The 57,671-nt window shown below is 63.9% G+C and carries 60 protein-coding genes and 2 tRNA genes (1 of these 62 running past the window's edge); 16 read left to right on the top strand and 46 right to left on the bottom strand.

The features are described 5' to 3' along the window. Positions 1-429: the 5' portion of a sigma-70 family RNA polymerase sigma factor gene (locus VFO25_13695; GenBank protein ID HET9343956.1), read on the bottom strand. It extends 201 nt beyond the left edge of the window; only the first 429 of its 630 coding nucleotides appear in the window; the start codon lies at positions 427-429; its stop codon lies off the left edge, out of view. Positions 430-649: 220 nt separating this feature from the next. On the opposite strand from VFO25_13695, the gene VFO25_13690 reads away from it, so the two are divergent. From VFO25_13690 to VFO25_13675, 4 genes are all read left to right on the top strand, one after another. Beyond that, a complete protein-coding gene (locus VFO25_13690) occupies positions 650-1,045 on the top strand; it encodes an STAS domain-containing protein (GenBank protein HET9343955.1) in 396 nt (131 codons plus the stop codon). Positions 1,046-1,156: 111 nt separating this feature from the next. Further along, entirely contained in the window at positions 1,157-1,768 is a 612-nt protein-coding gene (locus VFO25_13685) for a hypothetical protein (protein ID HET9343954.1), read from the top strand. Positions 1,769-1,855: 87 nt separating this feature from the next. Further along, entirely contained in the window at positions 1,856-2,143 is a 288-nt protein-coding gene (locus VFO25_13680; GenBank protein HET9343953.1) for a hypothetical protein, read from the top strand. A 193-nt stretch (positions 2,144-2,336) separates the two neighbouring features. Next, positions 2,337-3,554: a hypothetical protein gene (locus VFO25_13675; GenBank protein ID HET9343952.1), complete on the top strand. Its 1,218-nt coding sequence runs from the start codon at positions 2,337-2,339 to the stop codon at positions 3,552-3,554. 49 nt (positions 3,555-3,603) lie between these two features. Here the strand turns inward: VFO25_13675 and VFO25_13670 are convergent. The 3 genes from VFO25_13670 to VFO25_13660 all read right to left on the bottom strand — a co-directional run bounded on the left by VFO25_13670 (position 3,604) and on the right by VFO25_13660 (position 6,077). Then, positions 3,604-3,678: transfer RNA gene (locus tag VFO25_13670), tRNA-Pro, on the bottom strand. A gap of 127 nt (positions 3,679-3,805) precedes the next feature. Then, complete coding sequence (locus tag VFO25_13665; protein ID HET9343951.1) at positions 3,806-4,807, bottom strand: hypothetical protein; 1,002 nt, start codon at positions 4,805-4,807, stop codon at positions 3,806-3,808. A gap of 196 nt (positions 4,808-5,003) precedes the next feature. Beyond that, on the bottom strand, positions 5,004-6,077 hold the full coding sequence (locus VFO25_13660; GenBank protein ID HET9343950.1) for a cyanophycinase: 1,074 nt from the start codon (positions 6,075-6,077) through the stop codon (positions 5,004-5,006). A gap of 143 nt (positions 6,078-6,220) precedes the next feature. On the opposite strand from VFO25_13660, the gene VFO25_13655 reads away from it, so the two are divergent. Then, the gene (locus tag VFO25_13655) at positions 6,221-7,228 is read left to right on the top strand and encodes a hypothetical protein (GenBank protein ID HET9343949.1); all 1,008 of its coding nucleotides are present in this window, start codon (positions 6,221-6,223) and stop codon (positions 7,226-7,228) included. A 384-nt stretch (positions 7,229-7,612) separates the two neighbouring features. On the opposite strand, the gene VFO25_13650 is transcribed toward VFO25_13655, so the two are convergent. Beyond that, the gene (locus VFO25_13650) at positions 7,613-8,194 is read right to left on the bottom strand and encodes a hypothetical protein (GenBank protein ID HET9343948.1); all 582 of its coding nucleotides are present in this window, start codon (positions 8,192-8,194) and stop codon (positions 7,613-7,615) included. Positions 8,195-8,282: 88 nt separating this feature from the next. On the opposite strand from VFO25_13650, the gene VFO25_13645 reads away from it, so the two are divergent. From VFO25_13645 to VFO25_13635, 3 genes are all read left to right on the top strand, one after another. Then, positions 8,283-9,602: a choice-of-anchor tandem repeat GloVer-containing protein gene (locus tag VFO25_13645; GenBank protein ID HET9343947.1), complete on the top strand. Its 1,320-nt coding sequence runs from the start codon at positions 8,283-8,285 to the stop codon at positions 9,600-9,602. A gap of 95 nt (positions 9,603-9,697) precedes the next feature. Further along, positions 9,698-10,171: a nuclear transport factor 2 family protein gene (locus tag VFO25_13640; protein ID HET9343946.1), complete on the top strand. Its 474-nt coding sequence runs from the start codon at positions 9,698-9,700 to the stop codon at positions 10,169-10,171. Between the two features lie 107 nt (positions 10,172-10,278). Next, a complete protein-coding gene (locus VFO25_13635) occupies positions 10,279-11,664 on the top strand; it encodes a S53 family peptidase (protein ID HET9343945.1) in 1,386 nt (461 codons plus the stop codon). Positions 11,665-11,774: 110 nt separating this feature from the next. On the opposite strand, the gene VFO25_13630 is transcribed toward VFO25_13635, so the two are convergent. Genes VFO25_13630 through VFO25_13620 form a run of 3 tightly spaced genes read right to left on the bottom strand, consistent with a single transcriptional unit; the run spans position 11,775 to position 13,985 of the window. Further along, on the bottom strand, positions 11,775-12,041 hold the full coding sequence (locus tag VFO25_13630; protein HET9343944.1) for a hypothetical protein: 267 nt from the start codon (positions 12,039-12,041) through the stop codon (positions 11,775-11,777). 16 nt (positions 12,042-12,057) lie between these two features. Beyond that, positions 12,058-13,386 (bottom strand): PQQ-binding-like beta-propeller repeat protein, encoded by a 1,329-nt coding sequence (locus VFO25_13625; protein ID HET9343943.1) that lies wholly within the window; start codon positions 13,384-13,386, stop codon positions 12,058-12,060. A 2-nt stretch (positions 13,387-13,388) separates the two neighbouring features. Next, positions 13,389-13,985, bottom strand: a complete 597-nt coding sequence (locus VFO25_13620; GenBank protein ID HET9343942.1) for a 2-hydroxychromene-2-carboxylate isomerase — start codon at positions 13,983-13,985, stop codon at positions 13,389-13,391. Between the two features lie 215 nt (positions 13,986-14,200). Here VFO25_13620 and VFO25_13615 point away from each other — a divergent pair, with 215 nt between their 5' ends. Beyond that, positions 14,201-14,935 carry an SDR family NAD(P)-dependent oxidoreductase gene (locus tag VFO25_13615; GenBank protein HET9343941.1) on the top strand — a complete coding sequence of 245 codons (735 nt, stop codon included), beginning with the start codon at positions 14,201-14,203 and terminating at the stop codon, positions 14,933-14,935. 2 nt (positions 14,936-14,937) lie between these two features. Further along, positions 14,938-15,720 carry a DUF72 domain-containing protein gene (locus VFO25_13610; protein ID HET9343940.1) on the top strand — a complete coding sequence of 261 codons (783 nt, stop codon included), beginning with the start codon at positions 14,938-14,940 and terminating at the stop codon, positions 15,718-15,720. A 162-nt stretch (positions 15,721-15,882) separates the two neighbouring features. Here VFO25_13610 and VFO25_13605 read toward each other — a convergent pair whose 3' ends face one another. The 3 genes from VFO25_13605 to VFO25_13595 are packed head-to-tail and all read right to left on the bottom strand — an operon-like array spanning position 15,883 to position 17,998. Beyond that, the gene (locus VFO25_13605) at positions 15,883-16,404 is read right to left on the bottom strand and encodes a DNA-3-methyladenine glycosylase I (GenBank protein HET9343939.1); all 522 of its coding nucleotides are present in this window, start codon (positions 16,402-16,404) and stop codon (positions 15,883-15,885) included. Next, on the bottom strand, positions 16,401-17,720 hold the full coding sequence (locus VFO25_13600; protein ID HET9343938.1) for a DUF6596 domain-containing protein: 1,320 nt from the start codon (positions 17,718-17,720) through the stop codon (positions 16,401-16,403). The genes VFO25_13605 and VFO25_13600 overlap by 4 nt, the downstream gene beginning before the upstream one ends. After that, entirely contained in the window at positions 17,663-17,998 is a 336-nt protein-coding gene (locus tag VFO25_13595; protein HET9343937.1) for a YciI family protein, read from the bottom strand. Before VFO25_13595 ends, VFO25_13600 begins: the two co-directional genes overlap by 58 nt. A 209-nt stretch (positions 17,999-18,207) precedes the next feature. On the opposite strand from VFO25_13595, the gene VFO25_13590 reads away from it, so the two are divergent. Next, positions 18,208-18,750 carry a hypothetical protein gene (locus tag VFO25_13590; protein ID HET9343936.1) on the top strand — a complete coding sequence of 181 codons (543 nt, stop codon included), beginning with the start codon at positions 18,208-18,210 and terminating at the stop codon, positions 18,748-18,750. 59 nt (positions 18,751-18,809) lie between these two features. Here VFO25_13590 and VFO25_13585 read toward each other — a convergent pair whose 3' ends face one another. Further along, complete coding sequence (locus VFO25_13585) at positions 18,810-19,478, bottom strand: rhomboid family intramembrane serine protease (protein ID HET9343935.1); 669 nt, start codon at positions 19,476-19,478, stop codon at positions 18,810-18,812. Between the two features lie 102 nt (positions 19,479-19,580). Here VFO25_13585 and VFO25_13580 point away from each other — a divergent pair, with 102 nt between their 5' ends. Beyond that, a complete protein-coding gene (locus VFO25_13580) occupies positions 19,581-23,072 on the top strand; it encodes a GH92 family glycosyl hydrolase (protein HET9343934.1) in 3,492 nt (1,163 codons plus the stop codon). A gap of 155 nt (positions 23,073-23,227) precedes the next feature. On the opposite strand, the gene VFO25_13575 is transcribed toward VFO25_13580, so the two are convergent. Together VFO25_13575 and aroQ are read right to left on the bottom strand one after the other, a co-directional pair. Next, positions 23,228-23,515, bottom strand: coding sequence for an HU family DNA-binding protein (locus tag VFO25_13575; protein HET9343933.1), 288 nt, complete (start codon positions 23,513-23,515; stop codon positions 23,228-23,230). 78 nt (positions 23,516-23,593) lie between these two features. Next, positions 23,594-24,055, bottom strand: coding sequence for a type II 3-dehydroquinate dehydratase (aroQ, locus tag VFO25_13570; protein HET9343932.1), 462 nt, complete (start codon positions 24,053-24,055; stop codon positions 23,594-23,596). A 64-nt stretch (positions 24,056-24,119) separates the two neighbouring features. Here aroQ and hslO point away from each other — a divergent pair, with 64 nt between their 5' ends. Then, a complete protein-coding gene (hslO, locus tag VFO25_13565; protein HET9343931.1) occupies positions 24,120-24,995 on the top strand; it encodes an Hsp33 family molecular chaperone HslO in 876 nt (291 codons plus the stop codon). A 68-nt stretch (positions 24,996-25,063) separates the two neighbouring features. Here the strand turns inward: hslO and VFO25_13560 are convergent, their stop codons facing one another. The 22 genes from VFO25_13560 to VFO25_13455 all read right to left on the bottom strand — a co-directional run bounded on the left by VFO25_13560 (position 25,064) and on the right by VFO25_13455 (position 47,087). Continuing rightward, on the bottom strand, positions 25,064-25,540 hold the full coding sequence (locus VFO25_13560) for a hypothetical protein (protein HET9343930.1): 477 nt from the start codon (positions 25,538-25,540) through the stop codon (positions 25,064-25,066). 48 nt (positions 25,541-25,588) lie between these two features. Next, positions 25,589-26,782: a tyrosine--tRNA ligase gene (tyrS, locus tag VFO25_13555; protein HET9343929.1), complete on the bottom strand. Its 1,194-nt coding sequence runs from the start codon at positions 26,780-26,782 to the stop codon at positions 25,589-25,591. Between the two features lie 40 nt (positions 26,783-26,822). Further along, entirely contained in the window at positions 26,823-29,276 is a 2,454-nt protein-coding gene (locus VFO25_13550) for an endonuclease MutS2 (GenBank protein ID HET9343928.1), read from the bottom strand. Further along, positions 29,273-30,709 carry an Asp-tRNA(Asn)/Glu-tRNA(Gln) amidotransferase subunit GatB gene (gatB, locus tag VFO25_13545; GenBank protein HET9343927.1) on the bottom strand — a complete coding sequence of 479 codons (1,437 nt, stop codon included), beginning with the start codon at positions 30,707-30,709 and terminating at the stop codon, positions 29,273-29,275. Before gatB ends, VFO25_13550 begins: the two co-directional genes overlap by 4 nt. Next, on the bottom strand, positions 30,706-32,157 hold the full coding sequence (gene gatA / locus VFO25_13540; protein HET9343926.1) for an Asp-tRNA(Asn)/Glu-tRNA(Gln) amidotransferase subunit GatA: 1,452 nt from the start codon (positions 32,155-32,157) through the stop codon (positions 30,706-30,708). The genes gatB and gatA overlap by 4 nt, the downstream gene beginning before the upstream one ends. After that, a complete protein-coding gene (gene gatC, locus VFO25_13535; protein ID HET9343925.1) occupies positions 32,157-32,444 on the bottom strand; it encodes an Asp-tRNA(Asn)/Glu-tRNA(Gln) amidotransferase subunit GatC in 288 nt (95 codons plus the stop codon). Before gatC ends, gatA begins: the two co-directional genes overlap by 1 nt. 12 nt (positions 32,445-32,456) lie before the next feature. Continuing rightward, positions 32,457-33,830, bottom strand: a complete 1,374-nt coding sequence (gene rlmD, locus VFO25_13530) for a 23S rRNA (uracil(1939)-C(5))-methyltransferase RlmD (GenBank protein ID HET9343924.1) — start codon at positions 33,828-33,830, stop codon at positions 32,457-32,459. Then, a complete protein-coding gene (locus VFO25_13525) occupies positions 33,808-33,996 on the bottom strand; it encodes a hypothetical protein (GenBank protein ID HET9343923.1) in 189 nt (62 codons plus the stop codon). Before VFO25_13525 ends, rlmD begins: the two co-directional genes overlap by 23 nt. Positions 33,997-34,063: 67 nt before the next feature. Next, complete coding sequence (locus VFO25_13520; GenBank protein HET9343922.1) at positions 34,064-34,297, bottom strand: flagellar biosynthetic protein FliO; 234 nt, start codon at positions 34,295-34,297, stop codon at positions 34,064-34,066. Next, on the bottom strand, positions 34,294-35,481 hold the full coding sequence (locus tag VFO25_13515) for a hypothetical protein (GenBank protein HET9343921.1): 1,188 nt from the start codon (positions 35,479-35,481) through the stop codon (positions 34,294-34,296). Before VFO25_13515 ends, VFO25_13520 begins: the two co-directional genes overlap by 4 nt. 349 nt (positions 35,482-35,830) lie before the next feature. Beyond that, complete coding sequence (locus tag VFO25_13510; GenBank protein ID HET9343920.1) at positions 35,831-37,105, bottom strand: adenylosuccinate synthase; 1,275 nt, start codon at positions 37,103-37,105, stop codon at positions 35,831-35,833. 105 nt (positions 37,106-37,210) lie between these two features. Beyond that, on the bottom strand, positions 37,211-38,560 hold the full coding sequence (locus tag VFO25_13505; GenBank protein ID HET9343919.1) for a glycoside hydrolase family 125 protein: 1,350 nt from the start codon (positions 38,558-38,560) through the stop codon (positions 37,211-37,213). A gap of 110 nt (positions 38,561-38,670) precedes the next feature. Next, positions 38,671-39,780 carry an ATP-binding protein gene (locus VFO25_13500; GenBank protein HET9343918.1) on the bottom strand — a complete coding sequence of 370 codons (1,110 nt, stop codon included), beginning with the start codon at positions 39,778-39,780 and terminating at the stop codon, positions 38,671-38,673. A gap of 40 nt (positions 39,781-39,820) precedes the next feature. Further along, positions 39,821-40,537, bottom strand: a complete 717-nt coding sequence (locus VFO25_13495; protein HET9343917.1) for a response regulator transcription factor — start codon at positions 40,535-40,537, stop codon at positions 39,821-39,823. A 66-nt stretch (positions 40,538-40,603) separates the two neighbouring features. Continuing rightward, complete coding sequence (locus VFO25_13490; GenBank protein ID HET9343916.1) at positions 40,604-41,398, bottom strand: polyphenol oxidase family protein; 795 nt, start codon at positions 41,396-41,398, stop codon at positions 40,604-40,606. After that, the gene (locus VFO25_13485; GenBank protein ID HET9343915.1) at positions 41,395-41,889 is read right to left on the bottom strand and encodes a regulatory protein RecX; all 495 of its coding nucleotides are present in this window, start codon (positions 41,887-41,889) and stop codon (positions 41,395-41,397) included. The genes VFO25_13490 and VFO25_13485 overlap by 4 nt, the downstream gene beginning before the upstream one ends. A 9-nt stretch (positions 41,890-41,898) precedes the next feature. After that, positions 41,899-42,936 carry a recombinase RecA gene (recA, locus tag VFO25_13480; GenBank protein ID HET9343914.1) on the bottom strand — a complete coding sequence of 346 codons (1,038 nt, stop codon included), beginning with the start codon at positions 42,934-42,936 and terminating at the stop codon, positions 41,899-41,901. A gap of 15 nt (positions 42,937-42,951) precedes the next feature. Next, positions 42,952-43,857 (bottom strand): signal recognition particle-docking protein FtsY, encoded by a 906-nt coding sequence (gene ftsY / locus VFO25_13475; protein HET9343913.1) that lies wholly within the window; start codon positions 43,855-43,857, stop codon positions 42,952-42,954. Between the two features lie 197 nt (positions 43,858-44,054). Further along, positions 44,055-44,891, bottom strand: a complete 837-nt coding sequence (locus VFO25_13470; GenBank protein ID HET9343912.1) for a FliA/WhiG family RNA polymerase sigma factor — start codon at positions 44,889-44,891, stop codon at positions 44,055-44,057. Further along, positions 44,888-45,142 (bottom strand): MerR family transcriptional regulator, encoded by a 255-nt coding sequence (locus VFO25_13465; GenBank protein ID HET9343911.1) that lies wholly within the window; start codon positions 45,140-45,142, stop codon positions 44,888-44,890. The genes VFO25_13470 and VFO25_13465 overlap by 4 nt, the downstream gene beginning before the upstream one ends. A gap of 238 nt (positions 45,143-45,380) precedes the next feature. Next, entirely contained in the window at positions 45,381-45,959 is a 579-nt protein-coding gene (locus tag VFO25_13460) for an FHA domain-containing protein (GenBank protein HET9343910.1), read from the bottom strand. A gap of 108 nt (positions 45,960-46,067) precedes the next feature. Next, a complete protein-coding gene (locus tag VFO25_13455) occupies positions 46,068-47,087 on the bottom strand; it encodes an ABC transporter permease (protein HET9343909.1) in 1,020 nt (339 codons plus the stop codon). 223 nt (positions 47,088-47,310) lie between these two features. Between VFO25_13455 and VFO25_13450 the strand changes: the two genes are divergently transcribed. The 3 genes from VFO25_13450 to VFO25_13440 all read left to right on the top strand — a co-directional run bounded on the left by VFO25_13450 (position 47,311) and on the right by VFO25_13440 (position 51,941). Further along, entirely contained in the window at positions 47,311-49,410 is a 2,100-nt protein-coding gene (locus VFO25_13450) for a sodium-translocating pyrophosphatase (protein ID HET9343908.1), read from the top strand. 95 nt (positions 49,411-49,505) lie between these two features. After that, positions 49,506-51,023 carry an energy transducer TonB gene (locus VFO25_13445; protein HET9343907.1) on the top strand — a complete coding sequence of 506 codons (1,518 nt, stop codon included), beginning with the start codon at positions 49,506-49,508 and terminating at the stop codon, positions 51,021-51,023. A gap of 63 nt (positions 51,024-51,086) precedes the next feature. Further along, the gene (locus VFO25_13440) at positions 51,087-51,941 is read left to right on the top strand and encodes a M48 family metalloprotease (GenBank protein HET9343906.1); all 855 of its coding nucleotides are present in this window, start codon (positions 51,087-51,089) and stop codon (positions 51,939-51,941) included. A gap of 155 nt (positions 51,942-52,096) precedes the next feature. Here the strand turns inward: VFO25_13440 and VFO25_13435 are convergent, their stop codons facing one another. From VFO25_13435 to tuf, 10 genes are all read right to left on the bottom strand, one after another. Next, a complete protein-coding gene (locus tag VFO25_13435; GenBank protein HET9343905.1) occupies positions 52,097-53,704 on the bottom strand; it encodes a DHA2 family efflux MFS transporter permease subunit in 1,608 nt (535 codons plus the stop codon). A gap of 106 nt (positions 53,705-53,810) precedes the next feature. After that, a complete protein-coding gene (gene rplL, locus VFO25_13430) occupies positions 53,811-54,188 on the bottom strand; it encodes a 50S ribosomal protein L7/L12 (protein HET9343904.1) in 378 nt (125 codons plus the stop codon). A 79-nt stretch (positions 54,189-54,267) separates the two neighbouring features. Further along, a complete protein-coding gene (rplJ, locus tag VFO25_13425; protein HET9343903.1) occupies positions 54,268-54,801 on the bottom strand; it encodes a 50S ribosomal protein L10 in 534 nt (177 codons plus the stop codon). Between the two features lie 218 nt (positions 54,802-55,019). Further along, the gene (rplA, locus tag VFO25_13420; protein ID HET9343902.1) at positions 55,020-55,724 is read right to left on the bottom strand and encodes a 50S ribosomal protein L1; all 705 of its coding nucleotides are present in this window, start codon (positions 55,722-55,724) and stop codon (positions 55,020-55,022) included. Between the two features lie 58 nt (positions 55,725-55,782). Beyond that, entirely contained in the window at positions 55,783-56,202 is a 420-nt protein-coding gene (gene rplK, locus VFO25_13415) for a 50S ribosomal protein L11 (protein HET9343901.1), read from the bottom strand. Positions 56,203-56,204: 2 nt separating this feature from the next. Continuing rightward, positions 56,205-56,747, bottom strand: a complete 543-nt coding sequence (gene nusG, locus VFO25_13410; GenBank protein HET9343900.1) for a transcription termination/antitermination protein NusG — start codon at positions 56,745-56,747, stop codon at positions 56,205-56,207. 197 nt (positions 56,748-56,944) lie between these two features. Next, complete coding sequence (gene secE / locus VFO25_13405) at positions 56,945-57,232, bottom strand: preprotein translocase subunit SecE (GenBank protein ID HET9343899.1); 288 nt, start codon at positions 57,230-57,232, stop codon at positions 56,945-56,947. A 29-nt stretch (positions 57,233-57,261) separates the two neighbouring features. Continuing rightward, positions 57,262-57,337 (bottom strand) — tRNA-Trp (locus VFO25_13400). A gap of 18 nt (positions 57,338-57,355) precedes the next feature. Then, positions 57,356-57,520, bottom strand: a complete 165-nt coding sequence (rpmG, locus tag VFO25_13395) for a 50S ribosomal protein L33 (protein HET9343898.1) — start codon at positions 57,518-57,520, stop codon at positions 57,356-57,358. 10 nt (positions 57,521-57,530) lie between these two features. Further along, positions 57,531-57,671, bottom strand: a 141-nt coding sequence (gene tuf, locus VFO25_13390) for an elongation factor Tu (protein HET9343897.1), incomplete at its 5' end; no start/stop codon positions are given.

Genomic DNA, 57,671 nt, shown 5'->3' with positions numbered 1-57,671 from the left:
GGCGGAAATGTCGATCCGCGACTCTGCCTCCTCGATCCCGTGGTCAACGTTTCCGAGAACATCGAGCAAGGTCAAAGGCTTACCGCCGTCGCTCAAGGAGGCGTCGAGGGAAAGTGGCCGGTAGGGTCCTGGTACGTCGCTCGATCGCAACAAGTCTTGCACCTTGCGCGGAATCCTTATCGACCAGCACTTATCGCGAAAGTAACGCCGGATTTCGCCGATGATCTTCACGTAGCCGTACGTTGCGAATGCCACACCATGTCTTCGGTCAAAGCGATCCGCAGCCTTGAGTAGGCCGATATAGCCGACTTGCCGCAAGTCCTCTGTGCACTCGCCGCGATTCGCGAACCGATTCGCGATGTTGCGAACGAGTCCAAGATTTTGCGTCACAAGCTCGTCACGCTCCGCGCGGTCGTTTTGATGCTTCATTTGATGCGCTGACAGATGATCCTCACTTAAAGGCGGGCAGGGTGCCGCACGTCTTCTTTCTTTGGGAATGCGGTAGGCGGTCCTTGTTTGCGGCCAAAGCGCTCATTGCTATCAGGCAACTATGACGAAGGCGTCGTCACCCACCATCAACACAGGCCTAACGCGGCCGCTGTCGAAGTGCTTCCGTTCGGACGCACGCACGCCAAAAGGATCCCACCGAATGGTCAAGTCTCTTGCCCCGCCCATCGTCACCACTCCAACCGGTCATCTCGACGAAACCGCCGGCGAAGCGCTCATCGAGGCGATCAAAGCGCACATCGAACGCGACGAGCCGCATCATATCATCGACCTTCGAGCGGTCCATGAGGTCGACGCGCGAACGATTCGTACGGTAATCGTGATCCATCGCAAGATCGGCGAGATCGGCGGCTCGGTGCGTCTTGTCATCGAGAATCCAAAAGCGCTCCGATACATCAAATTGACCGCATTGGCGCGAGTCTTCGGCGTATATCCGACGCCGGCTGACGCGCTCGCCGGGTTCGACGCGGACGACCGCAACGCGGCGCTCGCGAAGCTATCGGATCTCGTCGCAGCGACTGAAACAGAGTCGCGTTGATATTACCTGATAACAGTCTCGCCATGCCGAAGCGTAAAGGTCAACGCTCGCGATAACATAACGAGAGAAGAGCGGTAAAAACCACTTCGGAACCGCTATCTAAGGAGCCCCATGAAGCCCCTCTATCTCACGATCGCGTCGACCGCCGTCGCGGTCGCGCTCATCCTGCCGCTCGCCGCATCGGCGAATTCCAATCCTGTCGAGCTGAGCGCCGGGAACATGGTCACGTCGAAGATGAATTCGACTATCGATTCCGGCAGCGCGCACGTCGGCGACAAGTTCTCGATGACCGTCCTGACGCCGTACCCAAGCAACAACGGCGTCTACACCAATGCGCAGTTGTTTGGACACGTCACGAGCGTCACGACCGCCGGCCAAGGCCGCAGTCCTGTCCTCGCCTTCAACATCGACCGCATCATGTTGACCAACGGGCGCCACGCCAACGTCTCGATGTTCGTCCAATCGCAAGAGACGCAGCGCCATAACAACATGACGAACGTCGCCGTCACCGCGCTCGGCGGTATGATCGTCGGCAACATGATCGGCAAGACGATCTTCAAGTCGAGCCTGGGCGGCCCGGCGGGACTCATCGCCGGTGCTCTCTTCGCCAACAACAAGAAGACGAACGTGTCCTTACGCCAGGGATCCGTGGTCGTCACCGAGGTCCGGCAATCCGTCGCGCTGTTGAGCTCTGGGACGGTCGCGCAGGCGACCAGACACTGAACATACTCGCACCGGCGCCGCACTTGAGTAACAGGCCGTCTACCGGCCTGTCTCATTTCTCGCTAGAGAATTAGGAAGACCCGTATCGTGGACTTCATCGAACAGATCGAACCATCGGCCGTCGAGGATCTGGAAAAGATCGCCGAGTCCGAGCAATTTGCTGTGTACGCGGTGGGCGCGCAAACGTACTTGTTGGTGCAACGGCACGAAAGTACACCGTGGATGGCGCTGCGGCTCTCGGGTGACGGGCTGTTCCGGATCTCCTCGCTTCTCGGCGACGCGATGCGTCATCGCTATCGCAGCGTCTCGTCACGTCTTTCGCCGAGCCACGCGCCCGAAGGGCTCAAACACGCACGCGTAACCGGAAGTCGGTAGCGAAGGTCGCAGCCGCCCGCGGGTGCGCCTCCACGCGAAGCTCTTCATATATGTTGCCGCCTCGCGACGACGACCTCGATCCGCGTCCCCATGACCATTGTCCCCAAGGCCGCCGAGAAACCGGCGCGAATGCTCCAGGCACGAGGGAGGGCGCGTTATGGTCCGTCGGATATTCGTGTTATTTGTGGCTTGTGTGGCTCTGGCGAGTTGCTCCTCCGAAGGTGCGCACACGGCGCTGTCTCCCGCGCTCGTACCGTTCGTTCTCCAAAAAGGCGGCGGCGCCCAGTGGGTACAGTTCGGTCCGAACACGCCGGGGTTTAACTTCGGGCCGATAGTCACTGGCGTCGACCACAATCTATGGTTCCTCGAAGAGAACTCGGATTCGCTCGTCCGGATCTCTATGTCGGGCGCGGTAAAGGTGTTTCCGATCGGTGTGAGCGGCGTCGCGATGGCCGTCGGTTCTGATGGCAAGTTCTACGTCCTCAGTGAATCGACGCACGTAACGCAAGTGACGACCAAGGGCGCTTTGAAGACGTTCACAATTCCGAGCAGCGACACGACGCAGCTCGGCTCCGACGGCATCGGGCCCGATGGCAACGTGTGGTTCGTCGAAGGGTCACACATCGCGAAAATCACACCCGTGGGGGTCATTACCGAGTTCGCCTATCCGGACTCGTCATCGGTGAATTGCTGCGGTGGCGTCACGACGGGCTCGGATGGCAACGTGTGGTTCGCTCATTCCGGTCTTAACTACATCGGTAAAGTGAACCCGACGACTGGACATATCACTCCGTTCGCCGTTCAGGCAGGCTGCGCACCGGCCGCTGTGGTCGAGGCAAAGGATGGGAATGTCTGGTTCGCGTGCCTTCAACTTTCCGGCATGATCGGGCGCGTGAAGCCGAACGGCACCGTGAACATGTTCACGGGCGGCGGAGCCTTCAATTCTAACGAGACAGAACAGTTCGGCGCGCGTGGACCCGATGGCGAGCCGTGGTTCGCAAGCGGATCGAGCGATGTTGTCTTTCGGGTCAACACGGCGACGCAGACGATTACGTCGTTCAACCCCCCACTCGTGAGCGGGGAGAGGCCTGACGCGCTCTCAGCCGGGCCCGATGGCAACGTCTGGGTCGATACGGTCGGCGGGCACGTCGACGTGCTCGTCTTCAACCCGATGACAGTCACGCCGAAGTCGCTTACGTTTACAAGTACCGGCCTTACCAAGAATGTCACGGTGGCCGAAAACGGGGTCTCTGCGTGGACAGCGACGTCGTCGAACACGGCAATTGCGACCGTTGCCCAAGGCGGGATGGCCAACGTTTTCAAGGTGACGTCCGTGGGAGTCGGCACGTGCAAAGTGACGATCGCCGATGGTGCAGGCAACAGCGTCGCAGTCAAAGTCACTGTTCAGTGAGAGGAACAAGAACACCGCAAATATCTTGCGGTGTCCGGTGTAATGCGATTCGGGCCGACTGGATTCGAACCAGCGATCTCCTGCCCCCCAGACAGGCGCGATAACCAGGCTTCGCTACGGCCCGACGCCGTGTATATTGTTGTTACGCTTCTTGCGGTTGTCGAGGGTCCCCTGGCTCCACTAAGCTCGGCGCCGCGCACGAAAGCGGTCGGCAAAACGCCGACCGCTTCATTGGTGGCGCAGCCGTGGGCTTATGGTCTGAACGCTGCGCCCTGAGGATCGACCAGATTCGTTGTCAATTGCCTCGGATGAATGCTCTGCGATCCGTACTCGATGAGGTTGCCTGGGATGTCTTGGTTACGGCTGAAGTCAAACGTTTCCACGCTCGGGGCGAAAATACGGCCGTCTGGTGTCACCGCGCTTTGGAGCACGTCGATGAGGCCATCCGTGATGAGCCGCGTGACATGCTGTGTTTCGTGATCGAATTCGACGATCGCACTCCCGAAGCTTACGTAAAGGTTGCCGGCGGCGTCAAATGCCTCGCCGAAACCAGGGTCGGTAGCAACTTGAACCGCCTGCGTCGAACCGGCGGGAACTTCGAACATTCCACCTGGCGTCGGATACCTAGCGACCGAAAGAAACAGATTGCCAGCGGCGTCAAATGCGGCGCCACGAACGCGGACGAAATCATTGCCATTGAGCGAGATGGTAACCTTGCGCGTCTCCGTGCTGCTTCCTTTGTCGAAAATATGGAGCACGGCCGACGAGAATAGCTGGCTTTGCTGCGATTCGATAACCACCGATCGATCCAGGGCGACGGTCACGATCCCGCCGAGCGTGTTGGCGAACCGGATGATTCGCGAGGGATGGACCGAGCCGGGCTGATACAACGCAGCATAGTTCCTGTTGTTCAAGGTGTTGTTCACGTACAGCACGCCGCTTCCGTCGACGTACAGCGTTGTCGGGGTGTTAATACTGTCGGTGATCTTGCCCAACGGGGCGCCATTGATGTTGTCGGGATTCAAGATGTACACGGCGTTGGTTTCATCGTCGGATACAAAGAGGGCTGGGGTTCTCGCGTCGGCTCCAGCGCGCGTCATGAATGCGGGTGAGCGAGTGGTGGAGTTGTCGGCGAGGACAGCGCCGTGTCTGGATGACGAAATGGGCGACGCTTGGGCCGGCGCCTTGAGCGTCGATATGACCAAAGCTGCAAGAACAACCAGCGCAATGCCCCTAAGTGGGTACTGAGACATCCTGAACCTCCTGAACGACCGGGTAAAATGGGAACATACATCACGGCGCTGAAAAGCCAGTGAAGCCCTGACGTCCGGCTACGTGCGAAGGGCGCTAGCCTATTTACCGATCGCCGCGATCGCCGTCGCCGCGATGATGAGGGTCGTGGCGACCGTGGCTGCGCCGCTGATGCCTTCCCAAGTCATATTCGTACCTTCAATCTCGATCGGAACTCGTAGGAGTCGTGTATGGATCGCTTGGCGTGTAGTACGGCCGCTTTGAACCGTCGACATCGATGAAGAAGCTTCGCGCGTCCGCATGCCAGGTCCGAAAGTCGACCTGATCGCCATCGCGATCGAGCACTGTGATCAGCACCTTGTGCGCGGTGAACGGAGTACCAGGCTTGATCGGCGTCGGTTTTGTGAGCCGGACCAGCAGTGCTTCTCCGGTGTGATGCTCGAGCATGAGCGTGCCGACGCCGTTGCGATCGACGACGAGAGCGCTATGCTCGTTCAATCCGACGCCGAGCAGCGGCGTCTTCGAGTCCGAGCTCAGACGCGCTAGAAAGACGATAAGACGGCCGAGACGATCGCGCGTGACGAGGTGGGTCTCGGTCAGGATACCGCGCATCGGCGGAAATTCGAACAGATCGTGCGTGAAGCTGATGATCGGTTCGCTCGGGTCTGCCATGGCGTTCGTCGTCGTGACGTTGACGTCCGGACCGATCTTGTCCTCAGCGATAGCATCGAATGCGTACTCGCCGAGAATGGCTAGGCCGGCGCTCGTGCCGCCGACGACGCCCCCGCGGTCGTAGACACGCTGCACCGCGGCGATCAACGCCGACCCCTTCCACTTGACGTAGTGCGCCTGATCGCCGCCTGAGAAGAACACGCCTTGCGCTGCGTCGACATACGAAGCCGCCCGCTTGAGATCGGCCGGCGTCGCGTTCGGACCGATCTGAATCGAGCGCACCGAGTTGAACGGCGCGATTTTCATGATGTAGTCGGTGTATTCATCGCCCTCGGACGCGGTGAGCACGATGACGTCGCCTCCGCGCTTCCAATGCGATCCAACGATGGTGTCGTGCATCCATTCGAAGGCGGGATCGACAGTGTTGCCGCCGCCCATGAGGATCAGGCCTGGGCCGTGAGGCACGACGTCGCTCGGCGTCGCGCTGCCGGCGCATGGATAGATGATGAGATCGCCGGCCGCTCGGACGGGAGTCGCCCAAGCAAGCATGGCGCCCGTCATGAAAAGCGCGGTGAACATCCGAGTCGAGCTGAAATCCACATTAAACACTCTCGTCATATGATGCCGAGGTTTGAAGCGGCGACGTAAGGACCGCTCGCTTCGATTCCCGAAGCCGAGCGCCCCTTGAAGAGCTTCGCCGGCCGTCGCTCTTCGCACTTGCCATTCTTGAGGAGGGACGGCAAATGGCTCCCACGACACAGGCTTGGAAAATTGTCACGGCGACTGCCATTGTATTGCTCGCCGGCTGTTCGCTTGCGGGCCCGCAATTCGCGGCGCCTCCCGCGCAACCGACTCAAGGCGCGTCACTCAGTCATCGTCTGGACTTCCTCGCACCAAGCGAGCGCAATCGCGAACTCGTCTGGCGAGCGAATCCTGGACCAGGTTGGATCAGCGCCTCGCTGCCCCAGCATATCATCTATGTATCGGATGAGGGCGGTCAGACCGTATACATCTTCCCGCAGCTCGGACAGAATCAGTCCCCGGTCGGAGCGATCACGAGCGGCGTCGCGGCGCCGAATGGGCTGTTTGTCGATGCAAATGGAAATCTGTACGTCTGTAATTTCGGCGGCGGCACGGTGACAGTCTATCATCGAGGGCAGATAACGCCGTTCCGGACGCTCACGGGAGCAGGTTCGGCGATCGACGTCGTCGTCGGACTCGATGGCTCGGTGTATGTCTCCGATTGGGACTCGGGTACGAATGGGCGACTCGTCGAGTATGCGCCCCACCATTCTTCGCCATCGCAGATCATCGACATCAACGGCGGTCCCGAGGGCCTCGCGCTCGACAAGAACAACGATCTATTCCTCGCCTATAACGACAACACGTTCAACGATGGCGAAGTGCTCGAGTTCGCGCCTGGATCCTCGACCGGAACCAATCTTGGCATCCACATCGGAAATGCGGGCGGCGCCACGATCGACTCGAACCAGGATCTCTTAGTCGTCGATCAATTCATCCCGGGCGTCGATGTCTTTCCGCCGGGCCAGACCAAACCGTCGAAGCAGATCACCGGCTTCTCGCTCGCGTTCGACCTCGCGCTGACAGCGAGCGGCGATCGGCTTTGGATAACTCAGCCGTTCACTGCCGTCAACGAGGTCCGCTATCCGAGCGGCACGCACTTCAACTCGATCACGAACACCATCACGTCGGCGTTCGGCGTCGCGACGAGCCCGCACGGTTCGTACTAGGCGCCCTCACGGAGCCGAACCGAAGCCTTTAAGTTTCCCGAGATGAAAAAAGGACCGCGAGGTCCTTTTTTCGTCGTGTGCTCTCAGTGTGATGCGCGATTCGAGATCTCTTTTGAACCTTCACGTCTGCTGCGGTGTACTCGCTGTGTAAGAAAGACAGGAGGTAAACACAGATGAGCACATGGTTACCGATCTTCGCGCTCACGGCGGTCCTCAGCAGCAGCGCATTGCACGGGCTGCAAACGACCCCGGCGACGTGCCCGTCGCGATACTACCCAGACGATATAGCGACCACGATCGAGATCTCAGGTTCGTCCGAGACCTGGAGCTCGCCGAGCGATGGCTGCAAACCCTACGCCCAGGTAGTCTGGTAGAATGCGCTCTCTATGGGTGTACCCCGCGGCCGAACGTGACGGCGCTCCTCAGCTCAGGCGGCGCGGCGTCGTACAGTTCGCGGTCCGGGGTACATCCGAGCGCGTCGTTGACCGTGGAAAATGCGAGGCGGTACGCAGCGAGCAGCGTTGCCTCGAAGATCTCGCGATCGTTAAGACCGGCCGAGCGGAGCTCTTCGACATCTGCTTTCGTCGTCGAGTTAGGATCGCGCACCGTCACGCGTACCCACTTTGTAAGAGCTTTCTCACGCGTCGTCAACGATTCAGGATCGCGGTCCGCTATGACAAGCGCGGCATCTCTGTCGCTGGTGAGCGAAGCGAGCTTCGTGCCCCACGCGATCGAGCAATAGGAATCGCCTAGCTCGCTTACTGCTGCGCTGACGATAAGCGCTCGCTCGCGTCCGTTCAGCGACGTCGTCGCGAGCAGTCGTTCCCGAAGCCCGAGGAAGTCCCGGTCCATATCCGGGCGCCACGCCCATAGTCTAGTATGGTTCGCCAAATAGCCGTCGGCAGCGGCGCTCTCGTCGAGCCAGGAACGGGCGTCATCGGCCGCCGGTGCATCTTTAAGGAACATGGCGCCACCTACGGCCAGAACGTATGAAGCCCTTTTTCAGCCGGTTATCAAATTGGTATGATACAATGCCTGACCGGAGGGCTTCGCCATGCATAGTGCTCTGCTCGCGGTCATCGCTGCGTTCACGACGTTTTTCTCCTTCCCGCATGCGCAGTCTCAGGAAACCGTCCTTCGCAAGTTCCAAGCCGGATTCGACGGCTTTGAACCGAGGAGCGGCGTTGTCTTCGACAGAGCCGGCAATATCTACGGCACGACGTTTTGGGGCGGCAATTCGTCAGGGGGCGCCGGCGTCGTCTTCGCGATGTCGCCGCCTGCTTTGCCGGGCGGTACGTGGAGCGAGACGATCATCCACCGGTTCTCATATCACAGCATCGCGAGCGGCCTTTCTCCGTGGGGCGGACTCGCGATCGACCAGAATGGCAACCTGTTCGGCACGGCATGGCTTGGCGGCACGTGCGGATCGTGCGGTCTCGTTTTCGAACTCTCGCCTCCGACGCGACAAGGCGCTCGTTGGCGTTACCAGATCATCCACGATTTTCAAGATGACGGACGCGACGGTATCAATCCGCGCGCTGACGTCACAATCGACGCTCAAGGGGCGCATCTCTTCGGCACGACCGCGTCCGGCGGCACCGGTGGTTGTGAAGGCGGTTGCGGCACCGTCTTCGAGCTGACGAAAACCGGCGGCGTTTGGGCTGAGACGATCCTCCACAGTTTTCCCGCGCATGGCAGCGGCTTCGAGGCGTCCGGCGGAACAGGCGGCGGCGTAGCGCTCGACGGCGCCGGTAACGTCTACGGCACGTCGTACGAAGACGGCGACTTTCATCTCGGCTCGGTCTTCGAGCTGTTGCCGCCGACGCAGGGCGGGAAGTGGACGTATCGAGACATCTACTCGTTCAAGAGCCAGTCCGACGGCTTCGACCCGACTGCCGGCGTGTCGTTCGATTCGCGCGGCGATCTCTTCGGCACGACGAGTTCGGGCGGCATTCAAGGCTGCTACGGCACCGGGTGCGGCACGGTGTTCCGTCTCCACCAGGGCGCCAACGGAGTGTGGGGTCACACGATCCTCTACGGATTCAAAGGTCTCGGGGATGGCGGAACTCCCCTAGCAGGCGTCATCGTCGGCGCGAGCGGCATGGTGTTCGGTACGACGCAGATCTGGGGGATCGGCAACGGATGCACGGGATCGGGCTGCGGCGTCGCTTTTGCGTTGACGAAGCCTGGAGGCTCAGGCGTGTGGAACGAGACCGTGCTCCACACATTTCTCCACGGCGCCGATGGTTATGTTCCTTACGGCGAGCTGATATTCGGGCCCGATGGCAACCTCTACGGCGCGACGCAGTTCGGCGGCAGGCCTGCATGTTCGTCTGGCTTCGGATGCGGCACGGTGTTCTCGTTGACGCCCTGACCTGAAAGACCGGACGAATAGCGAATCGAAGCCGCTCGACAACCACGCCGAGCGGTTTTGCATCGCCGCTCTGCACACGTACATCGGAGGTTCGTATGGACTACAGGCGTTTCGCGGTACCGGCGGTCGCCGCGATGTTGACCATCGTCGCTGCACCGACTTCGGCGCACGCATCCGATCAGTCGGCCGTGATGGCGACCGTGAATCAGTTCGTCGACGGCTACAATCGCGCAGACTTCACGGCAGCCGCGAAAGCGTGCGCGTCGCCGGCGACGGTCGTCGACGAGTTCGCCCCGCACATCTGGACCGGAGCGACGGCGTGTGCGGACTGGGGTAAGGCATATCAGAACAACGCGCGAGAGAACCATATCACGAACGGCACCGTCACGATGGGAAAACCTTGGCAGCTCATGATCGACGGTGATCGCGCCTACGTCGTCGTGCCGGTCAAGTTCAATTGGCTTCAAAGCGGAAAGCCCGGCGTCGAGCCCGCCTCGGTCTTCACGCTCGTCCTCGGCAAGTCGTCCGTCGGCTGGCGCATCATGTCGTGGACTTGGTCGGAGCACTAGGCAGTACTCCAAGCGAGCGTTCGGCGTGAGGAAGCCGCTCATGGCTGCGCGAAACGAAGCAAGCTTATTCTTTCGCTTCCGTTTCCGCACATGAAATGAGGTTGGGCATGAGCAGGGCAATGCGTTTCCTCGCGATGGGCGCGGGCGTCATCGTCGCATTCATCAGTGCCGCCTGCACTGGCAATTCAAACGCGATCCCCGGCTTCGGGTCAGGCGGCGCCGGACCGATCGAGCACGGTTCCCGGATATTCCCCGGCACCGCCGCGGCGGTGTGCCGCGCGGTCGGCCCAGGCTTCGCGCGCTGTCACGCGATCCGGCGCACGGACATCGGAACCGTGTCGGCTGTCGGTCCGGACTTCGGTGTGACGCCGGACCGTCATCATACGCCGCGGCCGAGTCCGAGTCCGACGCCGAATCCTTCGCCGACGCCAACTCCGTCGGCATCGCCGTCACCATCGCCGCCGCCGTCGCCCTCGCCGTCACCTTCGAGCGGCAACTGTCCGGTGCAGTCGATCAGCGGCTATCAACCGTGCGATCTCCAGACCGCGTACAATTTGCCATCGTCGACCGGCGGATCCGGGGAGACGGTCGGCATCGTCGACGCGTTCGATGATCCGACGGCCGAGTCTGACCTGGCGACGTATCGCTCGACGTTCGGTTTGGCCGCATGCACGACCGCGAACGGTTGCTTCCGCAAAGTCAATGAGAGCGGCGTCCAAGGCAACTATCCGGCGAACAACACCGGGTGGGCCCAAGAGATCTCGCTCGATCTCGACATGGCGTCGGCCGTCTGCCCGAACTGCCACATCCTGCTCGTCGAGGGCACGACGAACAGCTTCGCCGATCTCGCCACCTCTGAGAACACGGCCGTATCGCTCGGCGCGAACGTCGTGAGCAATAGCTACGGCGGATCGGAAAGCTCGGCCATCGTCGCCACGTACGGCCCCAACTACAACCACGCGGGCGTCACGATCACCGCGAGCACTGGCGACAGTGGATTCAGTCCGACGGCGCAATTCCCGGCGGACCTGACGAGCGTCGCAGCGATCGGCGGCACGAGCTTGCAAAGCACGAGCCCCCGCTCCGAAACCGCATGGAGCGGAGCCGGCAGCGGCTGCAGCGGCATCGTCGCGCAGCCGAGCTGGCAATCGACGATATCGAACATCACGAGCGTCTGTGCGCGCCGAGCGTACGCGGACGTGTCGGCCGTCGCCGATCCTAACACGGGTGTCGCCGTCTACGATACCGATGGCGGCAGCGGATGGCTCGTGTTCGGCGGAACGAGCGTCGCGTCGCCGATCGTCGCGTCGGTGTATGCGCTCGCGGGCAACCCGGGCAGCACGGGTCCGTCGTATCCGTACGCACACACCGGCTCGCTCAACGACGTCACGTCCGGAAGCAACGGCGGCTGCGGAACCGATCTCTGCAACGCTCGCAGCGGTTGGGACGGGCCGACCGGACTCGGCTCGCCGAACGGCACCGGCGCCTTCTAGTCGCGTGTAGCTGTAGCGGTCGAGCGTTAGCTCGACCGCCGCGGCCTAGACGTACAAAAGAGGCGATCGAACGATTCGATTCGCCTCTCTCTTCTTGATCGACGGCGCGCTTACCGCGCTTCACCTTCGAAACCGATGACCGGTTCCGATTCCCACTCATCGAAAGGATCGTCTTCGACTGCGGCGCGGCCCGCCAGGCGACCCGCATCGCACGCCTCTTTTGATTCCCACATCGCTAGCCCGATAAGCGCTCCGTCGGTCGCTTCGATCGCGTAGACATCGATGAGGCCGGGCTGCGTTCGCACCGCGGCTCCGTACCGGCGCATCGAGGCCTTGAGAGCTTCGCCCTTACCAGGAAGCGGCTTGTGGATATTCATCACGACGTGCATCGTTCTATCCGTCCTGTCGGACCTGAAGCGCGTACAGATTCCCGTCCGTGCTCCCGAAATAGAGCGAATCGCCGTCGACGACCGGCGATGAGATGATGGCGCCGACGGTCATGAGCCGCGAATATCCGACGATGAGGTCGTCGTAGAAAGTACCGGGATACGCTGCCTCGTAGTTCGGCGTGCCGTCGGCGTTCGTATACGTCGCCCCGCTCTTCTTCTGCCCATCGGTGCGGAACGTCCAGGCGACTGCCCCGCGGTCGACGTCGATCGCGATCAGCTTGCCGTCGTGCGAACCGATATATGCCATATGGCCCGCGATCGCCGGCGACGAGAACATCGGCCATTGCTTGAAGTCGAGCGAGAAACCGACCTTGCCCGTGCGCGCGTCGACTGAATAGAACAGGCCGCTATCAGACGTCGCGAAATAGACGTGTGCGCCGTCGATCGCCGGCGACGAGATCACCCACGACCCGTGCGTCGGGATCGACCAGCGAAGAGCGCCGGTCGCAGCGTCGAGCGCATACAGGTGCGAATCGCGGCAGCCGAAGTAGACCATGCCTCGACCGACCGACGCGGATGATTGTATCCCCACTTGGTTGTGGATGACCGGGTCCGCGCCGGTCTTGAAACGCCAACGAACCTTCCCGCTCTTCGCATCGAGCGCGTAGAAATAGCTATCCCAGCTGCCGACGTACAGCGTGCCGCCCGCGATCGCCGGTGAGGCGTGGACGACGTCGCCGGTCTTGAACTTCCAGCTCAGCGCCCCGCTCGCCGCGTCAAGCGCGTAGACGTTCCCATCGCTGCTTCCGAAGTAGACGAGGCCGTCGGTGACGACCGGCGACGATAGGTACATGTCGAACGGGTCCGGCATGATCTCGTTCACGGGCAGCGTGCCGTGGAGATGCGGCGCTTCGAAGCGGTGCTCGCCGCCCGTCTTGAACTTCCACCGCACCTTGCCGTTCGCATTGTCGAGCGCGTAGAAAAAGCCGTCATAGCTCAGCAGGTAGACGCCATCGTTCGTCACCGCCGGTGATGAGACGACGCGGCTGCCCGTCGCGAACTTCCAGCGCAACGTGCCCGTATCGGCGCTGACGGCATAGACATTCCCGTCCGTGCTTCCGACGTAAACGACGCCGTTCGACACGGCGGGGCTCGAGTTGACGTAGCCGTGCGTGTGGAACGTCCACTTGACGCCGGCGAGCTTGGTGACTCCGGTGCCCTGGTAGACGCCTGAATGCGCGGAATCGCCGCGAAACGTCGTCGCGTCGCCGGCGTATGCCGGACCGCATGCGGTCAAGAACAAGAGCGACGCCGCTAGCACGCCATGACGCACTATCAACTCTCCTTTTGCGACCACGCGATCGCGTCGTCGAGCGCTTCTTCTCCCCAGAACAGTTCGCGGCCGACGATGCAGTTCGGCGCGCCGAAGATACCGAGTTCGATCGCGCGCTCTGTGTTCACGCGGAGCAGGCCGCGCCGCTCGGGCTCGAGCGCTCGTTTGACGATCGAGCTGCCGTCGCGCCCAAGCCCGTCGAGCACTCCGACGATGACCCGCTCGTCGCTGATATCGAGGTCGTCGCCGAAATTCGCCACGTAGACAGCGCGGACGAAGTCGCCGCACCACACCTCGTCGGTGACCGAAGATGCGACGCGTGCGGCAAGCGTCGACGCACGCGGAAATATCGTCGGGCGTTTCCAACGCAGGCCGAATTTCGCCGTCAAGCGTTCGAGGTCACGCCACATGTAGGCGCCGCGCCGCTCGTTGAGATTGAACGGCGAGTCGTTCCACCCTTGAAGCTGGAAGATCGGGCCGAGAAGAAACGGCACCCATTCGAGCGCGACGCCCGCGTCTCGGCACAGATCGTCGATGCGCATCGCGGCGACATACGAGTACGTGCTCGCGAAGTCGAACCAGAACTCGAGTCGGCTCATGAGGCTATAGTTTATCAGACGGCATGGTAGCGTTTCAATGCCGCGGACATGTCAAGTTCGAGCGTGGCTTCGGAATGCGAGGCTCAACCCGCTGTTTGCCGAGCTAACGCGCCACCGTTTTCTCGCACGCGCCCGCGCTTCCGTTCTTCGAAGTCGCCGGGACAGGTCTACCGATTCTGAAGGTGGGGCGGCGACGCGAAGGTGTATCCAGCGGAATGGATATCAGCGGACACACCATACTCGTCACCGGCGGCGCAAGCGGCATCGGTTTCGCGCTCGCGGAGCGGTTTCTCGGGGCCGGCAATACGGTCATCCTCTGCGGGCGCCGAGCCGACAAGCTCGAGGAAGCACACGGGAAACATCGCGCGCTACGGACGCACGTCTGCGACGTGGCCGATGCGGAACACCGCGTCGAACTGACCGAATGGGTTTTCAGCGAGTTCCCCGAACTCGACGTCCTCATCAACAACGCGGGCATACAGAACCGGCTGCAGCTGGCTGAGAATCCGGGTTGGCCGGCGATGCATAAAGAGATCGCGACGAATCTCGAGGCGCCCATCCATCTGTCGACTCTGTTCGCGCCGCGGCTCGCCAAACGACCGAACGCCGCGATCCTCAACGTGACGTCCGGACTCGCATTCGTGCCCCGCACGGCCGTGCCCGTCTATTGCGCCACGAAGGCGGCCATGCGGTCGTTCACGCTGTCGTTGCGACATCAGCTCGCGGACACCTCGGTCGAGGTCATCGAGATCATCCCTCCCGCGGTCGATACGGACCTCGGCGGCGTTGGCCTCCACACATTTGGTGTGCCGCTCGAGGATTTTGTCGACTCGGCCTTCGAGCAGCTTCGCGAGGGCAAACGTGAGGTGACGTACGGATTCTCGGTCCAGTCGATGAACGCGTCTGCCGAAGAGCGCGGGGTGCTGTTCGAGCAGATGAACAGCCACTAGCAATGTCGGGTCGCCTTCACATCGGCTGCATGGGGTGGCAAGAGAAGGACTGGATCGGTTCCGTCTATCCCGCCGAGACAAAACCGCCCGACATGCTCGCGCTCTACGCACGCCTTTTTTCGTCGGTCGAGGTCGACTCGACGTTCTACGGGCGGCCGCGCGAGTCGACGGTCGTCGCATGGCGCGACGCCGCACCCGAAGAGTTCACGTTCGCGCTCAAAGTGTCGCGCGAAGTGACGCATAAAAAACATTTCGAAGATGCCGGCCAGAGCTTCACGTGGTTCGTCGACCGCGCGCGGCTCCTCGGCCCGCGACTCGGAGCGCTCCTGCTCCAATGCGGCGGCGATTTTCGCCCGACGCCCGCGAACAAAACGCGCCTTTACACGTTCCTCGACGAGCATCTGCCGCCCGACGTCAACACGGTCCTCGAGCTTCGTCACCGCGACTGGTTCGATGACGCGCTGTTCGAGGCCGCACGCAGCCAGCGCTTCGCTCTCGCCGCGACCGAAGGCCCGCATTCGACCCTCGAGCTCGCACAGCGAGTGCTCGAAGAGCAAGGCAGTGAACTCGGGTTCGCCTATGCACGGCTCATGGGTCTGACCGCGTTCGAGCACTACGATCGGGTTCAGGTCGACCGAAGCGAGTCGCTCGACGCCTGGGCGCGGCTGCTCGCGAAGGCACGCAAAAACGTCGACGATCTCTTCGTCTACGTCAGCGACGACTATGCCGGGCACTCGCCGACGACGTGCGAAGACTTGGTCGCCCGCATCGAGGCGCTCTCCTGAGACCTGTAGCGGTCGAGCTTTAGCTCGACCGGAGACGGGCCTCCAGCTCGATATCGCGCACAGGTCAGACCGCGGCGGTCGCCCGTGAAGGGCGACCGCTCCATCCACACTTCATTGGGTCTAACCGCGGCGGTCGAGATGAATCTCGACCGCTCCCCATCTCTATTTTTGTTTGACCATCTCGCGGATTCGTGGATGGTCGCCTTCGACAGTTTTTATCCAGCGCCCGAATGGCGGCACCTTCTCGCCGACCCTGAAGAGATAGTAGTACGCGCTCACGTCGCCGACGTATTTGAATTTGCGCCGCAGGTCGGCCGTCAAATCGGCATACGTATCATGCGAGCGCAGATAAGCCCGAAACGCTTTGTGCTCCCGATCGAGCTCGAGCATCTCCTTCGCGTTGTCGATCGCCGCGCGGATCTTGCGTTCGCTGTGCAATATCCCCGGCGTGGCCAGGATCCGGCGCACGTCGTCGTGATCGTAGCGAGAGATCCTAACCGGATCGAAGCCTTCGAAGGCCTCGACAAGACGCTCCCATTGCGCGTCGATCTGAGCCCAGCTGAGGCCGGCCTGGAAAATCGCACGCGTCATGACCGCGAGGTGATCTGAGAGCGTGGGCTTAGCGATGCGCGGATGGTTCTTGCGGGTACGCTCGCCGCGGTCGACGACGGGCTTGGCCTTCACACGCTCGCCCCGCTCTTGGCATCACACGCCTCGGCGCGCTGCGTGAGGAATCGCCGCTCCGCTGCATTGCGGGCGACTTTACGCGCCGCCTCGAAATGGTCGCGCGCCTTGACGCCATCGCCGCGGCGGAGTTCGAACTCGCCGAGCGCAGCGTGGTAGAACGGATACGATTCGAGCCTTGACAGGTCGTCTATCGCGGCGATCTCGGCCAGCCCGCAGTCCGGCCCATCGGCGTGGCCATATGCGATGGCCCGATTGAGCGCGACGACGGGAGATGGCTTGGCGCGGATCAGAAGATCGTACAGCGAGGCGATCTTCTTCCAGTCCGTTTCTGCAGCGGCATACGAGCGCGCATGGACCGACGAAATGGCCGCCTCGATGTGGTATTCGCTCAGCTCATCGCCGATGGCTGACCGATCGAGGAGTTCGATCCCTCGTGCGATGAGCGCCCTATCCCAGAGCGATCGATCTTGGTCCGCCAGCGAGTTGAGATTGCCGACCGCATCGACCCGCGCGGGCAGTCGAGACGCGTTGAGCACCATGAGCGCGCAAAGCGCGAGCGTCGCGGGCGTCGACGTCGATGGATGGTCAGCGAGGAGCGCTCCAAGGCGCATCGCCTCGCGGCATAGCTCGGTGCGGACGGACGATTCAGGTGAGGCGCCGTGATAGCCCTCATTGAACAGCAGGTAGAGGCTGCGCTGCACGCTCGCGAGCCGTTTCGGCAGGTCGCGGTCGGCAAGATCGAAGAGCCCCGATGACTGGGCGAGCGCGTGTTTCGCGCGCGTGATGCGCTTTTCGATCGCCGCATGACCGCTCAAGAACGCGGCCGCTATCTCCCCGACGGTGAAGCCGCAGAGAAGGTGCAGGATGAGCGCAATCTGCGCTTCTTCCGAAAGCCGCGGACTGCAGCACGAGAACATCATGCGCAGTTGGTCGTCTTTGATCGCCGAGGGCTCGAACAACGCGTCGAGCGTAGGGACGAGGGTCCATTCGCTTTCGTGTAGGCGACCGAGATCCGGCGCGAACCGGCGCGCCGTTCGCTCGCGCCGCAACACGTCGATCGCGCGGCGCTTCGCTGCGGTCATGAGCCACGCGCCCGGATTATCTGGCACACCGCGCAGACGCCAGATCTCGAGCGCGCGGCAGAAGGCGTCCTGGGCGACGTCTTCTGCCAACGCGAGGTTGTGGATCCCGAAGATGCGGGTCAGGGCGGCGATCATCCGCCCCGACTCGCGCCTAAAGAGCGGCTCTTCGACCACTACATCTCCATAACGGGGCGCACTTCGACGACGCCGTCGGTGTCGAAGATCGGGCATCCCTTCGACAACTCGGCTGCCTGCGCCAGATCGCGTGCGGTGATGAGCGTATAGCCGCCGACGACGTCCTTCGATTCCGGATACGGGCCGTCGGTGACGACCTTCTGCTTGCCGCGGACGACTTTGCCGGCGGGGTCGAGCGGCTGGCCGCGATCCTTCAGGTGACCCTTGGACCCGAGATCTTCCATCCAAGCGACCCACTTCTGCATGACCTTGTCCGACTCGGCCGCGTCGGCGGCGCGCTGACCGCCTCTATAGAGGAAAAGAAAGTCACTCATGGCTCGTGCTCCTTTGTGATTTTATAGGTGGAGTTGTTCTCCGACCTTACGACGTTTGACGCGCCCACTTCCGGACACCCGACTTCGAGCGACTTCACGTTTCGTCCCGTACCGCTCACGCGTACGGGACGCGCATATGCTGCGTTACCGTTTGTCACATGCCGGGAACAATGTACGACGGGCAAATCTGAAAGATCGGAGACAAACGCATGTTGAAGAAATTTCTGATAACCGCGATCGGTCTTGCGGCGGCATCGGCGATGTTCGCTCCGCAGGCCCTTGCTTCGACGACGACGACCGGCTTGTGGCCGGTGAACTCGATGGATCTGCGCCTCGGCGCGTTCTTCCCGGGCTCGAGCGGCGACAAGTTCTTCGGTGGCGAGACGCAACTGACAGCAGGTCTCGATTACCGCTTGTCGGCCTCTGGTGGCCTGACGCCGAGCGCGACGGACGCCTACTTCGACTACTTGGGCGGCGCGCGCAACTCGGGTTACGTCCATAGCGGCGGACTCGGCCTCGATGTCCGCGGCATGACGGGACCCACGTTCTTCGGTGCGGGCGTCGGCCTGTACAACACGTCGGTCCGGCTTGGCGACGGCACGTCGAATAGCCGGACGGGCCCGGGCGGCAAGGTGTTCGCCGGCTTCAACCTCGGCAGCAACGCGTCGCTCCAGCTGGACTATCACATCGTGCCGCAGACGCTCGGCGTGAACCCGAGCGGCCTCGGCGTCGAGGTGGGCTTCCACCTCTAAGACCTCGCCTACGATCTGTACAGCGACAAGCACGGCCCGCCAACTCGGCGGGCCGTGTTCTATGAGTCGTCGGTATTGAGCGTCTGGCTCGCAAGCCGCGCGCTGTTGTCGAACAATCGTCCGAAGACGACGCCGAAGATGAAGCCCCCGACGTGCGCCATATATGCGACGCCTCCGGTTTGCGAGCTTGCGACCACACCGACGTCGAAAAGCTGTATGAGAAACCACAGGCCGATGAGCACCCACGCCGATATGAACGTGATGCGGATGAAGAACCAGAAAAAGAGCAGCGTCCGAATGTTGTCGCGCGGATAGGTGACGATGAACGCGCCCATGACAGCGGCGATGGCGCCGCTCGCGCCGAGGTTCGGCACGGTCGAGTGGGGGTCGACCGCGACTTGGGTGAGCATCGCGATCGCTCCGCCGACGAGATAGAACACGAGGTACCGAACCGACCCCATTGCGTCTTCGATCTCGGGGCCGAAGGCGTAGAGGAACACCATGTTCCCGAGGATGTGCGACCAGCTCGCGTGGAGGAACATCGCGGTCACGATCGTGATGAGGTCGTGCCCCGCCCATATATCGGCGGGCGTGACCGACCACTGCGCGACGAACTTATCGCCGGCAGCGAGTTCGACGAGAAATACGACCACGTTGATCGCGATGAGCAGGATCGTGACGACCGGCGCGGACGTCAGACGTCGCGAGGCGTCACCGAGCGGTATCATGACCTCCACGTTACAACGCGGTCGCGTCGAGATACTGCCGACCCGACGGCGGCGAGACACGATTGACGGGACCGGCCACGGCGCCCATTGAAAGCGACGCGCATGATCGCTTTCGCAATGACGCTGGCGCTCATCGCCGCGCCCGCTCCCATCTCGGCCGCGCCCGCTGTCGTCGCAGATCCGGCCGCGTTTGTCGATCCGCTTATCGGCACGTCCGGCAACGGCTACGATGGAGCGATCGACACGTTTCCCGGCGCCGACGCGCCCTTCGGCATGGTGCAGTGGAGCCCAGACACGCCATCGCAGCCGGCAGGCGGCGGATACAACTATAGCGATTCGGCCATCACCGGATTTAGTCTGACGCACCTGAGCGGTCCGGGCTGTAACGTATTCGGCGACGCCGGCATCCTTCCGATGATCGGACCTGTGACGGCTCCCGCAGCGGCGACCCAGGCGTTCTCGCACGCATCGGAGATCGCATCACCTGGCTACTATGAGATCCGTGTCGGTATGCCGAGCGTCCGCGTCCAGCTGACCGCGACGTCGCGCACCGGCCTCGGCCGCTTCACGTTCCCACCGTCGCCGCAAGCCGATATCCTTGTCAATGCGTCGTCGAATCAGAACGGCGTCTCGACGTCCGACGTGCGCGTCTCGAGCTCGACGGAGATCGTCGGCTCGGCGTCGAGCGGATGGTTCTGCGGCATGCCGGGAACGTACACAGTCTACTTCGTGCTCGACTTCGATCGTCCGTTCGCGGCGCACGGCACGTGGCTTGCGAAGACGATCAACACAGGCGCGGACGAAGCGAACGGTATCGGCTCGGGCGCGTGGGTGTCTTTCGATACGACCGTCAATCCGACCGTCAATGTCAGGGCTGCACTTTCGTGGGTGAGCGTCGACGGTGCTCGCGCGAATCTACGCGCCGAGGCGCACTCGTGGGATGTCGACGCGGTCCGCGCCTCGACCCATCGGGCATGGGATAGCGAACTTGGCCGCGTCCTTGTCGGCGGCGGCACCGACCTTCAGCGCCGCGTGTTCTACACCGCGCTCTATCACGCGATGCTCCATCCGAACATCTACAGTGACTCGGACGGCCACTATCGCGGATTCGACGGTCGAGTTCACTTCGTCGATCGCGGTCACGTCGAATACGCGACGTTTTCCGGATGGGATATCTACAGGACCGAAGTGCCGTTGCTCGCGATGCTCGAGCCCGTTCGCACGAGTGACATGATGCGATCGCTCGTCCATGCGGCTGCGCAAAGCGGCTGGCTGCCGAAGTGGTCGCTCGTCAACGCGGAGACGGCGGTCATGGGCGGCGATCCGTCCGATCCGATCATCGCCGGCGCGTACGCGTTTGGAGCGCGCGATTTCGACGCACGCGCTGCGCTTAGCGCGATGGTGAAGGGCGCGACGCGTTCGGGTGGCCCGCTGGGGCAAGGTTGGTATGTCGAACGCCCAGGTCTTGACGAGTATCTTTCGCGCGGTTACGTCGTCAACGATCATACGACGAACGTCGCCCCGCTCGCGAACGGCGCGTCGCTCACGCTCGAATATTCTCTCGACGACTATTCCATCTCACAGCTCGCGCGCTCGCTCGGCGATTCGCAGACCGCGTCGGTGATGGCCGCGCGTTCCGAGAACTGGACGAATCTCTTCGACGGCTGGAGCGGACTCATCACGCCGCGCGACCGTGACGGGGCGTTCGAGCGCGCGCCGCTCACCGAGAACGGGCAGAGCGGTTTTCAAGAGGGAACGGCAGCGCAATACACGTGGATGGTGCCGCAGGGTTATTCGGCGCTCATCGATGGGCTTGGCGGCCGCGAGCGCGCGGTCGCGGCGCTCGACGCGTTCTTCACGCAGATCGACGCCGGCCAAGCCGAACCGTATGCGTGGATGGGCAATGAGCCGAGCATCGGCAGCCCGTGGGCGTATCTCGCCGCCGGTGCGCCCTGGAAAGCGCAATCGGTCATCCGCGATGTCATGACGCAGTTGTGGGGCGACACGCCGGATGGCATTCCGGGCAACGACGATCTCGGCACGATGAGCGCCTGGTACGTATGGTGCGCTCTCGGGTTGTATCCGCAAGATATCGCGGCGCCTGTGCTCGATCTCGGCACGCCGCTTTTCCCGTATGCACGCGTGCGCGTGCCGCACGGCGCGGCGATCGACGTCATCGCACCGGGCGCATCTGCCGATGCCGCGTATGTGAGGTCGGTGCGCTTCGATGGCGCGCCATGGACGCGAAGCTGGGTCATGTTCGACGCCTCTAAGCCGCTGCGGCTTCTCGTGGCCGCGAGCGCGACACCGAATCGGTACTGGGCAAGCGCACTGTCCGACGCGCCGCCGTCGTATGCCGCCGGCTCACCGAAGTTCCCGGCGTTCACCGCGTCGTCGCTCATGCAGCCGGCGCCGGCGGAGTTATTGCTAATGGCCGGCACGTCGGCGTCGTTCAGATTCGCCGTCGACAACGCGAGCACGACGCCTGATACGATCGCGTGGACGGCGCAGGCACTAGACCCGTTGACGATTTCGCCTTTGAGCGGTCACCTCGACGCTGCAGCAGCTGCCGCAAGCTCGGTGAACGCGACCGTCTCGGTGGCGCCACGCACGCCGAGCGGACTGTACGATTTCTCGATTTCTGGTGTATCGGCGAGCGGCGCTGCGCTCGCGCATGTCACCGGTGTCGTCCGAGTCATCGGTCCCGGCGATCGAGCCCCTGCGCTCGCGTACGTGTCGAACTTCTTCGACAATGAGATCGCACCGTTCGATCCGCGCACGCACGCGGTCGGTCAGCCGATCGTCGTCGGCGAGCTGCCGCGCGAGGTCGCGATCAGCCCCGATGGGCGTCGGGTCTACGCGAGCGACAACGGCGCGAACCAGGTGAGCGTCATCGACACGGCGTCGCAGTCGGTCATAGCGACGGTCCCCGTCGGCCGATCGCCGTGGGGCGTGCGGGTGTCGCCGGACAGCTCGACCGTTTGGGTCGCCAACGGCGCCGACAACACGATCGTGCCGATCGACGCGACGACGTATGTCGTCGGCAAGGCGATCGCGGTCGGACAGAATCCCGAGGACATCGCGATCTCGCCGGACGGCTCCATACTGTGGGTCGTCGACGTCAATTCGGGCGACGTGACGCCGGTCGACACGCGCACGGAGACGCCGCTCGCGCCGATCATCGTCGGAGCGCATCCGCGCGGCATCGCGATCTCACCAGACGGTCGCCGGTTATTCATCAGCGATTTCGCGGGCAATGACGTCACGCCGATCGACACCGCGACGCGCAAGCCGGGGCCGCCGATCCCGGTCGGCGTGGCGCCGAGGGGGCTCGTCGTCTCGCCCGACAATCGGACCCTCTACGTCGCCGACTTCGGGTCGAACGAGGTGTCACGCATCGATCTGACGACGATGACCGCGCTTGCGCCTATTCCGGCAGGGCTCGATCCGGTGGCAGTCGGCCTTGATGCTTCGGGTTCGACGCTCTTCGTCGTCGATCAAGACGACAATGACTGTTTGCCGATCGATCTAGCAACGCTGCGTGCCGGTGCGCCGATCCCGCTCGGCGACCGTCCGATGAGCTTCGCCCGCTAGCAAAATTGTTTGTAGCGGTCGAGCTTTAGCTCGACCGGAGCCGACCTGTCGCTTCGAAAGGCCGCGGCGGTCGACCGTAAAGGTCGACCGCTCCATTTTCTGCGCCATCGAAAGACCGCGGCGGTCGAGATAAATCTCGACCGCTCCCAGGCATTTTACTTCTTCTTCGGTTTGTTGACCGCGTCGCGGAGATCTTTGCCCGCGTGGAATGCCGGCACGCGGCGTGCTGGAATCGTCAGCCGCTCGCCCGTCTTCGGATTGCGGCCTTCGCGCGTCTGACGCTCGCGCACTTCGAAGCTGCCGAACGGGATGAGCTGCACTTTCTTGTCCTGCTGCAGGGCGGACTTGACGACCTCCAACAGAGTATCGACGACGTCGCCAACATCGCGTCTCGTCAGCTCGGTCTTCTCGGCAACGGCTTCGATCAGCTCTGCTTTCGTCATCGTCGTCTCCCCCGGCACATAAAATATTTCCGCCTGCGTTAGACCAGGCGATGCCTTCTCCTCCGGTCGGACGTTCGTTCAGCTTCGCGAGTCGAGACGGGCCGCTACCGCGCGAATCGCGAGCAGATAGGAGTCGACGCCGAGCCCGCCGACGGTTCCGTCGACCGCTGCCGCGGTCACGCTGCGCCTGCGGAACGGCTCTCGTGCTTGGATGTTCGTCAAATGCGTTTCGACCTTCGGCACTGCGGCTGCGGCAAGCGCATCGCGCAAAGCATACGAGTAGTGCGCGAGCGCGCCGGGGTTGATGACGATCGCACTGCCGCGCGCGGCAGCTTTTTGGACCGCATCGATCATGTCGCCTTCACCGTTGTGCTGCTCGGTCGTCACCGCGCATCCGAGCTTCTTGCAGAGCTTCTTGATCGCCGCGTCGACATCGCGGAGCGTCATCGTTCCATAAACGGCAGGCTCGCGCGTACCGAGCAAGTTGAGATTCGGCCCATGAATGACCGCGATCGAGCGGTTGCTTCGTCTGCCTTTCACGCGCGGCGGCTTCTTGCGGCTCGCAGGGCGGACCTGTCGGCGCGACCGATGAAGAAATCACTCGATGTCCGAAGACTACGCGGTATCCGCGCTCGCAGCGGGTGATACCGTGCGCATCATCGCGGCGCGGACGACGCAGCTCGTGCGAGAGGCGCAGGCGCGCCACAATTGCTCTCCGACCGTCACGGCTGCGCTCGGACGATTGCTCACGGGGGCAGCCCTCATGGGCCATGCGCTCAACGGCAACGAGCGCATCACGCTGCAGATCTCGGGCGACGGCCCCGTACGCGGTCTCGTCGCCGACGTCGCTGCCGGCGGCCGCGTTCGCGGCTTTCCGCTACGCCCGACGGCCGAACGCCCGCTGAACTCGCGCGGCAAATTCGACGTCGCCGGCCTCGTCGGCCGCGGATCGCTTCACGTCACTCGAAACTTCGATACCGGGCAACCGTACACGAGCGCCGTGCCGCTCGCGACGGGCGAGATCGGCGAGGACCTCGCAAAATTCTTCGCCTCATCGGAACAGATCCCGACCGTCGTCGCGGTCGGCGTCCTCGCGAACCCGGCCGGCGTGCTCGCCGCCGGCGGGGTCATCGCGCAATTGCTGCCGGGCGCCGATACCTCGACGATCGATGTGCTCGAGCGCGGCGCTCGTTCCATGCCGCAAGTGAGCGCGCTTGTAAGAGATGGTCTGTCGCCCGAAGATCTCGTCCGTAAGCTCGCGGATGGGCTCGAGCCGCGAATCGCCGGCACGCATCCGATCGAGTTCGCATGTCGCTGCAACGCCGAGCGCGTCGCCAAGGCGATCGTCGGCCTCGGACACGATGCGCTCGTCGAAATGGCGTCGTCATCGGAAGACACTGAGGCGCGGTGCGACTTCTGCGGTCAGCGCTACTACTTCTCACCGGACGCGATCAAAGAGATCCTAGAGTCGGCGTCATGATTGCCGAGCTTCGCTCGGCCGGTCGAGCTAAAGCTCGACCGCTACAAGATCAATTGCGTTGGTTAGTTCTAGCGGATGCAGAGGGTTGTGAGCGCTACGCGGGCTGAGGTCAGCTCGGGCTCGCCCGATTGACGCGTATATGTGAGCACGTAACCGCGACCGTTCCAGACGGAGATCATCTGCTCGAAGAGTAGATCGTGGCCGAGAAGGGTCGTTTCCCATGTGATGAAGTGCGCGGGATGGCCGCCGCACGTCGTCGAGTCCGCTTCCGGTCCGAACTTGAGACCTTGCTCCTGATGCGCGAGTGCCGCGCGATTGTCGGCGACGTATTCCTCAAGCGAACCGGGGTACGCCTCGGACACGAGGTTGATGCTCTGTCTGAAGTCGTTCGGGTTTTGATCGACCCACAGTCCGAGCACGCCGGCGGGGCCGCCTGCCGGCACCCACCCACTCGGCGGTGTGACCGAGAATTGATCTTGCGCATACGCCGCCGTTGCTGAAATCATTGCGAGCGCTGCACATGCGGTGACGATGCGGATGTTCATCTTGATGCCGACCCTCTCTACTCTTAGTGGTCGGCTGATGAAGCGTTTTTAACGCGGTCTTGCTGATAGGCGGACGAACTGGTGATTGCCCTTTTGCAGCACCTTGCCGTCCCAAGAGGACTCGGTGTGACGCGCGTCATCCACACGGATGCCGTCGATCTTCACTGCGCCCTGCGAGACGAGCCGCTGCGCTTCGCGATTCGACGGTGCGAAGCCGGCGAGCACGAGCAGCTTCGAAACGTTCGCGCTCGAATCGTCTGCGGTCAGGGTGAGCTCTCGGACCTCATCCGGCAGCTCTTTGTTGACGACCGTGCGCTCGAAATGCTCGCGGGCGCTCCGCGCCGCCTCGTGGCCCCAATAGAGCGTCACGATCGCCGCCGCGAGCGCGACCTTCGCGTCGCGGGGTCCGGCAGCGAGCTGCTGTGCGATCTCTTCGTCGCTCGCCGTCGTCGTCAGCGTCCAATAACGCTCCAGCAAGCCGTCTGGCACGGACATGACCTTGCCGAACATGTCGTTCGGCTCGTCGCCGAGCGCGATGAAGTTGTTCAGGCTTTTGCCCATCCGCTGGACGCCGTCGGTCCCTTCGAGGATCGGCAGCGTCATGCAGATCTGCGGCGGCTTGCCCAGATCGTCTTGCAGCCGCCGGCCCATGAGCAGGTTGAACAGCTGCTCGTTGCCGCCGAGTTCGACGTCCGCGTCGAGCACGACCGAGTCGTACGCGACCGCGAATGGATAGAGGAACTCGTTGAGGCCGATCGGCGACCCTTCTGCGTAGCGCTTCGAGAAGTCGTCTCGTTCGAGCATGCGGGCGACGGTCGTCTTCGCGACGAGCCCCATGATGTCGGCCAAGGTCAGCTTCGACAGCCACTCGCTGTTGTAGACGACGCGCGTCCGCGCGATGTCGATGATGGCCGACGCCTGCTGCGCATACGAGCGCATGTCGGACTCGATCTCTTCGCGCGTGCGCGGCTTGCGCGCATTGAGCCGCCCGGTCGGGTCGCCGATCTGCGCGGTGAAATCGCCGACGACGAGGATCGCCTCGTGGCCGAAGTCTTGGAAATCGCGGAGCTGGCGCAGAACGACCGCGTGCCCGAGATGGAGCATCGGCCCCGAAGGGTCGATGCCGAGCTTCACTTTGAGCGGCTTGCCGGCCGCGATCCGACGCTCGAGGTCCTCTCGCGTAACGACGTCGACGCAGCGGCGGCAAAGCGCTTCGACTTGCGCGCGCGGGTTCGTTGTCATCGATGCGCTCTGTACGTCCTCGCGACCGTTCATCCCTCGCCTAGCGGAGCGTGATGACGGTGACGCCGGTGCCGCCCTCGTTGTCGGGCGCGAACGCGGCAGCCTGTACCTGCGCGTGACCTTTGAGGAAATCGCGGATGCCGCGGCCGAGCTGCCCCGTTCCCTTGCCATGGATGACGCGCAAAGTCGTAAGACCCGCGAGGCTCGCGTCATCGAGTGCCTTGTCGACGATCGGCATCGCCTCGTCGACCCGCATGCCGCGGACATCGATCGAGGTCGACGCGTCGAGCGACGCCACGCGCGACTCCGCATGCTGCAGCGACGTCGCACGAGTCCCGCTTGCGCCTTGCTTCGTCGTCACCGCCGGATCGCGCGTCAGATCCGCCCGCGAGACCACCGCCTTCACCGAACCCATCGTCACAAGCACGTCGCGCTCGAAGACTTCGCTGACGATGCCCGTCTGGCCGAACGTCCTCACGTAGACGCGATCGCCGACGCTGTACGCGTTCGGCGCGGCGCTCGCCGGCGCGCTCTGGTCGAGACCGAGACTACGCCGGATGTCGGCCATCGTGCGGCGTATCGCGTCCGTCGCATCGACGTTCGTTCCCGTACGCTGGCGGCGCGCATCGCTCTCGCTGCGCTCGGCCCTCGCGATGAGCTCGTCGCGGACGGTTTGAGCGGCGCGATCGAGCGCTTCGGATGCGCGGCGTTCGAACGACTGGCGCTCCTTCTCGGCGGCCGCGACGCGTTCGCGGAGCTCCGTTTCGACGCCGCGGAGCCGGTCGAGTTCGCGCTCCGCCGCCGCCGACTGCTCGTGCAGGCGTTCGCGCTCCTCGGCGAGATTTGCGAAAGCACGCTCGAGTCGTTGCGCATCTTCGCCTTGGAGCGTCTCGGCTCGCCGGACGATCGTCGCGTCCATACCGATCGAGTCCGCAAGCGCGAACGCGAGGCTTTGGCCCGGAACGCCCATCGCGAGCAAGTACGTCGGTTCGTGTGTAGCCGCGTCGAAGAGCATCGACGCGTTCGCGACGCGATCGCGCGAAGCCGCGAACACCTTGAGCTGCGCGTAGTGTGTCGTCACGACGACCCGTGCGCCGGCCGCTAGGAGCGCCTCGACGCACGCTTGCGCGAGCGCAGCACCCGCGCCGGGCTCGGTGCCGCTGCCGATCTCGTCGACGAGGACGAGGGACCGCGGGCCGGCGCGCTCGATGGCCGCACGCAAGGCTCGCAGGTGCGCGGCGAACGACGACAGGTTGTTCGCGATCGATTGCTCGTCGCCGATGATGCACGCGATGTGATCGAATTCGCCGATCTCGGTGCCGGCGCTCGCCGGCAGCGGGATGCCGGAGTGCGCGAGAACGCAGAACAGACCGATCGTCTTGAGCACGACGGTCTTGCCGCCCATGTTCGGCCCGGAGATGACGACGGCGTCGGCATCGCGTCCTACCTCGACGTCGAGCGGTACGGCCGCGCGACGCAGCAGCGGATGGCGACCATGCGCGATGCGGACGCTCCTCGCCTCGATAAGCCGGGGTGCGATCGCGCGCGTCGCGACCGCCCAGCGCGCTCGCGAGCCGATCGAGTCGAGCCGCGCGACGAGTGCGCCATTCGAGCGGAGCGCCTCGACGTGTCCGCTGACGAGCGCGGACAACTCAGCGAGCACGCGCTGCGTCTCGCGCTCTTCCTCTGCCTCGAGCCCTCGCAGGCGATTGTTCGCCTCGACGCACGCCATCGGCTCGACGTAAACGGTCGCTCCCGATGCGGACTGTCCGTGGACGACGCCCGAGAACTGCCCGGCGGCGTCGGCCCGAACCGGCACGACGTATCGCCCGCCCCGCGTCGTCACGATCGCCTCGGTCAGCAGTTTGGCGGTCGAGGCATCGCGGACGATCGAGTCGACGCGTTTTCGGATGTCGTCCGAGAGGGAGCGCTGTTGGCGGCGCAGACGCGCGAGTTCGGACGATGCGGCGTCGGTCAGTGCGCCGTCGCCGTCGACGGCGGTTTCGAGGCGACGGATTAAAGCTGCGGTATCCGCGCGTTGATCAGCCAAAACTGCAAGGCCGCGACGGTCGAGATGAATCTCGACCGCTCCCTTTTCTCTTTGCGAGGTCGAGCGTGGGTCGGCGTCTTTCGGTCGCCCGTCGGAATACTTCTTGATCTTTGTGGTCGCGGTCGCGAGGGCGCGTTCAGAACGCGCGATATCGCGCAGCTCGACGCCTCCCAGGACACCACCGACCTCAGCGCGGTCGAGCGCGTCGGCGACATCGACTGCTCCACCGAATGCGAACTCGGTTCCGGCTTGGAACATGGAAACGCCGTCGTCGACGAGCCGGAGATCTTCTTCGGCCTGCGCGCGGTCCGGATATGGCCGCAACGCTCGCACCGATCCACCGCCCGGGTCGCACGTCGCGTACGCCGCGATCTGCTCGATGACTTGCGGGAACTCGAGCGTGGCGAGCGTCGCTTCGCCGAAGCGCTCGCCCGGACCGTTCACCCCAATCGCTCCGTGAGAAGCCGCTTGACGACGTCGACGTTCGCCCGGCCGCGGCTCTCGCGCATGACCTGCCCGACGATGTAATCGAGCGCCTTCGCCTTGCCGCCCTTGTACGCTGCGACCGACTCGGCTTGAGCCGCGATCACCTTGTCGACGATCGCCGCGATCGCCGACTCATCGCTCACCTGCGCGAGACCGCGCTGCTCGACGATCGCCTTCGGATCGCCGCCGTCCGCCACGAGAACGTCGCAGACCTCTTTGGCAGCCTTGCCGGTGATCGCACCGCTCTTCACCATCGAGATGAGCTGACCGAGGGCCGCGGGCGTCATCTTCGACGTCGACAACGTGAGGCCGTGCCCTTCGAGCGACTTGCGGACGTCGCCCATGAGCCAATTCGATGCTTGCTTGGAATCGCCTGACGCCGACGCCACCGCTTCGAAGTAGTCGGCGTCGAAACGCGATTGCGTCAGCACGCCGGCGTCGTACTGAGGCAGACCGTACTGAGTCATGAACCGTTCGCGGCGTTGCGCAGGCAGCTCGGGCAGTTCGGAACGCCAGCGCTTGAGCGTCGCTTCGTCGAGGGAGAGCGGCGGCAGGTCGGGGTCCGGGAAATAGCGGTAGTCGTGCGCCTGCTCTTTCGAGCGCATCGAATAGGTAAGACCTCGCACCTCATCCCAACCGCGAGTCTCTTGCACGATCCGCTCGCCCGACGCGGCGCACGCGCGTTGCCGCGAGATCTCGTGCTCGAGCGCCGCGACGACCGACTTGAACGAGTTCATGTTCTTGATCTCGGTTTTCGTGCCGAGCTCTTTGGCGCCGACAGGACGGATCGAGACGTTGGCGTCGCAGCGCAGCGAGCCTTCGTGCATCTTGACGTCGGACACGCCGATGTAGAGCATGACGTCGCGCAGCGCCATGAGGTACTGCTCGGCTTCATCGGGCGAACCGATCTCAGGCTCGCTCACGATCTCCATCAAAGGCACGCCGGCACGGTTGTAGTCGATGAGCGTCGCTTCCGAGGTCGTCATGTGACCGCCGGCGTGGACGTTTTTTCCCGTGTCTTCTTCGAGATGGATGCGGTTCAGGCGGATCGCCTTGCCCGAGGGCAGCACGACGCGACCGCCGGTCGTCAGCGGCATGTCGTACTGCGAGATCTGATAGTTCTTCGGCATGTCCGGATAGAAATAGTTCTTCCGGTCGAACTTCGAAAACGGTGCGACCGTGCACTCGAGCGCGAAGCCCGACTTGCACAAGTACTCGACCGCGCGTTTGTTGATCACGGGCAGCGTGCCGGGCATGCCGAGGCAGACGGGGCAGACGTGCGTGTTCGGCTCTGCGCCGAACTCGTTGAGGCAGCCGCAGAACATCTTGCTCTTGGTGCTGAGCTCGACGTGGACCTCGAGTCCGATAACCGTCTCCATCTCGGCGCTCATGACACCACCGGTTGGAGCTTGTCGGCGTGGCGCGTCGCCTGCTCGTACGCGTGCGCGACGGCCAGCATGCGCGCTTCCTCGAACGCCGGCGCGCAGATCTGCAACCCGACGGGAAGGCCGTCGACGAAGCCGCCGGGCACCGACATCGCGGGAATCCCCGCAAGGCTCATCGGGATCGTGAAGTAATCCATGAGGTACATCGCGACCGGGTCGGACTTCGCTCCAAGTTCGAACGGCGGGCACGACACGGCCGGGCACGCGATGACGTCGCACGCGGCGAACGCCGCGTCGAAATCGTTTTTCATAAGGGTGCGCACTTTTTGGGCGCGCACGTAGTACGCGTCGTAGTATCCCGAGCACAAGGCATACGTGCCGAGGATGATGCGGCGCTTCACCTCATCGCCGAACCCGGCCGTCCGCGTCTTGTCGAACATCGCATAGACGTCGGCGTCGCCGTCCTTGCGGACGCCGTAGCGCGTGCCGTCGTAACGCGCGAGGTTCGACGAACATTCTGCCGGCGCGATGAGATAGTACGTCGCCAGGCCGTACTTCGCGTGGGGAAGCGTCACGTCCACGAACGTGGCGCCGAGCTTAGCGAGGTCCTCGTACGCATCCTTATAGAGCTTGGCCATCTTCGGATCGACCGCGATGCTCTCTTCGAAGTCGCGGACGATGCCGATGCGGACGCCTTTGAGATCATCGCGCAGGCCGGCGCCGTAATCCGGCACCGGCACGTCGACCGATGTCGAGTCCATCGGATCGAAGCCGGCGATCGCCCCGAGCAGATCGGCCGCGTCGCGTACGTCGGCGGTCATCGGTCCGGCCTGATCGAGCGATGAGGCAAAGGCGATCATGCCGTAACGGCTGACCCGGCCGTACGTCGGCTTCACGCCGACGATGTTGCAGAACGACGCGGGTTCGCGGATCGAGCCGCCGGTGTCCGTGCCGACGGCGAGCGGCACCGACCTGGCGCCCACCGTGCTCGCGCTGCCGCCTGACGAGCCGCCGGGCACGCCTTCGAGATCGTACGGGTTGTGGGTCGGGAAAAACGCAGAGTTCTCGCACGACGAGCCCATCGCGAACTCGTCCATGTTCGTCTTTCCGACGATGACGGCGTCGGCGGCGTCGAGCCGCTGCACGACGGTCGATGAGAACGGCGGTTTGAAGTTGGCGAGGATCTTCGACCCGCACGTCGTCAGCGCGTCCTTCAGACAGAAGAGATCCTTGACGGCGGTCGGCACGCCGGCGAGCTTGCCGATCGCTTCGCCTTTGGCGATCTTCGCGTCGACTTCGCGCGCTTTTGCCATCGCCCGCTCGGGCAGGAGCGTGATGTAGGCGCGCAACGAGGGCTCGACGCGGCCGATGGCGTCGAGCGCCGCGCGAGTCACCTCTTCGGCGCTGCGGTCGCGCCGGGCGATCGCATCGCGGATGTCGTGGCCGGTTTCCATCACTCGAGGATCCGAGGCGCCTTGAAGAACGGCCCTTCACGGGCAGGCGCGTTCGCGAGCGCCTCGTCTTGCGTCAGGCACGGCTTGAGCTCGTCTTCGCGCATGACGTTCGAAAGCGGTATGACCTGGGCGGTCGCGTGCACGCCGCTGACGTCGAGCGCTTGGAGCTCGCGGATGAAATCGAAAAGGCGCACGAACTGCCCCGAGAAGCGCGACGACTCCTCGCCGGTTAGCGAGATGCGCGCCAATCGCGAGATGTACGCGATGTCGATGGGGACGTCGGCCATGACTCTCCTCGTCTAGTGCGGTGCCGTCCACTCGAATTCGGCAAGCGCCTCGACGTGCCCCGTGCGCGGGAACATATCGAACGGCTGGACCGACCGCAGCGAGTACCCCGAACTTGCGAGAATTGCCGCATCGCGAGCGAGCGTCGCGGGGTTGCACGAGACGTAGAGGATCGTCGGCACGGCCGCGGCGGCGAGCGGAGCGAGGACGCCTTCCTCGCAGCCTTTGCGCGGCGGATCGAGTATGACGGCGTCCGCCCCGGCGAGAAGCGACCGGCCGCGCTCGCCGGCAAGCGCGTACGCCGCGGTCGCGCATTCGAACGCGGCGTTCGTGACGCCGTTGTGCGCTGCGTTGGCCGCCGCTTCGTCGACGGCATGCTGCGACGTCTCGACGCCGGTCGTCGCCGCGCCGTTCTTCGAGAGCAAGACGGCGAACGTTCCGACGCCGCTATAGAGGTCGATGACACGTCGTGCGCCCTTCAGCCGATCGACGATCCGGCCGGCGAGCAGTTCGAGCAGCGCGGTATTGATCTGGAAGAACGATTCGATGCCGAACACGAAATCGGCGCCCAGGACTCGTTCGCGCAAGACGGGCGATCCCCACAAGACAGCGGATCGACGGCCGAGGACCGCGTTCTCGCTCGAAGGATCCCAAGCCGACACGATGCCCGTCAACTCTGGAATGCGTCTGCGCAGCTCTTCGACTGCACCGCCCAGCGCGCGATTGGGCGCCTTGCCGCTGAAGGCGACGACGAGATCGGCTCCCGTCGCGCTCGCGCGCGCGACGACGTGCTCGACGTCGCGCATCGCTTGTGTCGCTTCCTTTGCGAACGCGATAAGCCGTTCGACCGCCGTGCGCAAGCGCGGCAGCAATACCGGACAGCTCTCGATCGCGACGAGTCTGTGCGAGCGCGCGCCGTAAAAGCCGAGCCGATCGGCGCCGCGATCTCGCTTGCAGACGAGCGACGCCTTATTGCGATAGCCGGGGTCCGCTTCGCTTTGCGCCGTCGTGACGGCGGCGACGTCGACCGACTTCATGCCCCCCAAACGAGCGAGCGCCTCGACGACTCGTCTTCGCTTCCACTCGAGTTCGGCGGAGTAGCGCAGATGCAGCGTCTGGCATCCGCCGCAACGGGGAAATACCGGGCAGCCGGGGTCGACGCGGTCGTGCGAAGCTTCCTCGATGTCGATCACGTGGGCGCCGGCGTAGTTCTTCTTCACCTCGTCGACCGCGATGCGGACGCGCTCGCCGGGTAGACCGCCGGTGACAAACGTGACGAGGCCGTCGATGCGGCCGACGCCCTGTCCGTTCTCGAGGAGATCGTCGAGGACTAGAGGCTCGCGCGCAAGGGATGCGGCGTCGGTCTTAACCGCGCCGCTGCTCGTCAAGCGTCTTGAGGAGTTGGTCGGCCTCGTCTATGAGCGCGCGGATGCGATCGCGCGTCGGATTCTCAGCGGGCTGTTCGAGCAGGGAACGGACGAGGCAATATGCGCCAAAGGCCGACACGAGGAAGGCAGCCGTCCACATCCATGGGTACGCGCGCCGAAACGTCAACTGATCCTCTCTTCGGGCCGCACGCCAGCGTCCTCGCGGCTGCTGTGCCCTATCACGTATATCGGCTTTAGACGGACGTCCACGATTCCTCCTCCCGGAGTGCGGCAGAAGTCACCGGCTTAGATTGGGCCAAAAGACATATCGCGCCGGGCGCCGTCGCGAATACAAGACGTTCGCCGCCGACATCGACGACGTGGAGCGCACTGCCGCCGAAGAGCGGCACCTCTTCGATGACCTGCGCGATCCGGTGCCGGCGCCGAAACGCAAACGTCCTCGCGATCGCCGCGAGCAGTGCGTTCAACGGCCCTTCTTCTCCCGATGGACGAGCATCCACGACGGCACGAGCACCCTGAGCGTTCCCTTTTTGCCCTCGCTCGACACCTCGACGTCGACCGCGTGATGCGGCGTCCGGGCGGTGAGCGGATCGTCCGAGAGACGGACGATTCTGTGGCCCTCGTCGCCAAGGGCGGGCAGATTTACGACCGCGCGCTCGAGGGCATCTCGGACCACCGCCTCGGCTGCCGCAAGCGCGATCTCGCCTGGAACGCCGGTCGCAGATGCGGCCGCGCCGCCCGCTGCCGCGCCGGCGATACCCGACACGGCTGCAGCGTCCGCGAACGCGACGACGACGCCGTTGCCGCCGGCCGTCAAAGCGAGTCCGAGGATGACACCAGGAGGGCCGGCGACTTCCGCCCCGTCGATTCGCTCGATCTTCGCCTGCCGCGCGATCACGCGGTTGAGGGTCAGCTCGGATAACCGCGTGTCGAGGGCGTCGATCGCGTTCCGCAACGCCTCCTCTGGGTCGGTGGTATGGAGCGGTCGACGTTTATCGTCGACCGGAGACGGTCTCGCCTGCGCGGCCAAGGGCACGGACGCGGCGACGCCGATCGCCCAGGGGAATTGATCGATCGCAACAGCACAAAAACCGCCGGCGATCGCCGGACCGTGTTCGTCCGCTTGTGCGGTGGCTTCCACCGGGCCTCGAAGTCCGACCGCCGCGGCTGCCGCGATCGCGTCGAGCATGCGCTTAGCGACGATCGATGCAAGCCCTCGCACCTTGCGGCCGCGCCCGATCTGCGCCGTGCCATCGCCGCCGATCATGGCGTCCGCGAATGCCGACGCCAGGCCGGTGTCGATGTCAATCCACGCCATTCCGCCGTCGATCTTCGCACCGAAGCGCCACGATGATGCGATCGCCGGAGCCGCGCGGTTCAGCGAGCAGCGCACCGGACGGCGCAAATACGAAGCCAAATCGAGCGTGAGCGTGCGCCCGACCTCATCGGTCTTCGCGGCATCGCGGGCGAACGCGCGTAGCCGCCGAGCGTCGGTGTCGGTCTCCGTCGCGGTCGGCGGCGATTCGACGCCTTCGGCCGGATGCCACGCCGACGGATCGCTCGGCGCGCTGCTCGTGGCCGCGTAAACGCCCGTGTCTCGCGTCAGAGCCGATATGAGCGATTCCGCTTGGCCTTCGGTCAGTCTGGCCAAATCGGCTCCTGCTCCGCCGCGCGGGCGATCCGGCGCTCGAGCCCGCGAACCATGCGCGCCCATCGGCGGCGCTGTGCTTCGTGGGTCTCGCCGCGGCGTTCCGCCGCCGCTCTACACCGCGCAAGGTCTCGCAGCGTGACGTAGCTTCGATCAAATCGCCGCTCTATGATCGAGCAGAGCTCGGACGTCCAAAGCGGCTGCGCGGCCAGGAAAGTGCGAGTCGCGACGTTACACTGGTGCTCGCGCGCTGCCGCAGCCTCGCTTCGGCGCCGCTCGGCGTTCGATGCGAAGACCGCAGCGGCAGGCCGCCGTTCGAGCGTCGCAAAGGTCGCCAGCGCCCGCGACGGTTTCACCGGACGGACGCGGGGATTCGCAAAGGCGCGTTCGGGCGGACGATGATCTGCGATCGCTCGGGCCCGACCGAGATGTACGAAACCGGCACGTCGAGATGCCGTTCGACGAATGTGACGTAGTCGCGCGCGGCAGCCGGCAGGTCTTCCCACGATCGGGCGCCGCCGATCGACGTCTTCCAACCCTGGAGGTAGGTCGTCTCGCACGATGCTCCTTGCGCGATCGCGAACGGCACCGAGATCTCCGGCGCCGACTTGTAGCTCGTGCAGACGCCGATGCGGTCGAATGAATCGAGGACGTCAAGCTTCGTGATCGCGAGGTGCGTCATGCCGTTGATGTCGACCGCGTAGCGTAATGCAGCGAGGTCGAGCCATCCGCAGCGCCGCGGTCGTCCGGTGACGGTTCCGATTTCGCCGCCGATCTCGCGCAACCGCTGACCCGTCGCGTCGTCGAGCTCGGATGGAAACGGACCGCCGCCGACGCGCGTCGCGTACGCCTTGACGACGCCGACGACCGAATCGATGCGCGTCGGGCCGATGCCGAGTCCGGCGCCCGCCCCGCCCGCGACCGTGACCGACGACGTGACGAACGGGTACGTGCCGAGGCCGACGTCGAGCAAGCTGCCTTGCGCGCCTTCGGCGATGATGCGCTTGCCGCCCCGAAGGAGGTCGTTGAGGAGCTCGACCGTGTCGCGGATGTGCGGAAGCAGTTGTTTCGCCTGCGTCGCAAGTTCGGACGCGATGGCGCCGTCGTCCACCGAGATCCCCGTGGCCGCCAGCGCCGCGCAACGGGCCGCGAGGGCGGCTCGCCATGCGCGCTCGTCGCGCAAGTCGCCGGCACGAACGCCGACGCGCGCGACGCGGTCGCCATAGGCGGGGCCGATGCCGTTGCCGGTCGTTCCGATCTTCACGTCCCCGCGAGCGCGCTCCGAAGCGCGATCGAGCTCGATATGATATGGAAGGATGAGATGCGCGAGGTCCGAGAGCCAGACGCGCGATGTGTCGACGCCGGCAGCTTCGAGATAGGTCAGCTCCTTGACGAGCGCTGCAGGCGAAACGACCGTGCCCGGTCCGATTATGCACGCGACACCGGCGATGACGCCGCTCGGAACGATGCGCAGCTTATATGTCTTGTCGCCGACCCGCACCGTGTGCCCCGCATTCGCACCGCCGCCGAATCGCGCGACGCCGTCCGCCCCGGCCGCAAGATAGTCGACGATGCGTCCTTTGCCTTCATCACCCCACTGGGCGCCGACGACTAGCGTGACGGGCATCTAGCTCCGAACCTTCCGTTTCACTTCGATTGGTGGCGTCTCGCGTTGCTGCTCCGCGTCGGCGGTTTCGCCGTCAAGCCCGATGCTTCATGCGCCGGGCCGACTTTAGCGACCGCCCGCGCGAGCGGATTGAAACGCTCGCGCGTCGCCCACGGCGAGCATCGGCAGCGGCGGATCTCCCATGACGCGGTCGAGGACGAGTTCGGAGAAGAGCGAACACGGCCAGCCGAAGTTCGAGCGCGTGAAACGCGTCGGGTCGTCGACGTCGAACGACTCGTGGAGCAGATGGTCGCCGATGTCCGAAGCTTTCAGTTCGGTGAGCACGCCCGCGACTTCCGTCGGATCGGTCGACGTCAACCCTTGCATGACGAGCGCGAGCGGCCAAACGAAATGCACCGGCGTGTGCGGGCTGCCGATGCCTTGCGCGATCTTGCCTGCGAAGAAATATGGATTGTCCGGCGACAGGATGAGCCGGCGAGTGTTCTGGTAGATCGGGTCGCTCGCGTCGACGTAATCGAGGTACGGCGCAGACAAGAGGCTCGGGACGTTCGCATCGTCCATGAGGTTGGAATGCCCGAGCCCGTCGACTTCGTACGCGTAGACGTAGCCGTATTTCGGCGTGTAGACGATGCCGAAATCGTTGATGCCGTCCGCGACGCCGTCGTGCAATGCGAGCACCTCTTGCGCTTTCGCGCCGTCATGCCAGACGAGCGATTCGATCTCGGCGAGTTCCGCCAGAGCGCTGACGGCGAACATCTCGTCGGGGATGAGATAGCCGTATTTCGTCGGGTCGTCGCTCGGACGGAACCCCGTCCAGATCATGCCGGTGTATCCGACGGGGCTCCCCGCGCCATCGCTCGGCAGCTGCCGGTGGCGATAGTGCGATTGCGAGTGGTCGCGCTCGAGCTCCATGACCGCGAGCGCTTTCTCGTACGACGCCTTGACGTCGGGCGTGAACACCGACGTGTCGCCGGTCGACTTCCAATACATCCACGCGAGTTGGATCGGGTAGAGAAGCGAGTCGAGCTCGTACTTCTCTTCGACGACTTTATAGTCGCGGTTGAAGGCGTTCGCGTACGGATCGATGCCGATATCCTTCGCCTCGCGGGCGATGACGCCGCGGAGCATCGAGCGCACGTCCGGATCGGATGCAAAGAACAGGTATGGTCGCACCTGCGCGCTCGCGTCGCGCAGCCACATCGCGCCGATGTCGCCGGTGATGACGTACGTCGTGCCATCCGGCGTGAGCGTCACGTCGTTGCGGATCGTCGACAGGAAGCATTGGGCGTAGAGCTGACCGGTGTCGACGTTGCCGCCGTGGTATTCGGCCGCCGCTTTCGCGAGCGCGACGATCTCCACGGCGTTCGCCGGTCTTGAGAACGCGCAAACCGACGCGGACACGATGAAGGCTGCTGCCGTCAGTACGTAGATCCGGGCGGCGGTCGCTGCGTGCACGTCGCTGCGAAACTACCGCAAACGTTTGTTCGCTCCTGCGTTACGGCGCGCACAGGAACCCGCAAGACCGTGGCGGTCGAGATGAATCTCGACCGCTCCCAAAGACGTCGTCAGCGTGGCAGCTGGATTGTGACTCGTGCGCCGCGGCTGCGGCTGCCGCCGAATTCGATCATACCGCCGTGCGCAGCGACCAGCATCGATGCGATCGCAAGTCCGAGCCCGACCTTACCGTTCGAGCCGGTCGCGAACGGCACGCCGATCCGCCCGATCGTCTCGGAGTCGAACCCTTCGCCGTCGTCCGAGACCACGATCGACGCGCCTTTTCGACCGCCGCTGATGACGACGTCGACGAGGCCTCGAGCTTTCGCGTGCCGGATCGCGTTGTCGATGAGGTTGACGAGAACTTGGAGCACGCGATCGGGGTCCACGTCGGCAGTCGCTTCGCCGCTGACCGTCACGCGAACGCGACGCTCCCTCGCCGCCTCGGCGGCGAGCGCTTTCGCCCTCCTTGCGATCTGCCCGAGGTCGGCCGCGCGCCGACGCAGGGTCAAACTTCCCGCCTGCCAGGCGCCGACATCGATGAGGCCGTCGACGAGGCGCGACAGCCGACGCGCCTCCTCCGCCACGATGCTCAAAGCTCGCGAGCGCCGCTTCGGGCTCGCGTCGCCATCCTCGCGCAGCCGCTCGACGAAGCCGACTATGGACGTCAACGGCGTCCGCAGCTCATGCGTGATGGCCGCAAGCACCGTGCCGCGACGTTCTTCGATTCGCCCGACGACGGCAGCGCCGCGGAGCGCGTGTCGCAGCTCGGTCAGCGGCCGCTCGGCGTCGCGCGGTTCGATGATCGTCCACCCGACGCGGACGGCGGGGTTGACGACCCCAGCTCGCCGAGCTTCGCTCGGCATAGCACTTTCGAGCGCGCTCCGGATCGAGGCGCGAAGCCGCGCGGCGACGATGCCGAGATCCGCGTCCGAGACAGCCGCGCGTGCGCTTGCCGCCACCGCGCGGTCGAGCAAGAGCGCGGCGTACCACCTCGCGTTGGGCCCGCAAACGACGACGTCGTCGCGCCGTAACAGCGTTCCCGCAGCCGCGCGCAGCGCGTCCTCGATCGCGCTCGTCGCGGCGGAACGGACAGCGCTCGAACCCGCGCCGAGGCCGGTCACTTCTACGAAGAGCAGCGGCGCGACGCATCGCTCGTGAGCGAGCGCTCGCAGCGGCATCTCGAGCGAGCGTGCCTGAGGCAGGGGCGTCGACGCGTCGTCAATCCGCCGACGACGTGAACTTGTAACCGACGCCATGGATCGTATGGACGTAGCGCGGGTGGTCGGCTCGATCGCCGAGCGCACGCCGGATGCGGCGGATGTGGACGTCGACGGTTCGCGGGTCGCCTTCGAAATCGAAACCCCACAACGTTTCGATGAGCTGCTCCCGCGTGAACACGCGCCCATCGTTGCGGACGAAAAGCCAGAGGACGTCGAACTCGCGCGGCTTCAGATCGATAAGCTTGCCGCGGATCGTCACCTCTCGTTTGTCCGCGTCGACCGCGATGTCGCCCGCGACGCGGCGCTGCATCGGCGGCGGCTCCGGTGCGCCGCTGCGGCGCAGAACGGCGCGCACGCGAGCGAGAAGTTCGCGCGGCGAGAACGGCTTGACGACGTAGTCGTCCGCACCGAGCTCGAGTCCGACGATGCGATCGACCTCGGCGCCGCGTGCGGTGACGAACACGATCGGCACCGGCCCTTCCTTGCGCAGCGCGCGACAGACTTCGTAGCCGTCAAGGCCTGGAAGGCCGACGTCGAGGACGACGACATCCGGCTGGCTCGCACGCGCGCGTCGAAGGGCCGCCGGTCCATCGGCTGCCGCGGTCACGGCGAAGCCTTCCGAAGTCAAAACATCGGAGATGAGCTCGACGACGTGCGGCTCGTCGTCGACGACGAGCGCGGTGCGGATGCTCGGCACTCGCTGCGTCGCAGTCATATGACGTTGAATCCTACCTCAGCGAAAGTCACGAGCCTTTTGCGGCCCGATTCGGTTCGACCTGTGTTAAGGAAGCACGGCCGCGATCGCCGCCATGAGCGCCCCGCCGGTGCCGTTGCGCCTGTACGAGTGCAGGAGGTCTTTGTGGCAGCGCGTGCACGCGTCGGCGGCGTCGATGCGCACGTCGGATACCCCGCCGGCTAGCAAGCGATGTTCGATCGCGGCCCCGAGATCGAGCGAAACGCCGTCTTGGCGCTTGCGCTCGACGACGAGCAGCCCGGCGTCGCCGACCGCGCCGCGGTCGTCGAGGAACAGCGCGCTCACCTCGGGGCCGACCTCGAAGCAGCACGGGCCGATGTGAGGACCGATCGCCGCGTGCAGATCCTCGCGATGGGCACCGGCCGACTCCAACGCGTCGAGCGCGTGATCGATGATGCCGACGGAGACGCCTCGCCAACCCGCATGGACGAGCGCGATCGTCTTGTTCGGCGGATCGACGATCCAGACTGGAGCGCAATCGGCGGCGCGGATGACGAGGATGTCCGACGAGTCACGCGTCCAGACGCCGTCCGCGTCGGGCGCGGCCCCATTGTACGACGACGCCGGCACGACGCGTCCGCCGTGCACCTGGTTGACGCGCCGGATCCGCGCGTGGTCGGGAAACGCCCACCAGCCAAGCCATCTTCGCAACGAGTCGTCGGTACGCGCGTCGACTTCCGACGCGCTCATCATGCCGATCGCTCCCGTTCCCGCTATGCTCGACACGACGATCGCCGAATGACCGTCTACCCGACGCAGATAGACGAAGCCGCCGCCGAGATTGATCGTCGTCGGCTGGTCGGCCGCCGGTTCGCCGGTCACGAAATTTCCTCGAAGGATGCCGCCTCGGGCACGGACCCGCGGCTCTCGGCACGTCGGCGGAGCGCCCGAACTATCGACGGCGCGCCGAAACCTGCGCGTTCGAGGCGCCGGCCGAGCTGTCCGTAACCGTCTTGGGGCCGCGAAGCGACCAAACGCGCGAGGGCCAGGTCTATCCGTTCGTCCTCGTCGCGATCGGCTTCATCCAATATCTCGCTCGCGAGATCCTCATCGATCCCGTTGCGGACGAGGTTTCGAAGCAAAACGAGCCGTCCGACCGGTTTGCGATCGAGCGCGCCGCGCACGTACAGCACCGCGAAGGCGCGATCGTCGACGTACTTGCGCCGCTCGCACTCGTCGACGGCAGCTTTGATCGCATCGGGCGCATAGCCACGCTCGCCGAGCTTTTCGGCTAGCCGCGCTTTCGTGAGTCGCTTGACGGACAGCAGCCGCACGGCTGCCGCAAGCGCGTTACCGTCGGCTCGCTGGGGCACGAAGGACCGCTATTCCGCGACGGCGGCGTATCGCAGGCTGCCGTTTTCGACGGCGATCGACGGCTTGGCGATTAGCGCGCGGATCTTCTCTTCGAGCTCGGCCGCCGTGTCCGGATGCTCTTCGAGATAGGCCTTCGCGTTCTCGCGGCCTTGGCCGATCCGCTGATCGCCGTACGTGTACCACGACCCGCTCTTGCCGATGACGTTCTGCTCGAGGCCGACGTCGATGAGCGATCCGGTCTTGCTGACGCCTTTTCCGTACGTGATGTCGAACTCCGCGACTTTGAATGGCGGTGCGACCTTGTTCTTGACGACCTTGACGCGCGTCCGCGAGCCGACGACGTCGGTGCCGACTTTGATCGACTCGAGCCGACGGATGTCAAGCCGCACGGATGCGTAGAACTTGAGCGCCCGGCCCCCGCTCGTCGTCTCGGGGCTGCCGAACATGACGCCGACCTTCTCGCGGATCTGGTTGATGAATATCATCGTCGTCCGCGACTTGCTGATCGCCGCAGTCAGCTTGCGCAACGCCTGCGACATGAGGCGTGCCTGGAGGCCGACGTGGGCATCGCCCATGTCGCCTTCGATCTCCGCCTTCGGCACGAGCGCCGCGACCGAGTCGATGACGACGATGTCGACCGCGTTCGAACGGACGAGCATCTCGGCGATGTCGAGCGCCTGCTCACCTGTGTCCGGCTGCGAGACGAGCAAGTTGTCAAGATCGACGCCGAGATTGCGCGCGTAGAGCGGGTCGAGCGCGTGCTCGACATCGATGAACGCCGCGGTGCCGCCGTTGGACTGGGCCTCGGCGATGCAGTGGAGCGCGATCGTCGTCTTGCCCGAGGACTCCGGCCCGTAGATCTCGACGACGCGTCCGCGCGGGATGCCGCCGACGCCGAGCGCGAGGTCGAGCGCGATGCTCCCGGTCGATATGACCTCGATCTGCATGGCCGCCGCGGCCTCGCCGAGCTTCATGATCGAGCCCTTGCCGAATTGACGCTCGATCTGAGCGACGGCGTTCTCAAGGGCCTTCTCTTTGTCAGACACCTATGCGTTCTCCGATCAGAATAGCGCTTCGACGTACGATCGAGGATCGAACGTCTTGAGTTGGTCGACCTGCTCGCCGAAGCCCACGTACTTCACCGGCAGATCGATCTGGTCCATGATCGCAACGATTATCCCGCCCTTGGCAGTGCCGTCAAGTTTCGTGAGGACGATGCCCGAGACGTCGCCGGCCTCGTGGAAGAGGCGCGCCTGCGAGATCGCGTTTTGTCCTGTCGTCGCGTCGAGGACGAGCAGCGTTTCGTGCGGCGCGCCTTCGACGGCGCGCGCGATGACGCGCCGTATCTTCTTCAGTTCTTCCATCAAGTTGTGCTTGGTCTGCAGTCGTCCTGCCGTGTCGACGAAGACGACGTCGACGCCCCTCGATTTGGCCGCCGCCAGACCGTCGAAGACGACCGCGGCCGGATCGGCTCCCTCGCGTTGGCGCACGATCTCTGCCCCGCTCCGCTTCGCCCAGATCTCGAGCTGCTCGGCGGCGGCGGCCCGGAACGTGTCGCCGGCGACGAGCATGACCGACCTGCCCCGCGACCGCTCCTGAGCGGCCAATTTGCCGATCGTCGTCGTCTTCCCCGAGCCGTTGACGCCGACGACGAGGACGACGTGCGGTTTAGAGCGTTGCGGTGTCGGCGCGATCGACGGGTGGTTGAGGTAGTCGGCGACATCGGTGCGGAAGACGCGGATGACGTCGCCGGCCGCCAGTAGATTCTGTTGCTGCGCCGCGATCTTGAGTTGACCGACGATCTTTTCCGTCGTGGCGACGCCGAAGTCGGCGGCGATGAGCGTCTCTTCGAGCTCCTCCCAAAACGCGTCGTCGACCATTTGCCGGCCGATGAGCGCGTTCCAGTGCCCTGCCAGCTGGTCGCGCGTCTTCGCGAGTCCGGCTCGCAGCGACGACAAGAAGCTCATGTGCGTGGTGTTTCGGACGATGCCGCGACTCGACCTTGGTAGGCCTCGCCATAGAACGGTCGAGCTATAGCTCGACCGCCGCGATCGCGCCATAGAAAAAGATGGAGCGGTCGACCTTTACGGTCGACCGCCACGACCTTGTCGAGCGTCTGTAGCGATCGAGCTTTAGCTCGACCGCTACAACAAATGGGGCCGCGCTATTGCGAGGCGGTTTGCGGGGCTTGCGGCTTTTTGCGGACGTACTTCTGCTTGACGTTGGGGTCGCCTTCGCGGTAGCCCATGTCGACGTGCATCGCCTTCAGCTTCGACCGCAGCCGGATGACGGCTTGCGCGTGTATCTGCGAAACGCGCGATTCGGAGACGTCGAGAACGCTCTTGATCTCCTTGAGCGTCAGCCCTTCGAAGTAATAGAGGGAGATGACGGTCCGCTCTTGCGCGGGCAGGCTGTCGACAGCCGTTGCGAGCGCCCCGCGCACTTCGTTCGACTCGATGAGATGGGTCGGATCGGGGGTGTTGTCCTTGAGCGTATCCATGAGAGCCACGTCGTGGCCCTTCTCGTTGGGCAGAAACTCTTCGAGCGATAAGATCGACGTACCCCGGATCTTGAGCAGCAAGCCGTGGTACTCGCGGACCGTGATGGAGAGCGCCGCGGAGACTTCATCGTCCTCGGGAACGCGGCCCAAGCGGTTTTCGAGGTCCGCGAAAACGCGCTCCATCTCGCGCGCCTTTTGTCGGACCGCGCGCGGCACCCAATCGAGCGCGCGAAGCGCGTCGAGGATCGCTCCGTTGATGCGGGTGATGGCGTAGGTCTCGAATTTGACTCCACGCGAGTCGTCGTACTTGCCGATCGCGTCGATGAGGCCGAGGATGCCTTCATTGATGAGGTCGTTGATCTCGACGTGCGGCGGCAGGTTGATCGAGATCCGGCCGGCGACGTACTTCACCAAGTGCAGATACTTATGGATGACCTCTTCGCGGGTGAGCGTCATCCCGCCGATCGTGCACTTGTCCTTGGGCTGCAGACGCGCCGTCACGGCCGGGTCCGCTTTCGTTCGGCGGTAGCCTGCGTGCCGTTCGGGTGCTTGACTTGAAGGAGTCGGGCGAGCGACTCGCGCCGGAACCGGTACTGCCCGCCGGGCGTCTTTATCGCCTCGACAAGCCCTTCGCGGGCCCATCGACGGATCGCGGCGTCCGTCATATCGAACGCTCGGGCGACCTCACCGGACGTCATCCATTCCTTCGGCTGTTTGCCGAGGTCCGGCCGGCCACGCGCCTTCGAAGCCAAGTTCGCCTACGACCTCCGTATCATAACGCAAATGCCCTCACACGAATCGATTCTCAGGATTCGATCGACGTGGGACGCGTCAGGCGGTTCCGGGTCGCGAGGTTCGCTATTTACGGTTTTCACCCTTTTTTTGAAAACGTCGATTATTTGCGCGTCGTCACACTCTTGGGAGCGCAGGCAAAACAAAGCACCGGCTCCTCACGGAGGCCGGCGCTCAAGGTGGTGGCTTGGTACGAATCTACCTGGCGGTACCGCCCGCGATGCGCACCGTGCACCGCGTCTGCCCGAAGGTTATCTCGTCGCCGTCGCGCAGCGGGGTGAGCACGTGCGGGGCCAGCTGTTGCGTCACGTTGACGAACGTGCCGTTGACGCTCTCGAGGTCTTCGACGACGAGCGCGCCCTGGCGGCGCAAGATGAAGGCGTGCCGGCGCGAGACGTACTGCGACTCGTCGTAGGCCGACAGATCGACGTCCGGCCGCACGGTGTCGACGGAAGACGACCGCCCGACGAGGGATATGTCCTTTTCGAGGTCGATCGCGACGTCGCCGCCGACGTCGCCGATCCCGTGGATGAGCAAGGTCGCCTTGAGCTCACCGACGTCGACGCGCCGCGTGACCCCGAGATCGAGATCGACGCCTGCGATCGGGAGCTCGTCGCCGCAGACCTTGCAGAACGTCTCACCCGAAAGGTTGCGCGCGAAGCAGCGCGAGCAAATGCGCGCGGGCTGTTCTTTGCGCGTCGCCGGATATACCGTGATAGGTGTGGCGCGGTCTTGGTCTTTCATCATGCCCATCCGCGATCGCATGCGCGCGTTCAAATGCCTGTTCCCCCATAACCCGTACTATGGTAGTTATCGTACCATGCGCTCTGAACGCCCCGTGTGACCGCCGACACAGGCCGTCCTCGCTGTGCTTGAGGTCAACGGTCAGGCGTAGCGGATGCGCGGGTCGAGCGCGGCGTAGAGCAGATCGACGATGAGGTTGACGACGACGAAGGTCGTCGCGAACAACAGCACCGCTCCGTTGATGAGCGGGTAATCGCGGTTGCTGATCGCCTCGTATGCGAGCCGGCCGACGCCCGGCCACGAGAAGATGCTCTCCGTGAGGACGGCGCCCCCGAGCAGCGAGCCGGTCTGCAGACCGATGACCGTCACGATCGGGATCATCGCATTGCGCAATCCGTGGTTGACGACGACCGCCCACGCCCCTAGTCCTTTCGCCTTCGCCGTACGCACGTAGTCCGTCCGCAGCACCTCGAGCATGCCTGCGCGGGTCATCTTCGCGACGATCGCCATGGGTATCGTCGAAAGCGTGATCGCCGGTAGGACGAGGTGGCTCAACGCGTCGGCGAAAGCGGGCCAGTCGCCGGCGAGAAGCGCGTCGATCGTCATGAAGTGCGTGTGGGCCGGGAAGTCGTAACGGATGTCGAGCCGGCCGCCGGCCGGGAACAGGTTGAGGCCGATCTTCGTCGGCTCGTACGCGAGCAGGAACAGAAGCATCCAGCCGAGCCAGAAGACCGGGATCGAAACGCCGAGCAGCGCGCCGCTCGTGACGAGCGTATCGAGCGGCTTGCGATGGTTGAGCGCGGCGATGATCCCCGCCGGCACACCGATCACGATCGCGACGATCATCGCGGCGAGAGCCAGCTCGACGGTCGCCGGGAAATATTCCGCGAGCTTGCTCGCGACCGGCTGATGGTCGGCCAGCGACGTGCCAAGATTGCCGTGCGCGACTTGTGTCAGGTACGCGCCGAGCCTGACGTACCACGGCTTGTCGAGCTGCAGATCGTGCGTCACGCGTTCGATGTCCGCGCGCGACGCGTGCTGGCCGAGCAGCACTTGCACCGGATTGCCCGGGATCGCGCCCAAGAATACGAACGATACGATGCAAATCGCGAACAGTACCGCGATGAAGCGCACTGCACGCTGCGCGAAGAACTTGAGCACGATGCGCTGTTTTCCAGCCGCTCGACGCGACGGCCCTGCCGATTCTCCGGCAGCCGAGCGGTGCCGCGGCGCAGGAGGGCCCGGGTGGAGGGCAAACCAGACTCGAACATCATACGCACATGAGGCCCCGCGCAAATCGGTCAGGGCCTAGCCGCATGTCGTACCCTGCGTTGTCGTGCGGCCCGCGCTTGCCTTCACAGCTATTGGAGACACGTTCGAGCCGATGAATCTGCAAAGCTCCGGCGCCACGGCGCTCGCCATCCCCTTCGCGCTCATCTGCGGCGTCATCGCGATCGCCTACGGCGCGTACCTCATCTTCTGGGTGTTGCGCCAGCCCGCGGGGTCGGCACGCATGCAAGAGATCGCCGCGGCGATCCAAGAGGGCGCGATGGCGTACATGCGGCGCCAGTACACGACGATCGCCGTCGTCGCGATCATCCTCGCGATCATCATCGGGATCTTCCTCCATTGGCAGGCGGCGGTCGGCTTCTTGATCGGGGCGATCCTCTCGGGCGCGACCGGGTTCATCGGCATGTCCATCGCGGTGCGCGCGAACGTCCGCACCGCTGAAGCGGCGAAAGGCGGACTCGCGAGCGCGTTCAACGTCGCGTTCCGCGGCGGCGCTATCACCGGCTTGCTCGTCGTCGGTCTCGGCATCATCGCCGTCGCCGGCTACTTCTGGATCATGTCGCAGGTCTACCCGGGCGATCTGCCCAGCGCGCTCAACGCGATGGTCGGGCTCGCATTCGGGTGTTCGCTCATCTCGGTCTTCGCGCGTCTCGGCGGCGGCATCTATACGAAGGGCGCCGACGTCGGCGCCGATCTCGTCGGCAAGGTCGAAGCTGGCATTCCCGAAGACGATCCGCGCAATCCGGCGGTCATCGCGGACAACGTCGGCGACAACGTCGGCGATTGCGCCGGCATGGCGGCAGACCTCTTCGAGACCTACTGCGTGACGACGGTCGCGGCCATGCTCCTCGGCGCCCTCGTCTTCGGCCGCAACGGCGACCTCGCGATGACGGCGGTCGTCTTCCCGCTCGTCCTCGGCGGGATCTCCATCATCATGTCGATCATCGGCACGATGTTCGTCCGCGTCAGCGGCAAGAACATCATGGGCGCGATGTACGTCGGCGTCACCGTCGCAGCCGTCCTCTCGGCTATCGCCTACTGGTTCGCGACCGGTTCGGTCATGGGCGGCGCAGAAGCGGCCGTCAACAACGTCCAGTACGAGCCGTGGCGACTGTGGGTGTGCGGGATGGTCGGGCTTGCGATCACCGGTCTGCTTATGTGGATCACGGAGTACTACACCGGCACCCAGTATCCGCCGGTTCAGGAGATCGCGAAGTCTTCGACGACCGGACACGCGACGAACATCATCACCGGCCTCGCGGTATCGATGAAATCGACGACGCTGCCGGCGCTGACGATCGTCATCGGCATCCTCGTCGCGTTCGGGTTGTCGGGTTTGTACGGCGTCGCGATCGCGGTCATGGCGATGCTCTCGATGGCGGGCGTCATCGTCGCACTCGATTCGTACGGTCCGATCACCGACAACGGCGGCGGCATCGCCGAAATGGCGCAGCTCGGCCCGGAGATCCGGGCGATCACGGATCCGCTCGACGCCGTCGGCAACACGACGAAGGCGGTCACGAAGGGCTATGCGATCGGTTCGGCCGCGCTTGCCGCGATCGTCCTGTTCGCGTCGTTCCAGCAAGAGCTGCAAGCCGCGGGCCGTAACCTCGTCTTCGCGCTCGACAATCCGTACGTGCTCGTCGGTCTGCTCGTCGGCGGCGCGCTGCCCTACCGCTTCGCTGCGCTGTGCATGGAAGCGGTCGGCCGCGCCGGCGGTGCTATCGTCGAAGAAGTGCGCCGTCAGTTCCGCGAGATCAAGGGCATCATGGAAGGGACCGCGCGCCCCGACTACGGCCGCTGCGTCGACATCGTGACGTCCGCTGCGCTCAAAGAGATGATCGTGCCGGCGCTCATCCCGGTGCTCACGCCGATCGTCATCGTCCTGGTGGGCTTCATCCCGTTCATCGGACCTGGCAACGCGGCGCTCATCCTCGGCGGCGCGCTCATCGGTTCGATCGTCACCGGATTCTTCGTCGCGGTATCGATGACGTCGGGCGGCGGCGCCTGGGATAACGCCAAGAAGTACATCGAGGACGGCAACTACGGCGGCAAGCGCAGCCCGGCCCACCAGGCCGCCGTCACCGGCGATACGGTCGGCGATCCGTACAAAGACACCGCAGGGCCCGCGATCAATCCGATGATCAAAGTCCTCAACATCGTCTCGCTGCTCTTAGTGCCGTTCCTGCACTAGGTATCGGTTGATGGGAGCGGTCGAGATTTATCTCGACCGCCGCGGCCGCGCTTGAGCGAAGGACGACGGCAGCACCCCATAAGGGGAGGCACCGCGTGAACCGATTTCCAGGATTGCGCATCTCGCCTGTTGCTTGGTCTGCGTTGACCGCCGTTGGACTGCTGTTCTGCACAGGGAGAGGGGAAGCAGCAACCTGCCCTATCACGCTCGAATCCGTTGTCGACGTCGGACGCGCCGCATCGGGCGCTTACGAGAGCTATCAGGTCACGGTGACGGGTGGCGCGGGTCAGGTCTCTTCTATCTCTTTCTTGCTACGCACATCAGGCTCTAGCACTACCGACGAGACGACCTGGCAAGACGTCACACTGGCCCAGGATAAGCGGGTGGCGTACAAGTGGCAGGTTCCCCGTGCGCTCGGCACGTTCGATCGACCGACCGCGGACATCAGCGCTGTATCGATATCTCGTGTCGTGACTTCTCCGACCTCTGCAGGGATCGATTGCAGCCTAGCTTGGCAATCGGTCACGGACGTTCAAAGCGAGTTCGGAATCGCGAGCACCGAAATCGATACGTTCGATTCGGCGCATGTGATCGATCCGTCGGTTCAGAGCTTCGCCAAGCACGTGTACGAGACACCCGGAAATGTCGATCTCGGATACGGATATCCGCGTCAAGAGATGCTTAAAGGCATTCAAGGCGTCGTGAACATCGAGATATTTTTTAACGCATCAGGGCTCCCAAATGACTTCCGAATTCTCGATTCAAGCCAAGACGACGGACTCGACACTTATGCGCTAGCAGAAGCGCGCAGAATAAGATATGCGCCGCCGCTGAAGGACGGGAAGCCTGATCCGGATGGTGCCGAACTGGTCGTCTATGCATTTCCCAAATGGCCGGCGCCGGCCCCGGAGGCGCCGCGCGACTCATGCCCAGCACAAATCTCGTTCGGTTGGTTGTCCAACGCCGGCCAGTCGGGTGAAACGGATTGGTACACAGTCGTGGCTACGACGTCCGCCGCGAATATCACGAGCCTAGAGGTAGCGGCAGAAGATGCGTCGGGCACGAGATACTCGATACCTTGGAATCAAGTGGCATTTGCTAATCCGCCCGGCGCTTCGGGCAACGACCTCGATGCACGTGGTGCGTTCGCTTGGTCGGCGGCGGCTTTGACCAAAGTGTGGGTAGACAAGATCACATACGCAGACGGGCACCAAACGACGTGCGACAAGTTCTACGCCGTCGTGGACCAAAGCGCTGCGGCCAAGCACGCATATCGAGTCTGGGCCGGAGCACCCGAGCAAGCTTCGGTCTTCAACGTCAAGCCGGCGATATTCGGACAGCAGATCGCGCAGCCGGTTTTCCCACCGGCTGCACTCAGTGCACATTCGACCGGTCGGGTATTCGTCGATACGATCATCGACCCCAAAGGCAAACCGGTGGCATCGCTTGTCGTCGGTTCCTCCGGATACGACGACCTCGACCGAGCGGCTGTGGAAGCTGCAATGAAGAGCCGCTACGAGGCCTCGCCTGGCACCGGCCTTCGCGTCGTCCTGACATCGTATGGGTTTCTCTCCGAGCCCGGCGGCGATGCCTTCTTCCGAAACCACATCTGAGAATTTGGTGAGCCTCCGGCCGGTATTCGCGACAAACCTGACACAAGAGACGTTATCAGAGCGATGAAACCCGCCGAATACTGCCTCCATTGCAACCCCGCGTTGCTCAAGCGATCCGACCTTTTGAAGGGTGCCGGCGCCGCTGCTATCGCGGCAGTCGCCGCAGCAGCGCTGCCGAGCGAAGCCTTGGCCGACGCGCACGATCAGGAACGCCAGATAGGCAACCAAGTCTACCAGCAGCTTCGCAGCCAGAACCAGATCGAGGACACGTCCCCCTGGTATCCCGCGCTCCGTGCGGTGGGCGATAAGATCGCCGCCGCGAATCAGCCGCGATGGTACAACCAGAACTGGATCCTCGTCAAGGGTAAGGATGTCAACGCGTTTTCGGTGCCCGGCGGCAGCGTCTACGTGAACGATGCGCTCATGGCGCAGGCCGAGAACGAGGACGAGCTCGCCAGCGTCCTCGGCCACGAAACCGGACACCTCGTGCTCGGCCACGTCATGGACCGGATCCACAAAGCGCAGACCGCCCAGATCATCGGCAGCGTGCTGAGCATCTTCATCCACAATCAGATGACGTTCGACCTCGTCAATTACCTCGGCAGCTACGCGTTTTTGAACTTCAGCCGCGCACAGGAATACCAGGCGGATCACGAGGGCGTCATCCTCGCCGGCCAGGCAGGCTACAACCCCTGGGGCATGGTCTGGTTCTTCCAGAAACTCGAAAAACTTTACGGCAACGCCGGCTTCGAGCAGTATGTGCAAGACCACCCGGCGACGAGCGATCGCATCTCGCGCATCGAGCAGTTTTTTAAGAGCGACCCGAAGCAGTTCGGCAAGTATTCGAGTAGACTAACGGTCACGAGCGGTCTTACGAAGTCGACAACCGACACGAGCCTTATCTACAAGCCCTCGTAGCAGAGGCACCGGCAATCGAGCTAAAGCTCGACCGCTACATTCTCTCATTTGATAAGACCGCGGCGGTCGACCGTAAAGGTCGACCGCTTCAATCTATCTGAGTGGTATGGCCACGGCGGTCGAGATAAATCTCGACCGCTCCCTTGCGTTGGTGCCTACTCGGCGTGCAGCGGGGCCGGGCCGGGGACGCGCTTGCTCTTCTGGAGCAGCAGCACCGCGGGCAGCGTCACGAAGAAGAGCAGCGCCGAGATCCGGAAGAGATCCTCGTACGCGATCGCCGTCGCATTGAGCTGGAGCTGCCCAGCGATCTGCATGAGCGCCGTCTGGTGCGCCTCCGTCGCAGTCGCGCCGGTCGCCATGATCCTGGCGGCTGCCGCCGCGATCGCCTGTTGGACGATCGACCGGCCGTCGTTGATCTGCGACGCAAGCGAGGCGTAGACGCGCTGGATGTCGCCCTGAAGATAGGTCGTCAGAAACGCGATGCCGAGACTGCCGCCGATCTGCCGAAGCAACGTGCCGATGCCCGTCGCGTTAGCGATCTGATCCCGGCGCAGCGCGGAGATCGTGACGACCGAAAGCGGCACGAAGATGAAGCCAAGCGCGAAACCTTGCCACGCCCGCGGCCAGAAGATATCCCAGAAGCCGGATTGCTGCGTCAGGTGGCTCATCGCCCAGGTCGAGAACGCGAACATCGCCAGCCCGGCGGCCATGATGAGGCGGGCATCGATGCGATTCGACAGCCGCCCGATGACGAGCATGCTCAGCGCCGTCGCGAGCGCGCCGGGCAACAACGCGACGCCGGTCTGCCACGCATCCCATCCGAGCAGCGCCTGCATGAACAGCGGCAAGATGAGGCTCAGTCCGAACAAGCCGAAACCGGTGACGATGCCGACGATGTTGCCGGCGGTGAACGTCCGGTTCGCGAAGACGCGCAGGTCGACGAGCGGGTTCTCCACCCGCAGCTCACGCCAAACGAACGCGACGAGGCAGATGATCGAGCTCACGGTCAGCACGATGATGAGCGGGGAGTTGAACCAATCGTCATGTTGTCCGCGCTCGAGGACGTACTGGAGCGACGCGAGGCCGATAGTGAGCAAGCCGAGCGCAAGCACGTCGAGCGGCTGCTCGTGCTTCTCGATGTAGTGCGGGTCGTCAATGAAGGCGAGCGCCATGAAGAATGCGACGATGCCGATCGGCAGGTTGATATAGAAGATCAGCGGCCAATTGTAATTCGACACGAGGTAACCGCCGAGAAGCGGCCCGACCGCCGGCCCGACCATCGCTCCGAGGCCGAAAAGCGCCATGCTCTGCGAACGCTTCTCGGGTGGGAACGACTCGAAGAGGATGGCTTGCGCGGTCGGCTGGAGCGCACCGCCGCCGATGCCTTGGATGACGCGATAGGCGACGAGCTGCCAGATGTTCGTCGCCGTACCGCATAGCGCCGACGCGATCGTGAAGATCGCGACCGAAACCGCGTAGTAGTTCTTGCGTCCGAACCTCGCGGTCAACCACCCGTTGAGCGGCATGATGATGACCGCCGAGAGCAGATATCCGGTGGCGACCCAACCGACCTCGTCGAGCGACGCGCCGAGATTGCCGCCGATCTGGTTGAGCGCGACATTGACGATCGTCGTGTCGATGATCGCCATGATCATGCCGAGCATGACGGCAAGGCTGATCAGAGCCAAGCGCCGCTGGCCAGGCTCGGCTGGGTTGATCTCTTGGCGCACGCCGCTCGTGCGTGCTATGGTCGCGCTGCTCACGCTTCTATAGTATCCTAACAGCTGGGCTTACGTCTGTGAACCCGCTTAGAAAAAGAGCGCCGAGGGCGACCCTCGGCGCATCCGTTTCGTTGACCTGCGGATCGTACTACTTAATCTCGACCTTCGCGCCTTCGCTTTCGAGCTTGGCCTTGACCGCGTCGGCTTCTTCCTTTGTGACGCCGGTCTTGACGGCCTTGGGAGCACCCTCGACGAGGTCCTTAGCTTCCTTGAGGCCGAGGCCGGGCACGACTTCGCGCACGACCTTGATGACGTTGATCTTCTTCTCGCCGGCCGCCGTGAGGATGACGTCGAATTCGGTCTTCGCTTCCGCGGCAGGCGCTGCTGCGCCACCGCCGCCCGCAGCCGCGACCGCGACCGGTGCCGCCGCCGTAACGCCGTACTTCTCCTCGAGCGCTTTGACGAACTCGTGGAGCTCGACGACCGTGAGCTTGTCGATCTGATCGAGCAATTCGCTGATAGCCATGATTGTCCTGATTTCCTTTCTCATGCCGAGCAGCGCTCGGCCGGTCGAGCTAAAGCTCGACCGCTACAATTCTTAGTGCTTAAGCGGCTGGTTCGGCTTGCGCGCGCTTCTCGTGGATCGCGCTGAGCACGTAGACCAGACGACGGTGGTGGCCTTGCATCGCTCCGTGCAGTCGGTAGATCGGAGAGCGCAGGCTGCCGACGAGTCGCGACAGGAGCTCGCCGCGCGGCGGCACCTTCGACAGCGCCTCGATCTGCGCGCGATCGATGACGCGTCCGTCGACGATCGCGGCCTTGATCTGCAGCTTCTTCGAGTCGTTCGCGAACTGCGTCAGCGCTTTTGCGGCACCGACCGGGTCCGGTCCGACGAAGGCGATCCCGGTCGGTCCTTCGAGCACGGACTTGAGCTCCGTCCGCTTCTCGCCGCCGATCGCGATGCCGAAGAGCGTGTTCTTCACGACTTCGTACGAGACGGATTCCTTGCGGAGCGCGTTTCGCAACGTGCGCAGCTCGGTGACCGTCAGTCCGCGGAAGTCGGTGAAGAAGACGTTCGGATGCGCCGCAAGCCTTTGCTTGAGCTCCTCGATCGCTTCGTTCTTTTTCTCGGTAGGCATGGTCGTGTATTCACCTCCTCGCTCTGAACGTGACGAACGCCCTCTCGAGAGTCCTCGAGAAAGCGCCCGTGCCGTCCGGAGCGAGAGGCTCCGTCAAACCCGTTCACTTCCTCGGCAGGTCCCCTTTCGGGGATTAACGCGCGCGAGCGCGGCCTGCTGTCATCGGACGTCCGGTTGGAACGGTCGACCTTTACGGTCGACCGCCTCAAATCTTTATGTCATGCCGCCGTTGCGGACTTGAGCCGCGTCGGATCGACGCGTACGCCCGGACCCATCGTCGTCGCGAGCGTAACGCTGCGCAGGTACGTGCCCTTCGCAGACGCCGGCTTGGCGCGGACGATCGCGTCCATGAGCGCCGTGAAATTGTCCAGCAGCGCCTCTTCGGTGAACGACGCCTTGCCGACGATGCAGTGGATGATCGCCGTCTTGTCGAGCCGATACTCCACCTTGCCGGCTTTGATCTCACCGACCGCCTGGCGCAGATTATTCGTCACCGTGCCGACCTTCGGGTTCGGCATGCGTTGCGCGAGGATCTTGCCGAGCTTCGAGCCGACGGCGCCCATCATGTCCGGCGTCGCGACCGCGATGTCGAAATCGCCCCAGCCGCCCTTGACGCGTTCGATGAGATCATCGTCGCCCACGACGTCGGCGCCGGCCTCGGTCGCCTCCTTCGCCTTCTCACCCTTCGCGAAGACGATGACGCGCTTCGTCTTGCCGGTGCCGTGCGGAAGCACGACCGTGCCGCGGACGTTCTGATCGCTCTTCTTCTGGTCGACGCCGAGACGGATGTGCACCTCGACCGTCTCGTCGAATTTCGCCTTCGCCGTCGCCTTGATAGCCTTGACGGCGCCTATCGGATCGACGAGCCGCTCTTCGCCGAGCGACTTGACGCTCTCCAGATACTTCTTACCGTGCTTGCTCAACTTGTAGTCTCCTTGTGGTCCAAGCGGAGCGACTCGCTCCTCCCACGGATATCTGAGGTTATCCGACTTCGATGCCCATCGACCGCGCGGTGCCGGCGACGATCTTCATCGCCGCGTCTATGTCGTTGGCGTTGAGGTCGTTCATCTTCTTCTGCGCGATCTCGCGCAACGCGGACGGGGTCAGCTTGCCGACCTTCTTGCGATTCGGCTCGCCCGAGCCTTTCTCGACGCCGGCAGCCTTCTTTATGAGCTCCGACGCGGGCGGCGTCTTCAAGATGAATGTGAACGAGCGGTCTTCGTATACCGTGATGACGGCCGGAATGATCTGGCCGGCTTCCTTGGCCGTCCGCTCGTTGTACGTCTTGCAGAACTCCATGATATTGATGCCGTGCTGACCAAGCGCCGGCCCGACGGGCGGCGCCGGCGTCGCTTTGCCGGCATTGCACTGTAGCGTGATCTTCGCGATGACCTTCTTCACGGTTATACCTTTTCGACCTGATAGAACTCGAGCTCGACCGGCGTCTCGCGGCCGAAGATCGATATGAGCGCGCGCAGCTTCTCCTTCTGCGGGTCGATCTCGTCGACCGTGCCGGTGAAGTCGAAGAACGGTCCGGACGTCACCTTGACGCGGTCCCCTCTGCTGAAGTCGATCTTGAGCTTCGGCGTCTCGATGCCCATCTGCTTGAGGATCGTCTTCACTTCTTTGTCTGCGAGCGGAAGCGGCTTTTCGCCCGAGCCCGGCGATCCGACGAAGCCGGTGACGCCTTGCGTGTTGCGCACGACGTACCACGACGCGTCGGTCATCTTCATCTCGACGAGGACGTAGCCGGGATACACCTTCTTCTCGACCTCGCGCCGCTTGCCGTCCTTGAACTCGACTTCTTTGTCCATCGGAACGAGGACACGGTAGACGAAATCTTGCATGGCCATCGACTTGATGCGCCGCTCGAGATTCGCCTTGACCTTGTTCTCGTAGCCCGAATACGTGTGGATGACGTACCACTTGCGATCCGGATCGACGATCTCGACAGGCTCCGCCGGTTCCGCGGCAGGTTCGTCAGAATCCACGACCGATTCGTCTACCTCTGCGGCCTCGGCCGCCTCTTCGCTCTCGATCTCGAGCGCGCTCGCGTCGGCGCCCTCGTTCGCGACGTCAAGGATGTCGTCCGAAGCCGCTAGTGCCTCGTCGCGCTGTTCGAGCTCTTCCACCACTTCGTCCGTCATTGCCCTGTCTTGAAGATCCAGACCGCGAGCTGGCCGATCGCCGTCGTCCAGACCGCGACGATGAGCACGAGACCGATCGTCACGAGTGTCGCCGATACCCACTCTTCGCGGCTCGGCCACGTCACGCGTTTCATTTCCGAAACGATCGCGCGCAAGCCGTCCTGAAACGCCCGATAGCGGCGCTCGCGTTCTTCGACGCGCGCCTCGGCAGCCTTATCCCGCTTCGGATCGTTCTTCATAACGTTCGACGTCTTGCCGTCGGGCGGATCCTTGATGCCTTTCACGACTTTGCTTCCTGCTTCCGGCGACATACTGGCAGGGCGGACAGGACTCGAACCTGCAACCAACGGTTTTGGAGACCGCTACTCTACCAATTGAGCTACCGCCCTACGCCGCCGGTCCTCTCCTTATCGCGTCTCTTTGTGCGGCTTGTGGCACTTGCACCACTTGCAATACTTCTTGATCTCCAGCCGCGCCGTCGTATGCTGACGATTTTTCATCGACGTGTAGTTGCGGCGCTTGCAGTCGCCGCACGCGAGCGTGATGATGACCCGGTTTTCTTTCTTCGCCATCTCTGCTCGCCTACTCGATGACCTTGGTGACGACGCCTGCGCCGACCGTCCGGCCGCCCTCGCGGATCGCGAAGCGCAAGCCTTCCTCGCACGCGATCGGCGTGATCAGCTCGACGATCATCCGCACGTTGTCCCCCGGCATGACCATCTC

The sequence above is a fragment of the Candidatus Eremiobacteraceae bacterium genome (genome assembly GCA_035710745.1).
Lineage (GTDB): Bacteria > Vulcanimicrobiota > Vulcanimicrobiia > Eremiobacterales > Eremiobacteraceae > JANWLL01.
Note: the sequence above shows the minus strand (reverse complement) of the source record. Positions and strands in the feature narration are given on the sequence as shown.

Coding starts and splice junctions, on each gene's coding strand:
- VFO25_13690 (HET9343955.1), top strand. CDS start 650: ATGGTCAAGTCTCTTGCCCCGCCCATCGTCACCACTCCAACCGGTCAT.
- VFO25_13685 (HET9343954.1), top strand. CDS start 1,157: ATGAAGCCCCTCTATCTCACGATCGCGTCGACCGCCGTCGCGGTCGCG.
- VFO25_13665 (HET9343951.1), bottom strand. CDS start 4,807: ATGTCTCAGTACCCACTTAGGGGCATTGCGCTGGTTGTTCTTGCAGCT.
- VFO25_13655 (HET9343949.1), top strand. CDS start 6,221: ATGGCTCCCACGACACAGGCTTGGAAAATTGTCACGGCGACTGCCATT.
- VFO25_13650 (HET9343948.1), bottom strand. CDS start 8,194: ATGTTCCTTAAAGATGCACCGGCGGCCGATGACGCCCGTTCCTGGCTC.
- VFO25_13645 (HET9343947.1), top strand. CDS start 8,283: ATGCATAGTGCTCTGCTCGCGGTCATCGCTGCGTTCACGACGTTTTTC.
- VFO25_13640 (HET9343946.1), top strand. CDS start 9,698: ATGGACTACAGGCGTTTCGCGGTACCGGCGGTCGCCGCGATGTTGACC.
- VFO25_13635 (HET9343945.1), top strand. CDS start 10,279: ATGAGCAGGGCAATGCGTTTCCTCGCGATGGGCGCGGGCGTCATCGTC.
- VFO25_13630 (HET9343944.1), bottom strand. CDS start 12,041: ATGAATATCCACAAGCCGCTTCCTGGTAAGGGCGAAGCTCTCAAGGCC.
- VFO25_13620 (HET9343942.1), bottom strand. CDS start 13,985: ATGAGCCGACTCGAGTTCTGGTTCGACTTCGCGAGCACGTACTCGTAT.
- VFO25_13615 (HET9343941.1), top strand. CDS start 14,201: ATGGATATCAGCGGACACACCATACTCGTCACCGGCGGCGCAAGCGGC.
- VFO25_13610 (HET9343940.1), top strand. CDS start 14,938: ATGTCGGGTCGCCTTCACATCGGCTGCATGGGGTGGCAAGAGAAGGAC.
- VFO25_13600 (HET9343938.1), bottom strand. CDS start 17,720: ATGCCCGATCTTCGACACCGACGGCGTCGTCGAAGTGCGCCCCGTTAT.
- VFO25_13595 (HET9343937.1), bottom strand. CDS start 17,998: ATGAGTGACTTTCTTTTCCTCTATAGAGGCGGTCAGCGCGCCGCCGAC.
- VFO25_13590 (HET9343936.1), top strand. CDS start 18,208: ATGTTGAAGAAATTTCTGATAACCGCGATCGGTCTTGCGGCGGCATCG.
- VFO25_13585 (HET9343935.1), bottom strand. CDS start 19,478: ATGATACCGCTCGGTGACGCCTCGCGACGTCTGACGTCCGCGCCGGTC.
- VFO25_13580 (HET9343934.1), top strand. CDS start 19,581: ATGATCGCTTTCGCAATGACGCTGGCGCTCATCGCCGCGCCCGCTCCC.
- VFO25_13575 (HET9343933.1), bottom strand. CDS start 23,515: ATGACGAAAGCAGAGCTGATCGAAGCCGTTGCCGAGAAGACCGAGCTG.
- hslO (HET9343931.1), top strand. CDS start 24,120: ATGTCCGAAGACTACGCGGTATCCGCGCTCGCAGCGGGTGATACCGTG.
- VFO25_13560 (HET9343930.1), bottom strand. CDS start 25,540: ATGAACATCCGCATCGTCACCGCATGTGCAGCGCTCGCAATGATTTCA.
- tyrS (HET9343929.1), bottom strand. CDS start 26,782: ATGACAACGAACCCGCGCGCGCAAGTCGAAGCGCTTTGCCGCCGCTGC.
- gatB (HET9343927.1), bottom strand. CDS start 30,709: ATGAGCGCCGAGATGGAGACGGTTATCGGACTCGAGGTCCACGTCGAG.
- gatA (HET9343926.1), bottom strand. CDS start 32,157: ATGGAAACCGGCCACGACATCCGCGATGCGATCGCCCGGCGCGACCGC.
- gatC (HET9343925.1), bottom strand. CDS start 32,444: ATGGCCGACGTCCCCATCGACATCGCGTACATCTCGCGATTGGCGCGC.
- VFO25_13510 (HET9343920.1), bottom strand. CDS start 37,105: ATGCCCGTCACGCTAGTCGTCGGCGCCCAGTGGGGTGATGAAGGCAAA.
- VFO25_13500 (HET9343918.1), bottom strand. CDS start 39,780: ATGCCGCTGCGAGCGCTCGCTCACGAGCGATGCGTCGCGCCGCTGCTC.
- VFO25_13495 (HET9343917.1), bottom strand. CDS start 40,537: ATGACTGCGACGCAGCGAGTGCCGAGCATCCGCACCGCGCTCGTCGTC.
- ftsY (HET9343913.1), bottom strand. CDS start 43,857: ATGAGCTTCTTGTCGTCGCTGCGAGCCGGACTCGCGAAGACGCGCGAC.
- VFO25_13450 (HET9343908.1), top strand. CDS start 47,311: ATGAATCTGCAAAGCTCCGGCGCCACGGCGCTCGCCATCCCCTTCGCG.
- VFO25_13440 (HET9343906.1), top strand. CDS start 51,087: ATGAAACCCGCCGAATACTGCCTCCATTGCAACCCCGCGTTGCTCAAG.
- rplL (HET9343904.1), bottom strand. CDS start 54,188: ATGGCTATCAGCGAATTGCTCGATCAGATCGACAAGCTCACGGTCGTC.
- rplJ (HET9343903.1), bottom strand. CDS start 54,801: ATGCCTACCGAGAAAAAGAACGAAGCGATCGAGGAGCTCAAGCAAAGG.
- rpmG (HET9343898.1), bottom strand. CDS start 57,520: ATGGCGAAGAAAGAAAACCGGGTCATCATCACGCTCGCGTGCGGCGAC.